50 protein-coding genes and 1 pseudogene (1 of these 51 running past the window's edge) are annotated in these 57671 nt (G+C 27.5%); 38 read left to right on the forward strand and 13 right to left on the reverse strand.

All coding sequences use genetic code 11. The annotated features are described in order from the left end of the window. Positions 1-205 precede the first annotated feature (205 nt). Both LQE93_RS09960 and LQE93_RS09965 read right to left on the reverse strand, forming a co-directional pair. The gene (locus tag LQE93_RS09960) at positions 206-856 is read right to left on the reverse strand and encodes a glycosyltransferase (protein WP_231073373.1); all 651 of its coding nucleotides are present in this window, start codon (positions 854-856) and stop codon (positions 206-208) included. Positions 857-994: 138 nt separating this feature from the next. Next, complete coding sequence (locus tag LQE93_RS09965) at positions 995-1621, reverse strand: biliverdin-producing heme oxygenase (RefSeq protein WP_055267803.1); 627 nt, start codon at positions 1619-1621, stop codon at positions 995-997. A gap of 300 nt (positions 1622-1921) precedes the next feature. Here LQE93_RS09965 and LQE93_RS09970 point away from each other — a divergent pair, with 300 nt between their 5' ends. The 9 genes from LQE93_RS09970 (at position 1922) to LQE93_RS10010 (ending at position 10315) form a co-directional block, all read left to right on the forward strand. Continuing rightward, complete coding sequence (locus LQE93_RS09970; RefSeq protein WP_186838423.1) at positions 1922-2635, forward strand: MurR/RpiR family transcriptional regulator; 714 nt, start codon at positions 1922-1924, stop codon at positions 2633-2635. 212 nt (positions 2636-2847) lie between these two features. Continuing rightward, the gene (locus tag LQE93_RS09975) at positions 2848-4194 is read left to right on the forward strand and encodes a PTS sugar transporter subunit IIC (RefSeq protein WP_207642912.1); all 1347 of its coding nucleotides are present in this window, start codon (positions 2848-2850) and stop codon (positions 4192-4194) included. Further along, positions 4194-5606: a 6-phospho-beta-glucosidase gene (locus LQE93_RS09980; protein ID WP_055267799.1), complete on the forward strand. Its 1413-nt coding sequence runs from the start codon at positions 4194-4196 to the stop codon at positions 5604-5606. Before LQE93_RS09975 ends, LQE93_RS09980 begins: the two co-directional genes overlap by 1 nt. 33 nt (positions 5607-5639) lie before the next feature. Continuing rightward, a complete protein-coding gene (locus LQE93_RS09985; RefSeq protein ID WP_231073375.1) occupies positions 5640-6239 on the forward strand; it encodes an RDD family protein in 600 nt (199 codons plus the stop codon). 194 nt (positions 6240-6433) lie between these two features. Then, the gene (locus tag LQE93_RS09990) at positions 6434-7327 is read left to right on the forward strand and encodes an ROK family protein (RefSeq protein ID WP_231073376.1); all 894 of its coding nucleotides are present in this window, start codon (positions 6434-6436) and stop codon (positions 7325-7327) included. 189 nt (positions 7328-7516) lie between these two features. Beyond that, on the forward strand, positions 7517-8245 hold the full coding sequence (locus tag LQE93_RS09995) for a MurR/RpiR family transcriptional regulator (protein ID WP_055267793.1): 729 nt from the start codon (positions 7517-7519) through the stop codon (positions 8243-8245). A gap of 135 nt (positions 8246-8380) precedes the next feature. Further along, positions 8381-8836, forward strand: a complete 456-nt coding sequence (locus tag LQE93_RS10000) for a LytTR family DNA-binding domain-containing protein (RefSeq protein WP_186838427.1) — start codon at positions 8381-8383, stop codon at positions 8834-8836. A 1-nt stretch (position 8837) separates the two neighbouring features. Beyond that, positions 8838-9536, forward strand: a complete 699-nt coding sequence (locus LQE93_RS10005; RefSeq protein ID WP_231073378.1) for a LiaF transmembrane domain-containing protein — start codon at positions 8838-8840, stop codon at positions 9534-9536. A 200-nt stretch (positions 9537-9736) separates the two neighbouring features. Next, positions 9737-10315: a 50S ribosomal protein L25 gene (locus LQE93_RS10010; protein WP_231073379.1), complete on the forward strand. Its 579-nt coding sequence runs from the start codon at positions 9737-9739 to the stop codon at positions 10313-10315. Positions 10316-10369: 54 nt separating this feature from the next. On the opposite strand, the gene LQE93_RS10015 is transcribed toward LQE93_RS10010, so the two are convergent. Then, the gene (locus tag LQE93_RS10015; RefSeq protein WP_231073383.1) at positions 10370-11035 is read right to left on the reverse strand and encodes a hypothetical protein; all 666 of its coding nucleotides are present in this window, start codon (positions 11033-11035) and stop codon (positions 10370-10372) included. A gap of 186 nt (positions 11036-11221) precedes the next feature. Here LQE93_RS10015 and LQE93_RS10020 point away from each other — a divergent pair, with 186 nt between their 5' ends. The 6 genes from LQE93_RS10020 to LQE93_RS10045 all read left to right on the forward strand — a co-directional run bounded on the left by LQE93_RS10020 (position 11222) and on the right by LQE93_RS10045 (position 19728). Continuing rightward, positions 11222-11944 carry a response regulator transcription factor gene (locus LQE93_RS10020; RefSeq protein ID WP_055266358.1) on the forward strand — a complete coding sequence of 241 codons (723 nt, stop codon included), beginning with the start codon at positions 11222-11224 and terminating at the stop codon, positions 11942-11944. A 3-nt stretch (positions 11945-11947) separates the two neighbouring features. Beyond that, entirely contained in the window at positions 11948-13327 is a 1380-nt protein-coding gene (locus tag LQE93_RS10025) for a sensor histidine kinase (RefSeq protein ID WP_231073392.1), read from the forward strand. 333 nt (positions 13328-13660) lie between these two features. Next, positions 13661-14965: a histidine--tRNA ligase gene (hisS, locus tag LQE93_RS10030; RefSeq protein WP_231073394.1), complete on the forward strand. Its 1305-nt coding sequence runs from the start codon at positions 13661-13663 to the stop codon at positions 14963-14965. 66 nt (positions 14966-15031) lie between these two features. Further along, the gene (locus LQE93_RS10035) at positions 15032-15934 is read left to right on the forward strand and encodes a GNAT family N-acetyltransferase (protein WP_231073407.1); all 903 of its coding nucleotides are present in this window, start codon (positions 15032-15034) and stop codon (positions 15932-15934) included. A gap of 220 nt (positions 15935-16154) precedes the next feature. After that, positions 16155-17945 carry a glycerophosphodiester phosphodiesterase gene (locus LQE93_RS10040; protein WP_231073409.1) on the forward strand — a complete coding sequence of 597 codons (1791 nt, stop codon included), beginning with the start codon at positions 16155-16157 and terminating at the stop codon, positions 17943-17945. 592 nt (positions 17946-18537) lie between these two features. After that, on the forward strand, positions 18538-19728 hold the full coding sequence (locus tag LQE93_RS10045) for a cytochrome c biogenesis protein/redoxin (RefSeq protein WP_231073411.1): 1191 nt from the start codon (positions 18538-18540) through the stop codon (positions 19726-19728). Positions 19729-19866: 138 nt separating this feature from the next. On the opposite strand, the gene LQE93_RS10050 is transcribed toward LQE93_RS10045, so the two are convergent. After that, positions 19867-20709, reverse strand: a complete 843-nt coding sequence (locus LQE93_RS10050) for a metallophosphoesterase family protein (RefSeq protein WP_231073413.1) — start codon at positions 20707-20709, stop codon at positions 19867-19869. 10 nt (positions 20710-20719) lie between these two features. Further along, entirely contained in the window at positions 20720-21259 is a 540-nt protein-coding gene (locus tag LQE93_RS10055; RefSeq protein WP_231073415.1) for a hypothetical protein, read from the reverse strand. A 145-nt stretch (positions 21260-21404) separates the two neighbouring features. Here LQE93_RS10055 and LQE93_RS10060 point away from each other — a divergent pair, with 145 nt between their 5' ends. Together LQE93_RS10060 and LQE93_RS10065 are read left to right on the forward strand one after the other, a co-directional pair. Continuing rightward, entirely contained in the window at positions 21405-22742 is a 1338-nt protein-coding gene (locus LQE93_RS10060) for a TldD/PmbA family protein (RefSeq protein WP_231073418.1), read from the forward strand. A 15-nt stretch (positions 22743-22757) separates the two neighbouring features. Then, positions 22758-23984, forward strand: a complete 1227-nt coding sequence (locus LQE93_RS10065; protein ID WP_231073420.1) for a metallopeptidase TldD-related protein — start codon at positions 22758-22760, stop codon at positions 23982-23984. Positions 23985-24033: 49 nt separating this feature from the next. On the opposite strand, the gene LQE93_RS10070 is transcribed toward LQE93_RS10065, so the two are convergent. From LQE93_RS10070 to LQE93_RS10080, 3 genes and pseudogenes are all read right to left on the reverse strand, one after another. Further along, on the reverse strand, positions 24034-24378 hold the full coding sequence (locus LQE93_RS10070; RefSeq protein WP_055266377.1) for a cupin domain-containing protein: 345 nt from the start codon (positions 24376-24378) through the stop codon (positions 24034-24036). A 64-nt stretch (positions 24379-24442) separates the two neighbouring features. Continuing rightward, positions 24443-25279, reverse strand: a complete 837-nt coding sequence (locus LQE93_RS10075; RefSeq protein ID WP_231073552.1) for a YjjW family glycine radical enzyme activase — start codon at positions 25277-25279, stop codon at positions 24443-24445. Further along, positions 25276-26400, reverse strand: a pseudogene (locus LQE93_RS10080) (YjjI family glycine radical enzyme); the annotation flags it as partial. The pseudogene LQE93_RS10080 and the gene LQE93_RS10075, both read right to left, overlap by 4 nt. A 293-nt stretch (positions 26401-26693) precedes the next feature. On the opposite strand from LQE93_RS10080, the gene LQE93_RS10085 reads away from it, so the two are divergent. Next, entirely contained in the window at positions 26694-28001 is a 1308-nt protein-coding gene (locus LQE93_RS10085) for a DEAD/DEAH box helicase (protein ID WP_231073427.1), read from the forward strand. A gap of 329 nt (positions 28002-28330) precedes the next feature. On the opposite strand, the gene LQE93_RS10090 is transcribed toward LQE93_RS10085, so the two are convergent. After that, positions 28331-29182, reverse strand: a complete 852-nt coding sequence (locus LQE93_RS10090) for a DegV family protein (RefSeq protein WP_231073428.1) — start codon at positions 29180-29182, stop codon at positions 28331-28333. A gap of 355 nt (positions 29183-29537) precedes the next feature. Here LQE93_RS10090 and LQE93_RS10095 point away from each other — a divergent pair, with 355 nt between their 5' ends. The 10 genes from LQE93_RS10095 (at position 29538) to LQE93_RS10140 (ending at position 38809) form a co-directional block, all read left to right on the forward strand. Further along, positions 29538-30386 carry a metallophosphoesterase gene (locus tag LQE93_RS10095; protein ID WP_231073433.1) on the forward strand — a complete coding sequence of 283 codons (849 nt, stop codon included), beginning with the start codon at positions 29538-29540 and terminating at the stop codon, positions 30384-30386. 153 nt (positions 30387-30539) lie between these two features. Next, positions 30540-31607, forward strand: coding sequence for a hypothetical protein (locus LQE93_RS10100; protein WP_231073434.1), 1068 nt, complete (start codon positions 30540-30542; stop codon positions 31605-31607). Then, positions 31604-32428, forward strand: coding sequence for a TPM domain-containing protein (locus LQE93_RS10105; RefSeq protein ID WP_231073436.1), 825 nt, complete (start codon positions 31604-31606; stop codon positions 32426-32428). Before LQE93_RS10100 ends, LQE93_RS10105 begins: the two co-directional genes overlap by 4 nt. A 237-nt stretch (positions 32429-32665) precedes the next feature. Next, a complete protein-coding gene (locus LQE93_RS10110; RefSeq protein ID WP_207731851.1) occupies positions 32666-33541 on the forward strand; it encodes a DegV family protein in 876 nt (291 codons plus the stop codon). 170 nt (positions 33542-33711) lie between these two features. Then, positions 33712-33939 carry a hypothetical protein gene (locus LQE93_RS10115; RefSeq protein WP_055266391.1) on the forward strand — a complete coding sequence of 76 codons (228 nt, stop codon included), beginning with the start codon at positions 33712-33714 and terminating at the stop codon, positions 33937-33939. A 21-nt stretch (positions 33940-33960) separates the two neighbouring features. Beyond that, the gene (locus LQE93_RS10120) at positions 33961-34725 is read left to right on the forward strand and encodes a glucose-1-phosphate cytidylyltransferase (protein WP_055266393.1); all 765 of its coding nucleotides are present in this window, start codon (positions 33961-33963) and stop codon (positions 34723-34725) included. Then, positions 34719-35705: a GDP-mannose 4,6-dehydratase gene (locus LQE93_RS10125; RefSeq protein ID WP_055266395.1), complete on the forward strand. Its 987-nt coding sequence runs from the start codon at positions 34719-34721 to the stop codon at positions 35703-35705. Before LQE93_RS10120 ends, LQE93_RS10125 begins: the two co-directional genes overlap by 7 nt. Positions 35706-35707: 2 nt before the next feature. Continuing rightward, positions 35708-36625: a putative nucleotide-diphospho-sugar transferase gene (locus LQE93_RS10130; protein WP_055266397.1), complete on the forward strand. Its 918-nt coding sequence runs from the start codon at positions 35708-35710 to the stop codon at positions 36623-36625. A gap of 27 nt (positions 36626-36652) precedes the next feature. Then, complete coding sequence (locus LQE93_RS10135) at positions 36653-37831, forward strand: glycosyltransferase family 2 protein (RefSeq protein WP_055266399.1); 1179 nt, start codon at positions 36653-36655, stop codon at positions 37829-37831. A gap of 39 nt (positions 37832-37870) precedes the next feature. Continuing rightward, positions 37871-38809 carry a hypothetical protein gene (locus LQE93_RS10140; RefSeq protein WP_231073458.1) on the forward strand — a complete coding sequence of 313 codons (939 nt, stop codon included), beginning with the start codon at positions 37871-37873 and terminating at the stop codon, positions 38807-38809. Positions 38810-38852: 43 nt separating this feature from the next. Here LQE93_RS10140 and pflB read toward each other — a convergent pair whose 3' ends face one another. Next, positions 38853-41084 carry a formate C-acetyltransferase gene (pflB, locus tag LQE93_RS10145; RefSeq protein WP_055266403.1) on the reverse strand — a complete coding sequence of 744 codons (2232 nt, stop codon included), beginning with the start codon at positions 41082-41084 and terminating at the stop codon, positions 38853-38855. A 447-nt stretch (positions 41085-41531) separates the two neighbouring features. On the opposite strand from pflB, the gene LQE93_RS10150 reads away from it, so the two are divergent. From LQE93_RS10150 to LQE93_RS10185, 8 genes are all read left to right on the forward strand, one after another. Then, a complete protein-coding gene (locus tag LQE93_RS10150) occupies positions 41532-42338 on the forward strand; it encodes a cation transporter (protein WP_055266405.1) in 807 nt (268 codons plus the stop codon). 299 nt (positions 42339-42637) lie between these two features. Next, positions 42638-45121 (forward strand): ABC transporter substrate-binding protein, encoded by a 2484-nt coding sequence (locus LQE93_RS10155; protein WP_231073460.1) that lies wholly within the window; start codon positions 42638-42640, stop codon positions 45119-45121. A gap of 1 nt (position 45122) precedes the next feature. After that, positions 45123-45980, forward strand: coding sequence for a carbohydrate ABC transporter permease (locus tag LQE93_RS10160; RefSeq protein ID WP_231073462.1), 858 nt, complete (start codon positions 45123-45125; stop codon positions 45978-45980). Between the two features lie 16 nt (positions 45981-45996). Next, the gene (locus LQE93_RS10165; protein WP_055266411.1) at positions 45997-46836 is read left to right on the forward strand and encodes a carbohydrate ABC transporter permease; all 840 of its coding nucleotides are present in this window, start codon (positions 45997-45999) and stop codon (positions 46834-46836) included. Between the two features lie 12 nt (positions 46837-46848). Continuing rightward, entirely contained in the window at positions 46849-48177 is a 1329-nt protein-coding gene (locus LQE93_RS10170) for an efflux RND transporter periplasmic adaptor subunit (RefSeq protein WP_231073464.1), read from the forward strand. Next, positions 48174-49394 carry a hypothetical protein gene (locus tag LQE93_RS10175; RefSeq protein ID WP_055266415.1) on the forward strand — a complete coding sequence of 407 codons (1221 nt, stop codon included), beginning with the start codon at positions 48174-48176 and terminating at the stop codon, positions 49392-49394. The genes LQE93_RS10170 and LQE93_RS10175 overlap by 4 nt, the downstream gene beginning before the upstream one ends. Before the next feature lie 216 nt (positions 49395-49610). Then, positions 49611-49859, forward strand: a complete 249-nt coding sequence (locus tag LQE93_RS10180) for a DUF1653 domain-containing protein (protein ID WP_055266417.1) — start codon at positions 49611-49613, stop codon at positions 49857-49859. Between the two features lie 173 nt (positions 49860-50032). Beyond that, a complete protein-coding gene (locus tag LQE93_RS10185; protein WP_231073465.1) occupies positions 50033-50839 on the forward strand; it encodes a DUF368 domain-containing protein in 807 nt (268 codons plus the stop codon). Positions 50840-50932: 93 nt separating this feature from the next. Here the strand turns inward: LQE93_RS10185 and LQE93_RS10190 are convergent, their stop codons facing one another. Together LQE93_RS10190 and LQE93_RS10195 are read right to left on the reverse strand one after the other, a co-directional pair. Next, a complete protein-coding gene (locus tag LQE93_RS10190) occupies positions 50933-52321 on the reverse strand; it encodes an MATE family efflux transporter (RefSeq protein WP_231073467.1) in 1389 nt (462 codons plus the stop codon). Then, positions 52318-52764: a MarR family winged helix-turn-helix transcriptional regulator gene (locus tag LQE93_RS10195; RefSeq protein ID WP_231073469.1), complete on the reverse strand. Its 447-nt coding sequence runs from the start codon at positions 52762-52764 to the stop codon at positions 52318-52320. The genes LQE93_RS10190 and LQE93_RS10195 overlap by 4 nt, the downstream gene beginning before the upstream one ends. A 268-nt stretch (positions 52765-53032) precedes the next feature. Between LQE93_RS10195 and LQE93_RS10200 the strand changes: the two genes are divergently transcribed. Continuing rightward, positions 53033-53917: an EamA family transporter gene (locus LQE93_RS10200; protein ID WP_055266425.1), complete on the forward strand. Its 885-nt coding sequence runs from the start codon at positions 53033-53035 to the stop codon at positions 53915-53917. Positions 53918-53958: 41 nt separating this feature from the next. Here LQE93_RS10200 and LQE93_RS10205 read toward each other — a convergent pair whose 3' ends face one another. Further along, entirely contained in the window at positions 53959-55185 is a 1227-nt protein-coding gene (locus LQE93_RS10205; protein WP_231073471.1) for a helix-turn-helix domain-containing protein, read from the reverse strand. A gap of 134 nt (positions 55186-55319) precedes the next feature. On the opposite strand from LQE93_RS10205, the gene LQE93_RS10210 reads away from it, so the two are divergent. Further along, positions 55320-57671, forward strand: partial view of a sigma 54-interacting transcriptional regulator gene (locus LQE93_RS10210; RefSeq protein ID WP_231073473.1) — the 5' portion only. It continues 363 nt past the right edge of the window; 2352 of the gene's 2715 nt are visible here — the first part of the coding sequence; its start codon is at positions 55320-55322; the stop codon falls past the right edge of the window.

The following is a 57671-nucleotide window of genomic DNA, read 5'->3' on the forward strand; positions in this document are numbered from 1 at the left end:
AATGCAAATCCTATTTGTTGCATAGGAATCACATTTTTTGTGAAGTTTTTCATATTATTACTATGCGCAAAAAAGGAAGTTCAAATTCGAACTTCCTTTTCTTTATCGGCAAATATCAATTTTTTTTTGATACAGCCCCTTCTAATTTTATTTGATTTATAAATATTAAACATAAAAAGTTAATTGTTAATGTTTCAATATTTAATTATTTGAATTTTTGTGGAAATTGCTTAATTATACCATCAACAAGTATATCAGCGAACATAATCATGTGATCTTCACCTTTATCAAATGCAATAATATCTGAGCTCCAATCCCCATTTAATCTAGTTACAGCTTGAGCTGTAACAAACTCTAGATGCTTATGTAGCATATCTTTTAGAGTTTGATTTGAGTAGTTAGGGTTAGCAGAACTTAAAAAGTCAGCTATTTGATCAGCATTTTCATACCATAATTTATTATATTTTTCTAAATCATCTTTCTTTCCGTTTTTAGCTGCATCAACAACTTGACCTGCAAGTTCTATATGTTCTCTCAATAAAGTGGCAAGTTTATCTCCGGCTTCTTCACCATAATATGGTTTAATTGATGAACCGATATCATCTTGATTTTTAAGAAGTCTTTCTAATACAGGACCTTTATCCTCAAGTGAGTCTAAGTCACTTACAATAAAGCTTCTAGTCCATAAAACATAGTCTATCCAAAGTTTCCTTTCTGCCATTCTTAACTCACATGTAGCTTTATTATAGGGTATATCTTTAGATTCTCTATCTTCTAAAGCTTGAACTTTAGTTGGTGATAAGATTAAAGATAATAAAAATAGTGAAAATAATGTGTTTATTAATAATTTTTTCATTAATATATACTCCTTTAATAATTAGATTTCAATTTTAGTTTTTTTAAAGTTGAATAGAAGTATACATAATTAATATATATTTTTTATTTAATTAGAGCTTATATATAATGAGGGGTGCAAATAATATAAAATAGGATACTATTTTAATTTAGCATCTAATTCATTTGATATTGCTAAGTTATAAATATAAGCATTATTTACTTCATTTATAAAGTCAATTTTCTTTTCCTCTGTAAGATTAATATCAGCTAACATTTTGTGATATTTCATAACATATCCTCTTAAATCAGTAATTTCAGGGAATCGATAGTAGTTTAATCCTTCAGCAGATATATTATAGCTTGTACTTAATAGAGATAAGAATGTTCTACCACCAAATAAGTCAGCTAAAAATCTTGTATAAGCATAAGCTACAACAAGCTCAGGGCTTTTTTCTGATAACTCTTCAATTTTAGCAACACAAGCTTCAGTAGAAGCAAGAAGTTTCATTGAATCTAGCTTATCACCTAAAAGGAATTCTAAATCCTTTCTCATAAGTTCAGAACGATATAATTCTTTAGTAACAAAAGGTTTAACTATTTCATTATTTTCATTTTTATCTAAAGCTACTTCAATTGCTCTATACATTCTTTCTAAGTTAAAGATATATTCAGCATATCCTTCAACAGAAGCAGTTCCATCCATTAATTTTTTTATATATCCTGTATTTTCTGCTGCACTATGTAATAGTGAAGTCTTTTCTTTAATATCCATCATAAATTTCATTTCTATCACCTCGAGTATATTATATTATTATTTAATTGATAATATATATCATTAGATAATAATTATCAATATCATAACTGATGAAAAAGATTAATTCTGATTAAAATAGTCTGATATACTCGTGATTTCTCTTAAATTCTTAGTATTTTCTATTGGGTTACATAACTTAACAATTAGTATAAGTTTTAAGCGTGAATACTGAGTAAAAAATTATATTTAGAATAATTTAAATATTAGGTAAAATATATACATAATATCTAGAGTGAAATATATACTTATGTGTGAAGATAGGAGTTAAAAATGATAAAACCTGAGGTAATTAAATATTTTAGTGAAAAAGAAATGAGAATATATGATTATATAAATAAAAATAGCGATAAATTTCCTTATATGACAATAAGAGAAGTAGCTGATGAAGTATCAGTATCAACAACGACTATATTAAATTTTATCAAGAAGATAGGATATCCTAATTATAGTAGTTTTAAATATGCATATAAGGTAAAGGAAAAGAAAGAAAAAAGCAAAGAGAATAAGTATGATTTTAAGGAAGTCATAAAATGTTTAGATAAATTTGATTCAACATTTTATAAAGATAAATTTGAATGCGCCATTAATATTTTAAGAAATAGTGATAATGTTATATTCATAGGGATAGGGAATTCAGGTATTATAGCTCAATATGGAGCAAGGTTATTTTCAAGTATTGGGAAGTTTTCGTTAGCTATAAATGACCCATATCTAAGAGTTGGTTATTTAGGTGCAAGGTCTACTATAATAGTTTTATCAGTATCTGGAGAAACACCAGAAATTATTAGGGAAGTCAAGGAGTTTAAAAAGCTAGGATGTAAGATTATTGTAATAGCTACAACTGAGAATTGTACCCTTTCTAGAATGTCTGATGTTACAATCCCGTATTATATTGAGTCTGTTTATAATGAGTTTATAGATATAACTACCCAAATGCCTGCTATAGGAATAATTGAAAATTTAAGTAGAATATTAAGTAATTAAGACATAGCTAAATAAAAAACGCTATGTTTTTTATTTTTGACAAAAAAACATAAGATGATTACTTTTTATAGAACTCCCAAAGTTATTCAAATTTTATTCACAATTGATATAATTATTTTTGAAATCGATTCAAGTTATAATTAATAATTAATTAATTTTGGTTGGCCAAATATATTTTAAAATCTTTATCAAAGAAAGGATTGAAATAAAATATGATGGAAAAATTCCAAGCATTTATGGAAAAGTATTTCGTTCCATTAGCAACAAAGCTTAATGGACAAAGACACGTTGCTGCTGTACGTGATGCATTTACATTATCATTCCCACTTACAATGGGAGGTTCATTAGTTATATTAATTAACTACGTTTTATTATCACCAGATGGATTCGTTGCAAGTATACTTCACTTAGATAAGTTAATTCCCAATTTAGCAGATTATCAAGCAATATTTACTCCTATTATAAATGGTACTACTAGTATCCTTGCAATTATTATAGCGTTTCTTACAGCTTATGAATTAGCTGGAAACATGGGTGGAGATAAGTTATTATCAGGTATAACATCTCTTTCATGTTACTTTATAATGTATCCAACTGCTCAAGAATTTGTAAATGGTGGTTCAGGTTTAAGCACTACTTACTTTGGAGCACAAGGATTATTCGTTTCTTTATTAGTAGGTTTAGTTGTAGGAGAACTTATAACTAGATTAAGTAAAAATAAAAGATTACGTATTGCGATGCCAGAAATGGTTCCACCAGCTGTATCAAAATCATTTAACTTATTAATACCTATAATAATGGTTTTAGGTTTAGCAGGTTTAGCTAACTTCATATTCTTAAAGGTTACACCAGATGGTATACAAGCACTAGTTTATAATGTAATACAAGCACCATTACAATCTTTAGGAAGCTCAATGGGAACAATCTTAACCTTTGTAGTAGTTCAACAATTATTATGGGTTTTAGGTATCCATGGACCAAATACTTTAAGTGCATTAAGATCAATTATATTCGCAGAACAAGGTCTTATTAATTTAGAATATACAGTAGCAGCTGGGACTGCATGGGGAGCTCCTTATCCAGTAAACTGGGGATCAATAAATGATGCATTTGGTAATATTGGAGGATCTGGTGCAACACTAGGATTAATTTTAGCAATATTCCTTGTAGGTAGAAAAAATAAAGCACAATATGAAATTAGTAAGATGGCACTTGCTCCAGGGTTATTTAATATAAATGAACCAATTATATTTGGATTACCAATAGTTATGAATCCAATTTACGTAATACCATTTATATTAGCACCAGTTGTATGTAATATTATTGGATATTTATGTGTAGCAGTATTTGAAATTATACCACCTGTAGCATATAGTGTTGCATGGACAACACCTGGATTCTTAATACCTTTCTTAGGGTCAGGAGCTAATAACTTCTTATCATTATTAATAGGTATTTTATGTTTAGGGGTAAGTACACTTATTTATATGCCATTCGTAATGGTTAGTGCAAAAGCTGCACAAAAAGATGATGACCTAGAAGTGGAGGAAGTAGTTTAATGGATAAAAATTTCTTATGGGGTGGAGCTGTTGCTGCACACCAACTAGAAGGCGGATATAATGCTGGTGGTAAAGGATTATCTATAGCAGACGTAATGACAGTTGGAGGCAATGGTATTCATAGAAGAATTACAGATGGAGTCGTAGAAGGAGAAATATACCCTAACCATGAAGCAATTGATTTTTATCATCATTATAAAGAAGATGTTGCACTATTTGCAGAAATGGGATTCAAGTGCTTTAGAACTTCAATTTCATGGGCAAGAATATTCCCTAATGGAGATGAATTAGAACCAAATGAAGAAGGGTTAAAATTCTATGATGATTTATTTGATGAATTATTAAAAAATGGAATAAAACCAGTTATTACATTATCTCATTTTGAGATGCCATATAATCTTGTAAAGCAATATGGCGGATTTAGAAATCGTAAATGTATTGATTTCTTTGTTAGATTTGCAAAAGTATGTTTTGAAAGATATAAAGATAAAGTTGAATATTGGATGACATTCAATGAAATAAATAATCAAACTGCAGTTGAAAATGAATTTGGTATATATACTTGTTCTGGAGTTAGATTTAAGGAAGATGATAATCGTGAAGAGCTTATGTATCAAGTTGTTCATCATGAGTTTATAGCAAGTGCTTTAGCAGTTGCTGAAGGTAAAAAGATAAATCCTAACTTTAAAATTGGATGTATGCTAGCATGTGTACCTGTATATCCTTATTCTTGTAATCCAGATGATGTTATGCAAGCAGTAGAGCAAATGCATCAAAGATATATGTTCACAGATGTAATGGTAAGAGGTTACTATCCATCATATACTAAAAAGTTCTGGGAAAAGAATAACTTAAATATTGTTATGGAACCAGGTGATGATGAAATATTAAGAAATGGATGTGTAGATTACATCGGATTCTCATATTATATGTCAGCAACGACTAAAACTGGTGAAGATACAATAATGGCTGGGGTTAAAGGAGCTGTTCAAAATCCTTACATTAAGTCAAGCGATTGGGGTTGGCCAATTGATCCAGTAGGATTAAGATACTCTTTAAATGTTCTTTATGAAAGATATCAAGTACCTCTATTTATAGTTGAAAATGGATTTGGTGCTTATGATAAATTAAGTGAAGATGGAAAATATCATGATGATTATCGTGTAGAATACTTAAGAAAGCATATTGAGCAATTAAAGAAAGCGGTAGATGAAGATGGCGTTGATGTTATTGGATATACTGTTTGGGGATGTATAGATGTTGTTTCTTATGGTACTGGTGAGATGGAAAAACGTTATGGGTTCATTCATGTAGATAAAAACAATAAAGGTGAAGGTACTTTAAGAAGATCTAAAAAGGAATCATTTAATTGGTATAAAAATGTTATAGCTTCAAATGGTGAAGAGCTATAGTATTTAGATAGAAAAGTTGACAAAGGAGTTACCATGAAAGAATTAATATTAAAATTAAAATTTGATAAGCCAAATAATGTAGGATTTTTCAGAAGATTTATATCATATATGATAGATTGGTATATTGGTGGAATACTAACTTCATTACCAATTATTTTAACTTATACAGCTATGAATAATGGCAATATAGGGATTATAGAGCAAAACATAAATATATTTGAATATCCTTTAAATATAATAATTGGACTTGCATCATTCATGGTAGCTGCACTTTACTATGTATATGTACCTATGTTTATAAATAATGGACAAACATTAGGAAAGAAAATAATGAAGTTAAGAATAGTAAATAATGATTATACTCAAGCTTCAAAAAAGCAATTATTTATTAGACAATTTGTTATTATTCTTTTATTAGAAGGAAGTCTTTATACTTCAAGTAATATGTTACATCAAGTAATTAATGAAGTTACTGGAGCAAATATTGTAAGTATATATAATACTATAGGTATAGTTATAACAGTCTTTTCAGCACTACTAGTTATAATGTTTAAGTCAAGAAGAGCTTTGCACGACATTATAATAAATACTAGAGTTGTAACTGAAAATTCACCAGAATTGAGCATAGCATAAAAATTTAAAAATACAAAATATATAAATCAGGGGTTAAGTTTAACGTCTGATTTATATTCTTTTCAGGGTCTTTAAATTAATAATAAAGTAAAAATTATATGTAAATATTGATTATTGAATAGATTGTTTTGTCTAATTTTATAATAGGAAACATAAATATAATAATGAAAATATAATTGGGAGAGGATTAGGGTATGAAGTATTTAGTATTTGATGTTGGAGGTAGTGCTATAAAGTATTCTCTAATGAATGACGAATTAAAAATGTTAGAAAAAGGAAGTGAAAAAACTCCATTAGATTCATTAGAAAATTTTAAGCAAGTCATAAAGGGAATTTATGAAAAATATAAGGGACAGATTGATGGGATAGCAATGTCTTTACCTGGATTAATAAATAGAAAAACTAATAGGATGCAAATTCCTGGTGCACTAGAATATAACTTTGGTGTAGATATATTAAGTGAGCTAAAATCTGTAACTACAGATAGGTTTACAATAGAAAATGATGCAAAATGTGCTGCATTATGTGAAGTAACTTACGGAAGCTTAAAAGGGACAAGTGTAGGTGCTGTATGTATCATTGGTACTGGAATCGGTGGTGGAGTTACCATTGGGGATAATGTTTTAACTGGAAGTAATGGGTTTGCTGGAGAGTTCAGCTATTTTTCAACTAATTGGAGAGATTATGAAGGGTTTAATAGTAAATGGGCGGTTGAAAATAGTGCATTTACATTAGTCTCTATGATTGCGCAAGCGAAAGGGTTAAAGGCTGAAGAGTTAGATGGAATTAAGGCATTTGAATTCTGTAATAATGGTGATAAAGCTGCTTTAAAAGCTCTAAGTGATTATTGTGATATAGTAGCAATGGGACTATGGAATATCCAAGCTACTGTAGATCCAGAAAAAATTGCTATCGGTGGTGGAATAAGTAGACAGCCAATTCTTATGGAGTATATAAATAAATCATTAGAAAAGGTTTATTCAAAAATGCCTATTCCAATTCCTAGAGTACAAATAGTAAATTGTAAATTCTTTAATGATTCTAACTTAATTGGAGCTTTAGCAAACTATAAAAAAGTATATAAATAATATAAATAGCTATATGAAGATTTTTATCAATCTTTGTATAGCTATTTATTTTATTAATCAACTACAGGAAAATACTTCATTTAAAATAATATATTATGTATTTTAATTATAATTTGGTAAAATGAGTATGTTAAATTAGAGCGTATTTTACATAAGTATAAATTTAAGTATGTAGGGGATGAAATAAGTATGAATCTTTTGGAAAAGGTAAAGTCACTTAATGAATTAGAATATTCTATTTATGTACATTTAAATAAGGATAAGAATAAAGTTAAAGATTTAAGGTTAAAAGAGGTAGCAGATGAATTGCATGTATCAGCTTCAATGATTACAAGAGTATGTAAAAAGTTAGGCTTTGATGGATTTAGTGAATATAAACTACATTTAAGATACAATGAAGAAAATAATAGAAAAGTAAAAGATGAAAAGTTAAATTACCTATTAGATTATTTTCAGAGGTCGACTACTGAAAATTCAATATTAGAGATAAAGAAGGTTGCAAATGCTATAGTAAACAGTAACGAAGTATTATTTTTAGGATTAGGCTTATCTTCAGCAATAGCTAAATATGGAGCATTATTATTAAATCGTAAGGGCTTTAGAACAGCATTTGTTGATGATATGAGCTGGCGTGTAGAAAATATTTACGATTCAAAAACATTAGCAATTATTTTGACTGTATCAGGTGAAACTGAAGAAGTTAATAAGGCTATATTGAATTTAAAGACTAGAGATATAAAGATTGTAGTTATTAGCAATAGCGAGATGTCTACAGCTGCAAGTTTAGCAGATTATAGTATAGGGTATTACGTACCAAATAGTAGAGATAAATACTTTCATAATTCAGCAACTCAAGTTCCAGTAATACATATTATCGAAAGTATAAGTGATGAAGTTCAAAATTTAATAAAGTTATAATTGCACTATCAATAGATAAAATATGCAGTTAATTAAAAAAACTAACCTCTTACATCTAATAATTAACCACTTACCTAATTCCAGTTTACAGGAAATTTTAAGGAGAATATAATTAATAGTGTGGAGAGTGAAGAGATGAGAATACGAATTGAAGTTGATGATAGAATTGAAGAAAATGAAATTATCGTCAGATGTAGTGAATTAAATGATGAGGTTAAGAATATACAGAAGTTATTAGCTGAAATATTATCACAAAGTAAGCAAATAATCTTTTATAAGGGAAATACAGAATATTATATTTCTTTAGATGAAATTTTATTTTTTGAAACTGAAGAAAGTAGTATAAGTGCACATACCATTAATGATGTGTATTCAGTAAAGTATAAACTTTATGAATTGGAAGAGATTTTACCAAATAATTTTTTAAGAGTTTCTAAATCAACAATTCTAAATACTAATCATATTTACTCAATAACAAGAAATATAACATCTGCAAGTATAGTGGAATTTCAAAACACACATAAAAAAGTATTCGTATCAAGACATTATTATAAAGTATTACAATTTAAATTATTAGAAAAGAGGAGATAGGATGAAGAGCGATAGAATATTCTGGGGGGTATTTCTTTTACTTGGAGCAGTATTTTTGCTTGTAAGCAAATTAGGATATTTTTCAGATATAAATATTTTTAGTTTACTATTTACAATTTTATTGGTAGCAATAATTATAAAGAGTATTATAAAGCTTAGTTTTCCAGGTATATTATTTCCATTAGCTTTTATAGGAATAATATATGATGACAAGCTTGGAATTACGGCTATTACTCCATGGACAATTTTATTTGTAGCTTTACTTGGAAGTATAGGATTATCATTAATTTTTAATAAAAGACCTAAATGGGATAAAGCTAATTATAAATGGGATGGAAACGCAACAGAGACTATTGATATAGAAGATGAAGGACATATAAAGTTAGAAACATCATTTGGGAGTAGTATAAAGTATATAAATACAGATAAATTTGAATATGCTAATCTTAAGTGTTCCTTTGGAAGTATGAATGTATATTTTGATAATGCTATAATGGAAAAAGAAAATGCAGTGGTTAAGATTGATGTATCTTTTGCTGGAATGCAACTATATATACCAAGAGGATGGAATGTTATAAATAACACAAGTGCTTCTTTTGGAGCTGTTGAAGAGAAAAATAGAATAGATGCAGTCAAAACTAATACATTAACTTTAATAGGTGGTATAAGTTTTGCAGGAGTAGAAATTTTCTATATTTAATTTATTAAAGGCGACAATATTTATTGTCGTTTTTCTTTTTTAATATTTTTAATTTTAAATATACGTAATAGATTATTAAGTAAAAGGATAAACGTTAGATATAAATTAGAGTAATATTAGACGCAATTAATTAATAAAATATTTTAGAAATCGAAAATATGATAAATACCATATTTAATATTTGAAAGAAGGATTATATGATGGATGATTTATTATTTAATGTTTACGAAAGAGCTGAAAAAGGAAACAAAGTAAGAAAAAGAGGAGAAATTCCATGTGTTATTTATGGAGATGAAACACATAAAGCTATATCTGCAAAGATGACAAAAAAAGAGATGTATAGATTATTAGGTTATCCTAAAAATTCAATAATATCTCTAAATTTAAATGGAGATATAAAAACATGTATAGTTAAAGAAACTCAAAAAGATATATATGGGAAAGTTGCTCATATAGATTTTCAAACAATAAGAAAAGGGGAAGTAGTAAAGTTAGGTATACCAATTACTTTTGTAGGACAAGATGCATTAGCAGCTAAGAGTTTATTGCTAGAGACTTTTGTATCAGAAGTAGAATTACAAGGGGAACCAAATAAATTTCCACCACATATAGAGGTAAATGTATCTAATCTACAAGCTGGTAATAGAATTTATATTAGAGATTTACCAATTCCTAAAGACGTAGTAGTAGATGAAAATGAAGACTTAGAAATAGCTAAAATTGATAGTATTATTTATGAGAGTGATTCAGATGACAATAATACTACTACAGTAGAATAAAATAAGTTAGAGCTATTGAATTTATATTTGATAGCTCTAACTTATTTTTTACAATTATTTTATAGCTTTTTTAAATTCTTTATACCCTATTAAAACAACCCAAACATATGCTAATGTTTTTGGTACCATAAGCATTCCAACAAAGAAGTTTTCAGAAGCCCAAAGAACAACTGGTGCATAGAAGGCAAATGATAAGAACACAGCTATACCAAGGTTTTTATAATCTCTATCATTATTTTTAGCTCCATAGCTATATAAAAGATAAATCATAATAATTCCCATAATTGCAAATGGAATATTTCTATATATACCCCAGCTTAAAGGTGGATTATTTATAAACCATTCATTTTGAGGGAATAAGCAAAGTATTATTCTTATAGCAGATAATGCATACATTGTTATATCTAATAATTTTGAATTTTTAATATCAAATCTTATTTTCCAAATCTTATAAAGTATTAAATAAAATATTGTCATAGTAATTGATGTAACTAGTTTTCCGAAGCCTAAAGCAGGTGCATTGTTTTCTAACCCTGTAGTTAGTAAAGCATAAATTCTTGGTATAAGGTGGAATGAATCACCTAATCCTAATATTAATGACATAAAACCGAACATTTTAAAGTATTTATTATCTTTTGATTTTCTTATCATTATTATTCCTAAAGAGATAACGGTAGTTAAATAAACTACATGAAAAATTGGTTCCATAATTGCTTGCATAATTTTATTCTCCTTAATTAGTCCTTTTATTTTGATTGTCAGTTAAGTACCGGCGTCTGATATTAGTTTATTATAGACATATTTATTTAATATAAACTGTATCTTAAATCCATCTTAAATAAATTGGTTTTACGAGAAGAGAAAAGTTTATATGATATAATCTAGAAAATAAAAGGAGTGATATTGATGAATAATATTTTTGAGAAGTTTAAAGTTTTAATAATAGATGATGAAGAAGATATTACTGATATTTTAGATACAGTATTAAAACGTGAGGGTTTTAGTAATATTTACATAGCTAATAATGGAACAGATGGAATAGAGTTATTTAAAAAAGTTAATCCAGATATAGTATTACTAGATATTATGTTACCAGACATAAGTGGATACGATGTTTTTAATGAACTTAGAAAAGATAGTCAGATTCCAATATTATTTATATCAGCAAAGACGGAAGAGGTGGATAGACTTTTAGGCTTCGCTATAGGTGCAGATGATTATATAACTAAACCTTTTAGCGCAAAAGAGGTAGCTTTTAGATTAAAAGCTAGATTAAAAACTTTTGATAATGTAGTTACAAATAAAAATATTAAAGAAAATAAGATAATTAAATTTGGTGATATAGAAATAAATGAGGAAACTGGAGAAGTATATAAAAGTGGAAAGCTTCTCGAGCTTACAGCAAAGGAATTAAAATTGTTAATTTATCTTGTGAATCATCCAAATAGAATTTTAAGCAAAGAAACCATATGCAATGAGGTATGGGGTGAAGATTTCTTTGGATACGATAATACAATTACAGTTCATATAAGAAGACTTAGAAAAAAGATAGAAGATAACCCATCTAAACCTAAATATTTAATAACTGTAATTGGCTTAGGATATAAGCTAGTTATGAAAGGTGAATAATATATGAGAGGAAAGCTTATAATTCATTATTCTGTGTACATCATTTTAGCTTGTGTATTTATAGCCTTTGTAAATATTACTTTTATGGGAATTAATATTTATAAAAAAGGTGGATTATATAATTATCATCCTGAGGAGATGATTTCAGCTTTTAAGGATTATATAGTTTATTCGGAAGATGGAAATATAGAGGTTTCAAATGATGGAATAAATAAATTGATAGAAGAGAACTCAGGAATTCAGATTTTAGACAAAAATAATAGAGAGGTATTTAGTTATAATAAACCTGAAATAGCTCATAGTAATTATTCAAATGTACAACTATTAGAAACATATAATAATGAGGATGTTACTTTGTTTTTAGATGAGAAAGAACTAGAAGGAGAAATATATACTTACTTATTATTTTTAGATCCTTCTAGGGTTAAGCGAATAACTTATTCTTATGATGTTAAGTTGGTAGACGAAGCTCATATGTTTCCTATATTAATTTTATTAAATGTATTTTTAATCTTGGGAATAAGCTTTTTATACACCTTAAGAATAACAAAGCCTATAAATAGAATAGTAAATAAAATATCGAAGCTATCTAAAGGTGGATATAAAATAGATACACCACAGAAGGGAATATATTATGATGTTGAAAAGTGTTTAAGTCAGCTAGCAGGAATATTAACCTTTAATGAAAAGGAAAGAGAAAAACTTGATGAAATGAGAGAGGAATGGATTTCTAACATTTCTCATGATATAAAAACCCCTCTTACATCAATTATAGGAAATGCTGAAATAATGGCAGACACAGAATATGAAATAGATGATAGAATAAGAGAGAAATGTTGTACGACAATAATAAATAAAAGTCAGTATATTAAAACATTGATAGAAGATTTGAATTTATCAACTAGGTTAAAAAATAATACTATAGTTTTAAATAAGAGTAAAATAAATATTGTATCTTTAGTAAGACATGTATTAATTGATATTATAAATGATGAAAAATATAACGATAGTAATATAGGGTTTAATTATTCTGATGAAGAGATAATGCTGGAATTAGATGAAGGATTAATAAAGAGAGTATTTATAAATCTTATAACTAATGCTTTTATTCATAATAGCAATGATGTAAAGGTAAAGATAGATATTCAAAAGCTAGATAGTGGTAATGTTTATATATCCATAGAAGATAATGGTAAAGGTGTATCTGAAGATGAATTAAATAATATTTTTAAAAGATATTATAGAGGAACAAATACAAGTAAAAAGGTAGAAGGTTCAGGTTTAGGAATGGCTATTGCTCATGATATAATTAAAGCTCATGGTGCAGAAATTAAGGCTATAGGAAAATTAGGAGAAGGACTCAAAATAGAGATATTATTTTAGAAAGAAGTAAATAATTTTAAGGTATAACCATTAAATATTACTTAAATATGAATATCTGATAATTGCTTTTTATATAACTATAATATATAATGTAGAAAAGAAAATTTTGGAGGAATATTATGAATACACTTAGTGTTATTAAAACAAATTTAATACATCATCATTACTAGAGACTTGGTCTGTTTAATAAACGGATACAAGTCTATCGCTGTTAGGCTTGTATCTCTGGTAATGATAAATTAAGTGTAATCATAATTTATTGTAAGCCATGTAGGATATATGCCTGCATGGCTTTTTATTATATAAAAATAAATTATTTTAGGAGTGAATAAAATGAAAAAGAATATAATTAAACCAAGCATATTACCAGGATTTATGGAGTTATTACCAAGGGAACAAGAAATTTTTAATGATATAGTAAGTAAAATATCAAAGGTATATGAGATGAATGGATGCCTAGCTATAGATACACCAATAATTGAGAAGGCTGACGTGCTTCTTGCCAAATCAGGTGGAGAGACAGAAAAGCAAGTTTATAGTTTTCAAAAGGGAAAAAACAATTTAGCTTTAAGATTTGATTTGACTGTCCCATTTGCTAGATATGTAGCTCAATATTATAATGATTTGGTTTTTCCTTTTAAAAGATATCAAATAGGAAAGGTTTATAGAGGTGAAAGAAATCAAAAAGGTAGATATAGGGAATTCTATCAATGTGATATTGATGTTATTGGGAAAGAAAAATTAAGTATAAATAATGATGCATGGGTTATAAACTTAGCAGATAAAGCCTTTAAGGAAATAGGTTTATCTAATTATAGATTTCAAATAAGTAATAGAAAAGTATTAAAGGGAATATTAACTGAATTAGAAATAGATAATCAAGCTGATGTAATGATATTAATCGATAAAATAGACAAGATAGGTGAAGAGGTATTTATTAGTGAACTTAAAAATCTTATAGGAATTGAAAAAAGTGAGTATTTAAATAAAATATTAAAACTTGATGGATCAAATGATGAAAAATTAGAAGGACTTTCAAAGCTTGATATAAAAAATGAATATTACAATGAGGGAGTTGAAGAATTAAAAAAGGTTAAATCACTATTAGAAATATTAGGAGTAGATAAAGAAAATTTTGAAATAAATTTAAAGATTATAAGAGGATTGGATTATTATACAGGAACTGTATTTGAAACTATATTATTAGGGAATGAAGGATATGGATCTATATGTTCAGGAGGAAGGTATGATAACTTAGCAGAAAATTATACAGCAAATATATTGCCAGGAGTAGGGATATCAATAGGGCTAACTAGATTGTTTTTTGTATTAAAGGAAATTGGATTTATAGATAAATATAAAATTGAAAATAAACTAGAGTATTTAATAATTCCAATAGGAGATACGATGGAGTATTGCGGAAAAGTATTACAGTATCTACAATCAAAAGGTTATGGTGTAAGTATATATTTCGAAGATGATTCATTAAAGAAAAAGATGAATTATGCTAATAAAATTGGTGTTGAAAATGTAATATTAATTGGAGAAGAAGAAATAGCAAATAATAAAGTAAAAGTAAAGAATATGAAAAGTGGGGATGATATTATAATTAATTATAATTTATTAATATCAGGTTAAATTTTAAAGTATAAATAAAAAGTAAGATAATAGATATATAGATGTTTTTAATAGGGGGATTGGGCTATGAGTAATTATGTGGAGGTAAAAGGAAAAAAATATATATATGAAAAAAACTACAAAGAAAATGAGCGTTTAAGAAAAAGCTTTAATGAATTAGCTAATAGAACATTTGGTATTGATTTTGAACAATGGTATCAAGAAGGTTATTGGGGAGATTCTTATATAACATATTCATTAATAGATAATGGTGAAGTAGTATCAAATGTATCCGTAAGCATTATGGAGTTTGATTTTAAAGGAGAAAAGAAAATCTATATACAAATTGGTACTGTTATGACAGATGAAAGATATAGAAATAAAGGACTTGCTAGATATTTAATGGAGACTGTGATTGAAGAATGGAAGGATAAATGTGATTTAATTTATCTATTTGCTAATGATAGCGCTATTAATTTTTATCCTAAGTTTAATTTTATAGAAGCTTATGAGTATGAATACTCAATAGGTTGCTTCACTATAGACGAAGAAAGCCGTGTTAGAAAGATAAATATGGAAGATAGTAATGATAAGGAGATATTTAAAAACATAATTGAAAATACAGTATTATTTTCACAGTTTGCAGTTCTGAATAATAAGAATTTAGTTATGTTTTACTGTAATTCTTTTATGAAAGAAAATATTTATTATGTAGAGGATTATGATGCCATAGTAATTGCAGAAAAAAGTGATGAGATAATATATATATTAGAGGTGTTTGGAACTAAAAATATTGATTTGGAGAGCATAATTAATAAGATTGTAAATAAGAATACGAAGAAAGTAGTATTAGGTTTTACACCATTTAATACTGTGTTATATGATGAAAAGATATTAAAAGAAGAAGATACTACATTATTTGTAATGAAAGATAAGGATAATCCTTTAGAATTTAACAATATCATGTTCCCAGTATTATCACATGCTTAATTAAAAAAATGACAAATAGTAGATTTATTATGATAATATTTTATAATAGACCTACTATTTTTTTATACATAAATGTTAGCAAGTATTAAAAAGTGCAATAATATTTTAATAAATGATTTTAAAAGTAATGTTTGAAATTAATTAATTTTCAGTTAACATATATAGGTAGTAAGAAAATGGGAAGTATAAATAATAAAGATAAGATATTGAGGAAATATTTATGAGAAAAGGAATAATTGAAAATTTTATATTATTACTCAGATATAATTTAGGAACCTTAATATTATTTGAATTGTTCCATAAAGGTATTGCATTAATTTTGGTACTACCTATTATAAAATATATATTTGAAAGTGCAATGCACAATTCAGGAATGATTTATCTAAGTACAGATAATGTATTTAAGATATTAACAAATCCTATTTCAATATTTTTATTAATCTTGTTGTTACTCATTTTTGGTTTTTATGTCTTTTTTGAATTTACAGCTACAATTATTTGTTTTGATAAATCTATAAGATATGAAAAGATAGGGATATTTAAACTTATTAAACTAGGATTACAAAAATCAGTAAGAATATTAAACATTAAAAATTACTTATTAATGATATTTATTTTATTAATAATTCCATTAACAAATTTAACATTAACATCAGGATTTATTGGAGAGTTGAAGTTACCAGAGTATATACTAGATTTTATAAAGTCTAATAAATTTTTAAATATAGTATATATGGGATTGATGATTATTTTATATATGATTGTTATTCGATGGATTTTTAGTATACATGAAATAACTTTAAATAGAAGTAGTTTTAAAGAAGCAAAAAATGAAAGTAATAGAATAACAAAAGGGAAAACTATAAAAATATTTTTATATTCAGTTGGAACTTTTATAGTTTTTAGCCTTATAGGTTATGGAATTTATTATTTATTGATAATATTAATGGCTATAGTAATTAAGTATTATGGAATAGGTATTGATTTAAAGGAAATATTTATTGCTAAAGCTATATTATTTAAAGATTATTCGATGTTAATCGCATCAATTTCTAGTTTCATACTTAATCTTGCTTTTATATCAGCAATTTATTATAACTATAAAAATTTTGGATTTTATAATAATAAATATAATAAGATTAAGATATCAAGTATAAAAAAGATTATAACAGTACTATTAATAGTTATCCTCATACCTATTGAATCAATGGCGCTTTCAATAAATAGTAATACTTTATTGAATATAGAATTATTTTATAATACTACAGCTACAGCTCATAGAGGTGGTAATGTATCAGCACCAGAAAATACATTAGCTGCATTTAAAGAGGCTATACTTGCTCAAGTTGAGTACATAGAGACTGATGTTCAGGAAACTAAGGATGGAGAACTAATACTTATTCATGATTCAAACTTTAAGAGGACTACAGGGGTAGATAAAAATGTTTGGGAAGTTGATTATGAAGAAGTGAAAAATTATGATGCAGGGAACTATATGAATCTATGTTATACAGGAGCCAAGATACCTACACTTGATGAGGCAATAAAATACGTAAGAGGTAGATGCAAGTTATTAATAGAAATAAAACTTAATGGCCATGAAAGTCCAGATATAATAGACAAGGTTATAAGTGTTATTAAAAAAAATAGAGCCGAAAACCAATGTGTAATAGCTTCTATGGATAAGGAAGTATTAAAAAAGGTAAAAGAGATAGATTCTAATTTCCTTACTTGCTATTTAACGGCTCTTGCATATGGAGATATATATACGTTTGAATATGTTGATATATATGGTATTGAATCAACTTTTATAACTAAGGGTTTAATAAAGAATATTCATGATAAAGGAAAACAAATATTTGTATGGACTGTAAATGACCAAGACATGATGAGCAAAATGATTGATTTAAATGTAGATAGTATAATTACAGATAATCCATTTTTACTTAATGATACTTTATACTCAAAGAAAAATGACTTTATAAAGGTTATAGCTGATTATTTATTTTGATTATAAAGTAAATAAAATTTTTTATATAAATATTAAGTGATTAAATGAATTGAAAATAAACCATTACCATATTATGTAGATGATGCTAGGTTATAAAATTATATTAGAGGAAATTCATTAAGAATTAGATTAAAAGATAGGGTTTGTGAATTAATCACAAACCCTAAAATATTAGGTTGATTATTAGGTTACTTACTAAAAACAAGAAGATAATAATTATTTAGCTAACATAAGCTTACTTACATTAATGATAGGTAAATGAGAAACTCATACTTTAGCTAAATTATTAAAAGATTAATACTAGTTTATCATAAGAAAATTAGTAATTATCGATTTGTCATAATATAGTATATGACATGTATATTAAGGTGTTACAATAAATTTATATTGTAAAGAGAAAAAATAAAATAAAGTAAGACTATAAAATAATAATTGGAATATGTGATTATATCACATAATAGTATTTCATAAAGGTATAAAATAATTAAATAATTTAGGATAAAGTTATAATAAGTAAATAATTGATATATTTAGTAATATAACGTAATATTAATTTTAAATAAGCACAAGAAGTTTAGGAGGAAATTTAATTTTGGGAAATATTAATATCTTTATTGTTTTTATTGAAGGGATATTATCAATCTTTTCACCCTGTATATTACCTATACTACCGATATATTTAAGTATGTTAGCTAATAGCACTGTAAGTGATATGAATGATTCTAAATTTAAAAGTAGTATATTGATAAGAAATACTTTATTTTTTACTTTAGGTATATCTACTACATTTTTCATATTAGGAGCATCAATTAATGCGTTAGGTTCATTATTTAGCACTTATAAATATATAATTATGATTATAGGTGGAATCATAATATTAATTATGGGATTGTTTTATTTAGGAGTTATTAAATCTGAATTTTTAAGTAGAGAAAAAAGATTAAGTGTAAAATATAAGACAATGTCACCTTTAGCTGCTTTTGTATTAGGTTTTACATTTAGTTTTGGATGGACTCCTTGTATTGGACCAATATTAGCATCAGTACTCGTAATGGCATCAACATCAAATAATATTTTAGTAGCTAATTTATTGATATTAGTATATACTCTAGGATTTATTTTACCTTTTCTTATAGTAGCTATATTCTATAGTAAATTAGGAAAATACTTAAATAAAGTTAAGAAACATATGGAAACTATTAAAAAGATAAGCGGTATACTTATTATACTTGCTGGATTAATTATGTTAGTAAATGGTTTTGTTGATGTTAATAAACAATTAAATCCAAAAGATGAAAGTAATATAGAGAATAATAATTATTCAACTGAAGAAAATGCAGGGGAAGAAGAGGATAGACTAGCACCTATAGATTTCACTTTGTATGATAATTATGGAAACAAGCATACTTTAAGTGAGTATAAGGGTAAGACAGTATTCTTAAATTTCTGGGCAACATGGTGTCCTCCATGTAGAGAAGAGATGCCTTATATAGATGAACTATATGAGGAATATAATAAGAATCAAGATGATGTTATAATCTTAGGAGTTGCATCACCTAATTTAGGAAGAGAAGGTTCTCAGGAGAATATAACTGAGTTTTTAGAGAGCAATGGATATAAATTCCCAGTAGTATTTGATGAAAAGGGGTCACTTATGTATGGTTATGGAATGAACTCTTTACCATCAACACTTATAATAGATAAAGAGGGTTATATTACAACATATGTTCCAGGGGCAATGAATAAAGAAACTATGAAGAAGATAATTGAAAGAGATAGATAGAATCAATCTAAATTATTAAAAAAAGAAGTAAAGAAAATTAAGAGTTTAGTATATAGTATTAAATTTAAAAGTAACAAGGATATTTGATAAAACTAAATATCCTTGTTATTTTAGTTAGTGCAGTATTATTTAAAATTACTATTTATAAAGCTTAAAATTATCAAGTAGTCTGCCTTTAGTATTTATTGCAGATACTTCTATAAAATTTTCAGTTATATCAACAACAACAAAATGATAGGTTGCAATAGGAGGAATGATAACACCATCTTTGCTTTTATATTTATCTCGAAGTTTTTCTCCACCTCCACCTGTTATAATTTGATGAATATCATTTTTACCATGAATAATTCTTCTAGAATAATTATGTTCATGAGAAGAAAAAACTATATCAATTTTACATTTATCAACTACGTGCCAAAAGGAATCTCTATAATTAGGATATAAATCTAGGCAATGACCAAGATGAGCACCAGTAGGAAATGCTGGAGAATGAATAACAACTAATTTGTTTTTTATATCTACAGAAGCCACATTTTCAAACCAAGAAAGTTGGTTATCTACAATTTTGTGGATTTCATTAGGATGAAAAGCGTTAAGAATAATAATTCTAGTATTCTCATAATCTACATAATAAGCTGTTTTATTATAATCTTCTAAATAACCACTAGGCTTTAGATCATTATAAATTTTTTTGAATATTTTTTCATAGCTATCATCGGTAGGGTTAATGTTGACTTCATGATTACCGATAACAGGAAGAATTATTTTGTTTGGATGATAACTTTGAACTATTCGTTTAAAATTATTAAATTGGGAAATGAGCTGCTCTTTATTTGAACTACCTGCAATTGAATCACCACACATCACTAGAAAATCAATTTTAGGATTTAATTTTATTGATTGTTCCATTATTGATTTTAAAACTTTAGTATTTACCCCATTATTTTTACCCTTTGAATCACCAAAAACTAAAAAACGCATATAATCTCCTTCAATAAAAATTATTTATAGAATTCCACCTGTTATAAAGGTCAGGTCGTACAATCTTAACATAGCTTAAAAATTGATTTTTATAATTAAGCTTATCTAAGCCTTCTAGTATTAATTTTGGGTAAATAGTTTCTTTTTTCATTGCTCGAGCAGTATCTATAATCTTAAGCTCATACTGATCAGTAAGTAATATATGAAATAAGGTAGTGTCTAATCTTGAAAAGCCTACAAAATTCATAGCATCATATAATTCTATTAACTTATTTGATAAATAAGGGGTTAATGAATTTGATAATAGATATTTATCAAGTTCTATACCATCTATATATTCACGGATAATATACTTGTCTCCATATGAATATAAAATTGGAAAGTGATAGTCAACCTGTGACATAAGCATGGTATTTATTTCTTTTAAGCAATGAGACTTTTTCTTAAATATTTTTATACATTTTTCATCATCTATTTTATATACCGAACCTTGAGTTCCGCTACCGATGAATTGAAGCTTATTTATATCTATATTTTTAGGAAATTTCATATTTAACACCTAAAGCATTGATTTATTTATATAGTATATGAAACAAATGTATAAAGGATAAACTGAGAAAAGTTAAATTTATCTATTTTACTATTATTTAAATAAATGGTAAAATAATTTTATTAATTAAAAGGGGGCGATTGATATGTATAGATTTCCAGAAGAATTATATACAGATATCAGAATTGAAACTGTAAAAACTAATAGCATAACCTATGAAAATAATGAGTTGAAGCAGAATAAATTAAAAGTTGAAAAAGGGGCATTTATACGTATATTTGATGGGGAGAGATGGTATTATAGCTCTACTACAAATATTGAAGAAATACAGAAAGAAATTGATGAACTATCAAAACTGGCTAAAAAAAATGAAAATATTTATGATAATCCTGTAGTTAAGAGGATAGAAGTAAATAAATGCAATGATATAAAATATAAAAATAATAATATAATAGAAGTATCTAATGATGAAAAGATTAAACTTTTAGAAAGTTACCTACCTATAAATAATGAATTCCCAGAAATATTAAATTCGAGATTACTTTATAAAGACACTTATACAATAAAAGAAATAATTTCAAGTAAAGGTACAGATGTTACTTTTGATATACAGAATGCATATATAGCAAATAGGTATCAATTATCTATTGATGGTATGACTCAAAATGGTGGAGAAACTATATATGAAGCTGATTTTAATAAACTGTTTAATAAGCAAGATTTATTTAGAGAAGAAATTATTAAAAATTTAGAGTATGCAAAAAATGCTGTGCCTGTAAAAAAAGGAGTTTATACATGTATACTTTCTCCAGTTGTAGCAGGTGTATTTGCTCATGAAAGCTTTGGTCATAAAAGTGAATCAGACTTTATGATAGGTGATGAGAAGATGATGGAAGAATGGAGTATAGGAACTAAGGTTGGTTCAGAAATATTAAATATAATAGATTGTGGAAATATTGAAGGCTCTGGATATGTACCTTATGATGATGAAGGAACTAAGGCAAAGGAAAATTATTTAATAAAAGATGGAATTTTAAATGGAAGACTTCACAGTGCATATACTGCAGGTGCTTTAAATGAGGATGTTACTGGTAATAGCAGAGCTATAAATTTTGAATATGAACCTATAGTAAGAATGACCACAACTTATATCGGAGCTGGTAATTTAACAAAAGAAGAACTTTTTAATGGAGTTAAAGAAGGAATATATATAGATAGTTTTATTCATGGTTCAGGAATGTCTACATTTACTATAGCACCATCAAGAGCTTATATGATTAGAGATGGAAAAATATCAGAACCAGTAAAAGTATCAGTAATAACAGGAAATGTAATGAGTACATTAAATGAAATAGATGGCTTATCTAATGAAGTTGAAATTAAATCATTAGGGACAGGTGGTTGTGGAAAAATGGAACAGTGGCCACTATCTGTAGGATTAGGTGGGCCATATGTACGTGTAAATAAAATAAATGTTGAATAGGGGTAGGTGAGAAAAGTGATTAGAGAAGTTTATATAAATAGAATGAAGGAAATAGCACTTAACGTAACGCAGACAAGAATAGATTCCATAAGAAAAAAGGATATTACAAAGAGTGGGTGTAGAGTATATAAAGATGGATATATAGGGGTAAGCGGAAGCTTAGGAGAGCCAACTGAGGAAACATGGAATGAAGCTATTAAGAATCTTGAAAATAAAGTTCCATATAATTTTGAAGTATGCAAAGATAGAAAGAGAAGAAGAGATTTAAGAGAGTGTAATATGTCTTCAGATGAATTCTTAAAAAAAGCAGAAGAGTTATTAGAAATTATAAGGTCGGAGTTTCCAAACTTTATTTTCAGCAATAAGATTAAGTCTATAGAAACAGAAATTACTTTAAAAAATGATGTAGGATTAGAATATGTTAATTTAGATAAGTATTATCAGACTGAATTAATTATAAAGCATAAAGAATCGGTAAATGTTTTTGATACAGCTGTACAGAGATGTGAAAGACAATTTGATATAGAAGCTATAGTAAAAGATGTTAGAGATTATTTAACTGCTTTTGATAATATAGTTGAAATACCTAAGGAAACAAAGATTCCTGTAATTTCTAATTTTTATGATTTAGGAGAAAAAGTTATTGAAGGTTTAAATGGAAATGACCTTTACAAAGGAACTTCTATTTTCAATAATAAGCTTGGAAAAGAAGTATTTTCAAAAGATTTTACAGTATATGTTGATAGAAGTGAAGAAAATATTGATATACCTTTCTTTGATGCAGAAGGAAGCGTTATTGAAAATGATAGATTTTATTTAATCCAAAATGGAAAAATAAATTTTGGATATACAGATAAGAAAACTTCAGCTGAATATAATATTCCAAATACTGCTGCAGCTAGTGCTAATTATGATGAAGTGCCTTCATTATATGGACAAGGAATGGTAGAATCAAGAATTAAAGTAAAGAGTGGAGATAAAACTTTATCAGAAATATTAAATGGAAAAGAAGCTATATACACTGTAATTATGTCTGGAGGAGACTGTACAAATGAAGGGGATTTTGCATCTCCAGTTCAAATGTCATACTTATTTAAAGATGGGAAAATAGTTGGAAGGTTACCAGAGCTTTCGGTGTACGGAAATATATATGAAATGTTTGGAGAAGATTATTTAGGGCAAACTGCTGATAGATGCTATTTTGGAGAACATGCTATAGTATTAAATATGAATATTAAATAATATATTAAATAAAACAACGCTTACTTAAAGCGTTGTTTTATTATGGTTATTATAAAGCAACAAAGTCAGATGGGAATGGTGCAATTACACTAACTAATATAATATCTTCATTTCCTGTATTTTTTAAACCATGTTGCGCATCTTTTGTTGATAAAAGCATATCTCCTTTAGAAAATGGAACTTCTTTATCTTTTTCAGGATAAACTACTCCTGTTCCTTGAATGCAAATCCATAAGTCATCTGATGTAGTATGCTTATGAGTAGGAATAAATTGATTAGGCTTAACAACCCAAACAGCAGCGGTAGTAGAATCAGAAGTATAAACAACTGTCTTCTTAGCTTCTTTATCATCACCTTGGGCAACTTCACTTAATTTGAATAAACGATTATTCATAAATAATCACTCCTTTAAAACATTATGTAAATAGGTTATGGAGTAATAGTTACTTTATACGTTACTATACTATAATAATATTTTTACATCCACCTTCTTCAGCAATACTTTTTATTGTATTCATATATTCATCAGAAGGAGTAGGATGAAATTTTAAAGATTGTCTTACTCCAAGATTTCTAAACTTTATAAGCTTGTATCTTATATTTGAATCATACTTATTTATAATTTCTGAAACTTTGCGTACAGTTTCTTCATTATTAAATAATTCAGGAACTATAACTGTTCGTACTTCATAAAGCTTTCCTATAGAAGCTAAGAATTCTAAATTTGATAATACATTTGCGTTATCAAAAGATATATATTTATTATGTATAGTATTATCAAAAGCTTTAACATCAAGCATAACGCTATCACAAACTTCTAAAAGTTTAGGCATTTCTTTAAAATCTTTAGAACCATTGCTATCAATAAAGCATGTTAGGCCTAATGATTTTATCTTTGTAAATAAATGAAAAAGAAAATCTTCTTGAAGAGTACATTCTCCACCAGATACTGTTATACCTTGGATAAAAGGTTTATAATTATTTATTTCATTAATTATATCATCAACAGACATCTTAGAGATTTTTGGACTACTACTATTATTACATGTTTTAATACATGAATCGCAATTACAGCATTTTGATTTATCCCAAAAAACTTCACCGTTATTTTTAGTAAGAGCTCCACTAGGGCAAGCTGTGATACATGTACCACAGTTACCACATATATTTATTGTTTCAGGATTATGACAATAGATACAGTTGAAATTACAACCTTGTAGAAATATTGCAGTTCTATTTCCAGGCCCATCAACAGAGCTAAAAGGAATTATCTTATTAACCAATGCAGTCATTATCTTATCATTCTCTCAAGAACTTTACCGTTTTTAACTTGTCCTTGTCCTAAAACAACTGTATCTTGAAGTGTAGCTTCACCTCTATTTAATTTTTCTATTTCACTTTTCTTAACTAAGTATCCAGTGATTCTTATCACATCAGCATCTGAAGAGTAAAGAGAGAAGTATCTCATACCTTCTTTAAATGCACCTTGAATTATGTTTAATATAAATTCAGGATTGTTCATAGAATTAACTTCAAATGGGAATATATCGCCCACTCCTGATGGGAAGTATTTATGGAATCTAGCAGTTTGTTTTAAATGCTTCCATAATTCAGGTTCTTCACCTATTGGAATTCTTGATCCAGGACTTATATTTATATCATCACCTATACCTACTTGAGCATGAAGTAATAGTCTTTCGTTAGTAACTTTGCAGTGTTTACTTTGGAAATTATTTATAAAGTCCTCCATAAAGTCCATTATTCTAACGCCTAAATCATCAGCTTCTTGACAGTGACCAAACTTATCTTCAAGTTTTTCGGCTTTAAGAAGTATATTAACAGCTTCAGCAAGTCCAACAAGTCCAAACATAGAAGTAAATCTATCTTTACTTATGAAGCCTTCTTTTACTAAGAAGTTTGTTTCAAAGAAAGTACTTTCTTCAACTATGTATCTAATTCTTTCATTTATATATTCAGCCATACACTTCATAGCATTAGGTAATTTATCATTGAAGAAATCATCAATATCAGTGGCAGTAGAAGCTAAAGTAGATAATCTCATTCTTACTAAAGTATGTGCTCCCCCTCCAACATGTAGACCGTTATAGCAACTAGCAATTCCGTAAGTGCCTAAATCTTCAGTAAACATCTTATGATTAGCAAAGCTTGGCTTAGCTGTAACTAATGCTGTTTTAATAGCTTCAATTGCTAAGTCATCAGGAGTTTCTTCACTATATTTTAAAGTTAAGTTTGGAATAGCATTTTCTAATTCTCTCTCAACTTCTAATATTATTTTTGCAGCCTTAGTTGGCTTTGGACCTAAGTTACCATGACAGAATGAGTCAGTTATAGTTCTATCTAATTGTGTTAAAAACAATCTAATTGCAAGTTTAGCTTCAACTTCATCCACTATATAACAATTTTTTCGATATCGTTCATATTCTCACCTCTAAAGTCATCTTATGTTCCTATAGATTATAACATGTCTTTAGGTTATTTAATTATAGTAAATATCAGTTAGTATAAGCTATTTTATTATGATGAGTTTTAATGTAAGTTTTAATATTCCAATAAATAATTAATGAAATTATTATAAAAATAGGATATAATGAATAGTAATGAACGCTATATAAATGCTTATGTTAGTGAATTGCATTTATATGGCGTTATTTTTATGTGGAAAATAATTTTTATTAAAAAGGAGAAATAATGTTATTTAAAGATTTAGATATAATTGAGCCAATATTAAGGTCAATAGAAGAGGCTGGATATGAAAAACCAACAGCAATACAAGAAAAATCAATACCAGCTATATTAAAAGGAAGAGATATATTAGGCTGTGCACAAACAGGAACGGGAAAGACAGCAGCGTTTGCTATACCAATATTACAAAGTATAATTAAAGAGAAAAAAACTAATAATGATAGGAATTTAAGGGCCTTAATAGTAGCTCCAACAAGGGAGTTAGCAATACAGATAGGTGAAAATGTTACTACTTATTCAAAGTATTTAGATATTAAGAGTACAGTTATATTTGGTGGAGTAAATCAAAGTTCACAAGTTAGAAAAATAAAATCTGGAATAGATGTTTTAATAGCAACACCAGGAAGACTTATAGATCTATCAAATCAAAGACATGTTGACTTGAAAAATGTTAAATATTTTGTACTTGATGAAGCAGATCGTATGTTAGATATGGGAATGATTCATGATGTAAAGAAAATAATATCGAGGTTACCTAAAGAAAGACAAAACTTATTATTTTCAGCTACTATGCCAAAGGAAGTAATGAAGCTAGTAAATTCTATTTTAAAAAATCCAATTAAAGTAGAAGTTCAGCCTGCATCATCAACAGTAGATATTATTTCGCAAGGTGCATATATGGTATCAAAGAAAAATAAGAAATCATTGCTTGTACATCTGTTAAAAGATGAAAGTATAAAATCAGTTATAGTATTTTCAAGAACAAAGCATGGTGCAAACAAAATAGCAAAGGACCTTAATCATGTAGGAATTGAAGCAGCAGCTATTCATGGTAATAAATCTCAAAATCAAAGACAATTAGCTTTAAATAATTTTAAAGAAGGTAGTTTAAGAGTTTTAGTTGCTACAGATATAGCAGCTAGAGGTATAGATGTAGATGAATTATCACATGTTATAAATTATGATTTACCAGATGTCCCAGAGACATATGTACATAGAATAGGCCGTACAGGAAGAGCTGGGAGAGATGGAGTTGCAATTACTTTATGCGATTCAGAAGAACTAGAAATATTTAGAAGAATTGAAAAAGTTATAGGAAAATCAATACCAGTACTCGAAGAAGAAAAGTTTGAAATAATTAATATAGTACCACCTGTCATAAAACAAGGTACTGATAAACATAAGAGTAATAATAGTAGAAAATCAAGAAGGTATCAAGGAAAAGGCAAAGAACAAAGAAATAGAAACGACAAAATGAGTAATGGAAGTAGAGATAGAAAATATAGTACAAATAATAAACTAAATAAAAAGTAATAAAAAATAGTCGTAATTATTTGCGGCTATTTTTATTAAAATAAAATATATAAAAATTGTTGCATTTTATATGTAGAAATTAAAGAAGGTGTATATTTAGAATGCTAAATATACACCTTCTTTAATTTAAGTGTAGGGATCTCTATAAGATCACCTATGAGGCACACAATTGAGTAATGCAATTTATATTACATTAGAGTGGTTTATGGTCATTTATAATTTTTGACACAAAAATGTAATTCTAATCATAAAAAGTATAATTTATAAAAAATGATGATAATTAGTACATTATAACTATCATCATTTAATAAATGCATGAGTATGAATAATTAATTTGTTGTTTTTATAAAGAATGCTATACCACAAGCGCCAGGACCAGCATGTACACCAACTGTACTACCTATTGCACTTATTGGACAATTTTTAAGATTATATGTCTTATCAATAAAAGTGGCGAATTGATTTAAATTAGATGATGAGCCAGTATATCCAAGAGTATAAGGTCTAGCTTCATCTATTCCACCAGCTTCTTCTATTAAAGCTTTTATTTTTGAGTATGAATTATTAGTTCCTCTAGCTTTAGCAGCCATAGATACTGCACCGTCTTGAACCTTCACTATAGGTTTAAGATTTAATAGAGTACCTGCTAAAGCTGCAGCACTTGAAAGTCTTCCACCTTTTTTTAAGTATTCTAAAGTATCTACTGCAGCGAAAATACGAATATTTTGTTTTTCTCTTTCTAAGATTTCAAAAGTTTCTTCAATTGATTTACCATCATTTCTAAGTGAAATAGCATAATCAACTAGAACTTTTAAACCTAAAGTTACAGTTTGACTATCTACTATATAAATTTTTTCATATTCACAAATATTTTTCGCTATAGTTGCACTTTGATATGTGCCGCTTAAGGAGCTAGATAATGTGATTACAAGTACGGCTTCATCATTTTTTTTCGCTTTTTCAAATATTTTAAAGAAATCCTCAGGCGAAGGTTGGCTTGTCTGAGGTAAAACTTTTGCAGATTCTAATTTATTATAAAATTCCTCAGTACTTATATTAATTCCATCGTGGTATTCACCATCTTCAAAAAGAATACGAAGTGGAACTACTTGTATATTTTTTTCTCTTGCATCTACTTGTGTTATATCGGATGTAGAATCCGTAACTATATTAAAGTTCATAATAAACCTCCAAATTACTTTGATTATCAAATTAATATCATTTTAATTTAAAAATAAAATGATGTCAAGTATTTTGGATATCAAACTAAAATACTAATATTTTTGTTAGTTAAGTAATAGAAATAATAAATTTTAAGTTAAATTACTACTAATAATATAGATATAATTAGTAGTAATTTATTAAGGGAAAATATGTTATTAGAGAGATAACAGATTTATAAGGAGGAGAAAGTATGAAAAAGTTAGATGGGAAAGTAGTTATTATTTATTTTTAAAAGTTTCATTAATATTTAATAAAATATAATTATTAAAAGTGATATAATTATATTTAAAATTATTAATTGGAGAAATTTATATGAGTTTTTTGACATTGGGAATTACAGCATTATCTGCATATGGCTTTTGTTATTATCAAAATAATAAAATACAAATAACAAGATTTAATATAGATTCAAGTAGTAATGATAATATAAAAGTTTTACAGCTTTCTGATTTGCATAGTAAGGAATTCGGAAAAGATAATAAGATATTGAAGGATATAATATTTAATGAAAAACCAGATATAGTAGTCGCTACTGGTGATTTAATAGATTCTAACATGAAAAGAATTGATAAAATAATTAGTTTTTTAGCTGAAGTAAATAATAATATTCCGGTATTCTATATTCCTGGAAATAATGAAATGAGATGTAAGAGAATTAATGAAATATTACATAAGTTAAGAGCTAATAATGTTGTAGTATTAGATAATGAAATAAAGACGATAAAGATAAAATCCACTGTTATTAATATCTTAGGTTTAGTAGAAAATAGGATAGATAGTGGAGAATTATTTTATGAAAAAGTTAAGAGTAAATATGAGGGAGAAAAATCAGAGCTCTTACTAAAGAAGTTAGAAAATATGAATGGGTTAAAATTTGTATTATCCCATTATCCAGAAAATTATGATGCAAATGAAGATACATTATATAGTAGACACAACTTTGATATTATGTTTTCAGGTCATGCACATGGTGGTCAATTTATACTACCTTTTGTAGGAGGATTATTTGCTCCAGGGCAAGGAATACTACCAAAATATTACTCAGGGATGTATGGAGAAAATAATAAATTAATTGTAAGTAGGGGATTAGGGAATAGTGGTTTTCCATTAAGATTATTTAATAGACCTAATATAGTTGTTGTAGATATCCTAAGAAAATAATATTTGATTATTTTCTTAGGATTTTTATTATAAATATTATTTGTTTTTCATAATGATAATAGATAGGCATAAGTATTATAAGATATGCGTAGATTTACTTAAACTGTAAATGATGTTATTATTTATTTAGTATTAATTAGATGAGGTGAATAAATGGGAGCTGCTGTTTATAAATGTCCTAATTGTGGTGCACATGTAACATTTGATGCGCAGTCACAGAAAGGTAAATGTGATTATTGCCTAAGCACATTTTCAATTCAAGAGTTAGAAGATTATCTTAAAAAAGAAGATGATAGAAGTGATGAATATAGTGAAGAACAGATATCAGATGAATTACGTGATGAAATAAATAATAATACAAGAGTATATAAGTGTCCAAGGTGTGGGGCAGAAGTGGTTGCGGATAAATCCACAGCAGCAACATTTTGCTATTACTGTCATGGACCAGTTATATTAACAGATAAATTATTAGGAGATTTCAAGCCTTCAAAAGTTATTCCCTTTAAGATTGATAAGAGAAAAGCAGAAGAAATTTTATTGAACTGGTCAAAGAAAAAATGGTTTATACCTAAGGAGTTTACATCAGCAAAGCAGCTTGAAAAAATAACTGGTATATATATACCATACTGGCTTTTTGACTGTGATGTAGATGGAAGCATGATGGCCATAGGTAAAAAAATAATGACTTGGAGACAGGGAGATTATGAATATACAAAAACTGATACTTACGAAGTATATAGAGAAGCTAAATTAAAATTTGATAATGTTCCTCATAACGCATCTTCAAAGGCAGATGATAAAGTTATGACAGCTATTGAACCTTTTGATTATAATGAGATAAAGGATTTTTCTATGGCATATCTTCCAGGATTTTTAGCAGATAAATATGATAGAACTAAGGAGGATGTACTGCCTAGTATAAAGAGTACTATTAATAATTCTGTAAATAATATTTTAAGAAATTCTATTAATGGATATAGCATAGTAAGTGAAAGAAGTTTTAATAGTAAGTACAGAAATGCTAAATTTAAATACGCATTATTTCCTGTATGGATGTTAACTTATCAATTTAATAATAAAAATTATATATTTGCAATTAATGGACAAAGCGGAGAAGTATATGGAGCTCTCCCAGTATCTAAAGGGCGTATAGGTATATTATTTACTATATTATTTGTGATTTCATTTATAGTAGCACTTATAGGAGGTATGCTTATATGAAAAAGATAATAAGTAGAGTTTTAGTAATTGCATTGATGATGATTTTATGTATTTCATTAAGTAGTAATATAAGTGCTGACCTTAAGAGAGTAGTGGATAAAGCAACTTTATTTTCTGATGAAGAAATAAATAGCTTAGAAAGTTCTATTAATAAGATATCACATAAATATAATATGGATATAGTTATAGTAACAATTAATGATAATCAAGGTAAAAGCTCTAAGGAGTATGCAGATGATTTTTTTGACTATGAAGGCTACGGACTTGGTGATAAGAATAGTGGTATACTTATGCTTATTAATATGGATGACCGTGAAGTATATATTTCTACGTCAGGAAATGGTGAGAGATATTTTACAGATAGTAGAGTAGATAATATTTTAGACGATGTATATTCATATTTAAGTGATGGTAATTACTCTAAAGGTGCAGAAGTATTTTTAAAGGATACAAGCTATTATTTAGAAAAGGGGATACCATCAAATCAATATACAGTTGATGAAAATGGTGATATTATACTATCTACTGAAGCAAAAATAAAAAGAGTTCTGATTGCATTATTAATAGCGTTAGTAATAAGCTCAGTTATATGTGGAATTGTAGTTATGCAGTATAGAAAGCCAGCAGCATTACCAGAGGAAAACTACCTAGATAGAAATTCGATTAATTTTACTAGAAGAAGTGATAGATTTATAACGACAAATACTACCAGAAGAAAGATTCCTAAGAATAATGGTAATTCAGGCGGTAGTGGAGGAAGAACAACAACTCATACATCAAGTAGTGGAAATTCTCATGGTGGTGGAGGAAGAAAATTCTAAATAATTAAGAATTGTGAATTATTAATTATGGGGATGTCTCTAAAATGATTTTAAAAATAATTTTAGAGACATCTCATTTTTTCTTTTTAGAGTAAAACAAGTAAAAATTTTAGAAATATTTTTTTAATATTGTATTAATTAATAAAAATAAATATTTATATTAATAGAAAATAGGTATATATTACTTGTTGTATTGGAAAAAATTATATATTATATGTTAAATTTAAGGAGAAAAATATGATTAAGTTAATTGTTGATAGTATTTGCGATTTGCCAGAAGAAATGTATGATAAATATGACATAGATATATTACCACTTAGAGTAATGATTAATGATAAAGAGTATTTAGATAGAGTAACTATAACGATAGACCAGGTTTATGAAGAAATGAGAAATGGTATTTTACCTAAAACATCTCAAGTATCGCCGGCAGCAATTTATGAAACATTTGATAGACATTGTGAGGAAGGTAATGATTTTATATATTTAGCGTTTTCATCTGTTTTATCTGGAACTTGTGATTTAGCAAAAAATATTTCAAAAGAATTTAAGGAAAGATATCCAGAAAGAAAAATAGAAGTTATAGATACAAAGGCTGGGGCCATAGGTATAGGAGTAATAGCTATGCAGGTAATAAAGCTTATTGAAAATAAAGAAAGCTTTGAGAATATTATCAACTATATTTATGAAATGACTAATCATATCGAGCATGTATTTATATTAGAAGATTTAAATTGGCTTATGAAAGGTGGCAGAATTAACAAGGTTCAGGCTGCTCTAGGGACAATGCTTGATTTAAAACCTATGTTAGATGTAAACAATGGTTATCTGGAAGTTATTAAAAAGGTTAGAGGGAAGAAAAAATCTATAAATACTCTTTTAGATATAGTTGAAGAAAGAATAGATGGGTTTACTGACCAAGTTATTGGAATAGGGCATGCTGATGATGAAGAGGCTGCAGAAGCGGTTGTTAAAGCTATAAAAGAAAGATTTGGAGAAGATACTAAATGTGTAATTACTAAAATAGGTTGTGTATTAGGAACTCACTTGGGAATAGGTGGAGTAGGAGTGATTTTCTTTAACAAAAAATTTGACTTTTATAATCAATGGTAAAAAATTATAAACAAAAACAGTATTAGCTTATTAAATAGTTAATACTGTTTTTATTTATAAATTTATTTGCTACAAAATGAGATGTGATAAATATAGGAAATTAATGGAACATAATTTATAGTTAGGAATAATATGTAGTATAAAAAATTTGGCTAAAGGAATCTAAAATAGTGAAAGTAAAAATATTTAATGGGAAAAATTTTAGAGAATTAGAAGATAGAATAAATAATTTTATTAAAGATAAGCGTGTTATTAGTATAAATTCTGAAACGACTTTTTGTGAGACGCGTGGATTAATATGGAGCGTGTTAATAGTTATTATTCTATATGAAGAAATTGATCATTGTGGATATTTAGATGCTAAATCATTAATTAATTTTGAAAAATATAAACTATAGTAAAAAAGGGAGTGACTAAAGATGAAAGTTGTTATACTTGCAGGTGGAAAGGGAATTAGAATGAGTCAATTAACAGTGGATACCCCTAAACCTCTATGTGAGGTTGGGGGTATGCCAATATTGTGGCATATAATGAAAATGTATCAGTATTATAAATTTAATGATTTCATTTTGTTATTAGGATATAAAGGGGAAAAAATAAAGGAATATTTTATGGATTACTACTGGAAAACTAATAGTTTTAAGTTAGATATGAATAGTGGAGATATAAAAGTGTATTCAGATCCTGAAGACTTTAAGATAACTTTCGTTGATACAGGTATTGATACAATGACTGGAGGAAGAATAAAAAGAGCTAAAGAATATATTGGAAACGAAACATTCATGTTAACTTATGGAGATGGCTTAGCTGATATAGATATAGAGGAATTATTAAAATTTCATAAGAAGCAAGGAAGGATAGCAACTGTAACTGGAATATATAAAAAGAGTCAATATGGCATTTTAACAGTAGGAGATGGAGTAGCTAAATCATTTGAGGAAAAGAAAAATACAGAAGAAATAATAAATGGTGGATTTTTTGTATTCGAACCAGAAATATTTAATTATTTAGAAAATGATTCAACATGTGTTTTAGAGCAAAGTCCATTGAAAAAGTTAGTTGCAGATAATCAGTTAGCAGTTTATATGCATAATGGTTTTTGGACTGCAATGGACACTTTAAGTGATATTAATAATGTAAATATAATGTGGAATGAGGGAAGGAGATTGTGGAAAATATGGTAGGTACAAATGATAAGTTTTGGAAAGATAAAAATATTTTTATAACTGGTGGAACAGGATTTTTAGGTAGCTATTTAACTAAGGCTCTTGTTGATTATGGTGCTAATGTAACCTTATTGGTAAGAGATGATATACCAAAATCTAATCTTTATAGTGGTGATGAATATAAATCCATAAATGTAGTACGAGGAAGTTTAGAAGATTATTATTTAATAGAAAGAATATTAGGAGAATATGAGATAGATACAGTTTTTCATTTAGCAGCTCAAGCAATTGTAGGCGTTGCAAATAGGAATCCATTAGGAACATTTATTTCTAATATTCAAGGAACATGGAATATACTTGAAGCATCCAGGAGAAGTCCATTAATTAGAAGAGTGGTAGTGGCATCTAGCGACAAAGCTTATGGAGATCAAGAGAAGCTTCCATATGATGAAAGTATGCCTTTACAAGGAAAACATCCTTACGATGTTTCAAAGAGTTGTGCAGATTTAATTGCTCAAAGTTATTATGAAACCTATAAGCTACCAGTTTGTATAACTAGATGTGGAAATTTATATGGTGGAGGAGATTTAAATTTTAATAGAATTATTCCCCAAAGTATTAAATCAATATTAAAAGGAGAAGCACCAATAATTAGAAGTGACGGTACCTTTATCAGAGATTATTTTTATGTTGAAGATGCAGTAGAAGCATATATTACTTTAGCAGAAAAAATTGAGGAGCAAAATTTAGGAGGACAAGCATTTAATTTTAGTAATGAAATTCAATTAACAGTTTTAGAATTAGTAGACAAAATATTAAATATTATGGGTAGTGAATTAAAACCTATAATATTAAATATAGGAAGTAATGAAATAAAACATCAATATTTATCTGCAAAGAAAGCTAGAGATATATTAGGATGGAATCCAAAGTATACAATAGAGGATGGATTAGCAAAAACAGTAAAGTGGTATAAAGAGTTTTTAGGAGATAAATAGGTATGAAAAAGAGTGTTTTTTGTGCTGTTGTTTCTAAGACAAGGTTAATTCAAGGTATTGCTTGCTTTTTATCTTTATATGAAACACTGGATGATTTCGTAATATATGTTCTTTGTGTAGATAATAAATGTTATGAATTCTTAAAGAAAGTTAATTTTGATAGACTAAGATTATTTACAATATCTCAACTAAATAGAGCTGATTTAATAGATTTAGAGGATAAGAGATTATTGAATCAATATTGTTGGACATTAAAACCAGGGTTTATAAGATATATTTTTGAGATGGATAACTCTATAGAAAGGGTGACTTATATAGATTCAGACCTATTCTTTTTACAAGACGTTAGAATAATTTTTGAGAATCAGCCTGAGGCATCTGTATTACTATCAAGTGGAGAAATATTTTTGCCTATGTATTCTAAGGAATTTAATCAATATATGCAGTATCTTACTGGTAAGTATAACTCAGGATTTATTAGTTTTAAAAACGATATAAATGGCATAGAGTGTGTAAAGTGGTGGGATAAGAAGTGTATTGAAAGTTGCACGGCAAATCCGGAAGATAATAAGTTTGGGGACCAGAAATATCTTGAGGATATGCCATTCCTATTTAAAGATGTTGAAGAGATTACAACACCAGGTATAAATATTGGACATTGGAATTATCCGAAATATAGATTTAGTGTTAAAGATAACAATATAATGGTAAATAATGATAAATTGATTTTCTATCACTTTAGTGGTTTTAGAATAGTTAATAAGAATGATATAAGACAAATTCACGAAGAAGATAGAATAAATCAACCTTTTATATATGAAATATATAGAAAGCTATTAACTAATCTTATTGATGAAGTTGAAAAGATTGATCCAACATTTATAGAGTATAAAACAGTAGCTGAAGTTGAAGATAATTAACTAATAAGGTATAAGGAGATAGATTTTATGAGAGTGAGCGTCATAATTCCATCTTACAACTCGAGAGAAAGGTTATATTATAATTTAATAACTTTAAATAATCAAGATTGTGACTATGATACTTTTGAAGTAGTTGTAGTTGATAACGGATCTAATGATAACACAATAGAGATGTTAAAGGAGTTTGAATCTAAATATCCTCTTAAGTTTGTAAGAGTAAAGGAGAATAAAGGAATTGCACATGGTAGAAATGAAGGGGTAAAAAGAGCAGAAGGAGATATATTAATATTTCACGATAGTGATATGTTAGCACCTATAGATTTCATAACCAGACATTTAAAGCACCATGAAGAAGGAAATATAGTTGTATGTGGTGTTCCATGGAAGCGAATAAATACTTTTTATTATAAAGAATTAGAGAAAGCTGGTTTGAATTATAAAGATGATATATTACCTATATATGGAATGGATATAGATGATATTAAGATGGACAAGCAACCATTAATAAGTAGTGAATCTATAGTAGATAGAAGTTATTTAAATTATATTTATAATTTAGATACAGATTTTATGAAAATTTTAAAAGGTATATTAGATAGATACGGAGATAATTTTAGAGACTATGCTTTACCATGGAGATTTTTCATAACTAATAACGTTTCTGTAGAAAGAAGTAGAGTTATACAGGTTGGTATGTTTGATGAAAGTATAGTTGGTTATGGGTATGAAGATTATGATTTAGGTATACGACTATATAAATCTGGAAGTAAATTTGTATTTGATAAAGATATTTTAAATGTTCATCAGGAACATCCAAGTAATATAAGAATAAGCGAAGCTCATGATAATGTGAATTATATATGTAGTAAATATAATAATGTATATTTCTTAGATGTAATATTAGTTTGTGTATCATATGTAACCTCTATTGATGGAAGTACTATTAACGAATTAGTAATTGATATAAATAATATGCTTCCAGTTACTTCGTTTAGGAGATTATTAGAGATATTTTTAGAACTAATTCAAACTTGCAGAAAACGCTTCTTTGTAGAAGGAGTTAAAGATAGATATAGTATTATGCCTAATATTTATATAAACCTAGAAGAATTAATAATGGAATTAAAATATTTAAGAGATAAGTTTGGAATTAAATATTTTACAGAAGCAATGCTAGCATTAATAAGAGATATATACAGGATTTAGTATGGTTTGTAAATAGTTAATAGAAAGGAGGAAAAGACATTGGAGAAATATCATTTCAGTATGATCTTATCAGAGCAACATTTATTCAAAGCTATACCTATGTATATTTCTTTACGTCAGTATTGCAAAAGTTTTAAGTTATTCATTTTATGTATGAATGAGTCGGTATATGCAATATTAAAAAAGATAGGTTTTAAAGATATTATATTAATTCCAATAAAGTATTTAGAAGATAATAATTTTGAATTATTAAAAGCTAAATCAAATAGATCTTTTCATGAATATTGTTGGACATTAAAACCTATATTTTTATATTATATTATGAATCAGTATGATAAAGCTAAATACTATGCACATGTTGATGCGGATTTATTCTTCTTTTCAAATATAGATAATGTATTCGATGAAAATCCTAATGCTTCAATTTTCTTAACTCATCATAGAAATTCAGAAGAATTTAAACATTATTATGAATTAAGTGGAATATATAATACAGGATTTGTAGGATTTAGAAATAATAATGAAGCAAGGGTAGCAGTAAGATTATGGGGAGACAGATGTTTAAAGAAGTGTACTATGGAGTATGATACGGTTGATAAAACCTTTGGTGATCAACGGTATGTTGAAGATTGGGTAGATATATTTAAAAATGTACATGTAGTCAATTCTATTGGAGCTAATGTTGCATTTTGGAATATAAAAAATTATAAAGTTTCAAAGAGATATAATAATGTTTATATAAATGAAACACCATTAATATTTTATCACTTCTCAAGTGTAGTAATATTAGGACCTAGAGAATTCGATTTATGTTCATTTTATCATATAGATGACGAGAATATATTGGTATATATATATGACCCATATGTAAGATTATTATCAAATGGAATAGAGGGTATGAAGAAAGAATTTCCATGGTTTAATATAGGATTTGTTGATAGGAGAAATATCATTAATCTTCATAATTATAAGATATAGATAAAGGAGCTATTTTATAATAGCTCCTTTAATACATATTTAATTACATTGATTTATGGAATGTTCTGTTTATAACATCTAATTGTTGTTCTCTAGTTAATTTGATGAAGTTAACAGCGTATCCAGATACTCTGATTGTTAATTGTGGGTATTCTTCTGGGTGCTCCATAGCATCTAATAGAGTTTCTCTATCAAATACATTTACGTTTAAGTGTTGAGCTCCTTGAGAGAAGTATCCATCCATCATAGCACCTAAGTTAGTGATTCTACCTTCAGCAGTCTTTCCTAAAGCATCAGGAATGATTGAGAATGTATTAGAAACACCGTCTTGAGAATGTTCATATGGAATCTTAGCAACAGAGTTTAATGATGCTAAAGAACCACTGTTATCTCTTCCGTGCATTGGGTTAGCTCCTGGTGCAAATGGTTCTCCTGCTTTTCTTCCACATGGAGTTGTACCAGTCTTCTTACCGTAAACAACGTTTGATGTAATTGTTAATACTGATTGAGTATGTGTAGCATTTCTGTAAGTTTTGTTTTGTCTGATTTTGTTCATCATAGACTCAACTAACCATGCAGCAATTTCATCAACTCTATCATCATCATTTCCGTATTTAGGGAAGTCACCTTCAACTTCGAAGTCTACAGCTATTCCTTCTTCATTTCTTATTGGCTTAACTTTAGCGTATTTTATAGCAGATAATGAGTCAGCACAAACTGAAAGTCCAGCTATACCACAAGCCATTGTTCTGAATACATCTCTATCATGTAAAGCCATTTGTAATTTTTCATATGAATATTTATCATGCATGTAGTGAATAACATTTAAAGTATTAACATAAAGGTTAGCTAACCAATCTGTCATTGTTTCAAATCTATCCATTACTTCATTGTAATCTAAGTATTCATCAGTTAGTGGAATAGTCTTTGGTCCAACTTGAACACCAGACTTTTCATCTCTACCACCGTTTATAGCGTAAAGTAAAGTCTTAGCTAAGTTAACTCTAGCACCGAAGAATTGCATTTGCTTACCAACTCTCATTGCAGATACACAACAAGCGATAGCATAGTCATCTCCCCAGTATGGAGCCATTAAGTCATCATTTTCGTATTGAACTGATGATGTATCAATAGATACCTTAGAACAGAAATCTTTGAATCCTTGAGGTAATCTAGTTGACCATAAAACTGTTAAGTTTGGTTCTGGTGATGGCCCTAAAGTGTAAAGTGTGTTAAGTACTCTGAATGAGTTCTTAGTAACTAAAGTTCTTCCATCTAATCCCATACCACCGATTGATTCAGTAACCCAAGTTGGATCTCCTGAGAATAAATCGTTGTATTCTGGAGTTCTTAAGAACTTAACTAATCTTAACTTCATTACGAAGTGGTCCATTAATTCTTGAGCTTCTTCTTCAGTGATAACACCGTTTCTTAAGTCTCTTTCTATATATATATCTAAGAATGTAGAAGTTCTACCAAGTGACATAGCAGCACCATTTTGGTCTTTTATAGCACCTAAGAATCCAAAGTATAACCATTGGATAGCTTCTTTAGCATTTGTAGCTGGAGCTGATATATCAAATCCGTAAGTTGCAGCTAATCCTTTTAATTCTTTTAAAGCAGCTATTTGGTCAGATAATTCTTCTCTTAATCTGATAACTTCTTCATCTATAGTCTTAACTTCTAAGCTTAATTTTTGTTGTTCTTTATCTTGTATTAATCTGTCTACACCGTATAGAGCAACTCTTCTATAGTCACCTATGATTCTTCCTCTTCCGTAAGCATCTGGAAGACCAGTGATAACACCTGATTTTCTAGCTAATCTCATTTCTGTAGTATAAGCATCGAAAACACCTTGGTTATGAGTTTTTCTATATTTGCTAAATATTTCAGATATTCTTGGGCTAACTTCATATCCGTATGCTTTAGCAGCACTTTCAGCCATTCTTATACCACCATAAGGCATAACAGCTCTTTTTAATGGAGCGTCAGTTTGAACACCAACTATTTTTTCGAAAGCTTGATCTATATAACCAGCTTTATATTCATTTATTCCTGATATAGTTTCAGTATCTAAATCTAAAACTCCACCATTTTCTCTTTCTTTTTTGAAAAGTTCACTAACTTCTGCCCAAAGTTTTTTAGTGGCTTCAGTTGCACCAGCTAAGAAACTGTCATCTCCTTCGTAAGCAGTGTAGTTAGTTTGGATAAAGTTTCTTACGTCAACGCTTTTTTGCCATTGGCCTTTATTAAAGCCTGTCCATTCTTGTCTCATTGCTTATACCTCCGATTTTTCTATATATAAATTTAGTTTGTTAAAACGATGTCAATAATAATTCTTAATTAATAGTAAATTCATATATGATTCTATCATCAAATAAAGAATGTTTCAATAGGAAATTAAATTATAAATATATTTACAATATCGGAAATATTCTGAATATTCAGCTTTATGTTAAAAATATAACAATATTTTCTAAAGTACATTTATGCTGTAAGTAAAATTTGAGGAATTTAAAATTAAATATATTAGTAGTATTTTTTGAGCATTTTAATCATTACAATATAGAATTTATTCTAGTATTATGATATTAAGCAAAAATATTTTAAGGAGTAGGTGAAGATAATGAAAATAGAAAACAAAATATTAAAATTATCCGTTTTAGGTGCATTATTCTTTGCACTATTTGGTATTGCATGGGGATGAGCGATAGATTCTGAAATGATTATATTCGATGGATTATATTCATTTATCAGTTTGTTATTATCTATGTTATCCTTATTTATAAGTAATTTTATGTCTAAAAATGATGTAGAGAAGTTTCCTTTTGGAAAACATATTTTAGAACCATTAGTTATTTCAATTAAATCTTTAGTTATACTTATAATGTGTTTATATACTCTTATAGATGCAGTAAAGATAATGTTTAATGGAGGCAACAACATAGAATTTGGACTAGCTATAGTTTATTCCATTATTTCGGTTGTTGGTTGTGGCATAATCACTTTATATATGAAGAAGAAAGAGAAAAAGTTATCTTCTGAATTAATAAAAGCTGAGAGTAATCAATGGTTTATGGATACAGCTTTAAGTGCAGCAGTATTAATTGGGTTTTTAGTTGCAATAGTTTTATCTAAAACTACCTTAAGTTTCTTAAATCCATATATAGATCCAACTATGACTTTAATAGTATCAATAATTTTCTTAAGATTACCTATAAAGACTTTTATAGAAAGTTTTAAAGAGATTATATCTGTTAAGGCTGATGATGAAATTAATGATGATATATATGTACTAGTAAAAGAAATTGAGGAAGAGTATAAATTTGAAGAATCAATTGCTAGAGTTTCTAAAATAGGTAGAGAACTTAGAATAGAAATAGATTTTGTCTATAATCAAAATAGTAAGTTAAAGACCTTAGACCAAATGGACAGTGTAAGAGAAGAAATAAATGATGCTATAAAGCATATAAAATATAATAAATGGTTAAATGTCTCATTTACCGGAAATAAAAAATGGATAGTTTAAAAAAGTCAGCGAGAGCTGGCTTTTTTGTATGTGTAAAAAATAGTTAAGTAGTATAAAAAAATTAGGGAACTTTTTTACAAATAAATAGTCTAATAAGTGAAGCTCCAAATTTTAACTTTGATAGTTGAAATTATAAATTTGATGATAGGAGTAGACATTTGGTATAAATGAAAATAAATTGTAACCAAATTGTAATAAAATTTTAAGGTTATTTAAATGGTATATAATAACAAATAGTGATATTATAAGATAAAAAGTAAAAAATATAATATTAAATATAACAAATTATGGAGGAATTTATGGGTGGTAAATTAAAAAGATTATTCTCTATGGCTATGTCTCTTACTTTAATGGTATCAGCAGTTGGATGTTCTGATGGTGGTACTAAAAAGTCAGAGATGGGAAGGTATGTTGAAGAGAGATATGAATCTCCAATAGATTCATATATTCAAAACATGACTAAACTAGATGACGGTAGAATTGCAATGGTAGGCCAAACTTATGATACTGAAGTAAGATTATCCAGTTTTATTTCAGAGGATGGTGGACAAACTTGGAGTGAAACTATTATAGATTTACCAAAACAAGATGGTATGGAAACTTCAATTATGAATTCTACTGTATTAAGTGACGGAAGAATACTTATAGGATATTACTTTATGGAACCATGGGTAGAACCAGAAGTTGATGAAAATGGTAATATTGCTGAAGATGAAAGTACAGAAATACTAGATAAAGAAGAATGGAAAGAACCAGAATATAAATATGCTATAGTAAATCAAGATGGAACTTTTGAAGAAATAGAAATACAACAAGAAGAGGCAGAAGATGGAATGTGGTATGGACAACCACAATTTAAAGCAGCTTCAAATGGAGATATATTCTATTCAACTGGTAAGGGTGATTCAGTAGTTCAATTAGATGGAACTACTTTTGAAGTAAAAAATGAGTATTTCTTTGAAGATTATTTTAATGATTATTCAATAGTAGGAGATTCGCTTATCATATATGGATTTTCAACTATAGTAGAATTTGATATTAACACTGGAGATGAAAAGGGTAACTTAGAGGAGTTAGAAAAAGAAGTTTTAGGAGATACTGTTCAGTATTATCCAACATTTATAAACTCAGGAAGTAAAACTAAATTATATTACTATACTACATTAGGTTTATATGAATATGATTTATCAGAAAAGAAGACTAAACAACTTATAGATGGAGCATTAAGTTCTTTTGGTGATACAGAAATGTATTTAATATCTTTTGTTGAAAAGGATAATAATGAATTTTTAACTGCATTTAACGATTGGAGCAATGGAGGAACAGCTATTATTAATTTTGCATATGATGCTAATATTCCATCTGTTCCTGATAAACAATTAAGAGTATATTCATTGTTAGAAAATGATCAAGTGAGACAAGCTGTTTCTTCTTATGCAAAAGCGAATCCAGATATTTATGTTAAATATGAAATTGGTATGTCTTGGGGAGAAGAAGGAATTACTGAGTCAGATGCACTTAAAACTTTAAATACTGAAATTGCTGCTGGAAATGGTCCAGATGTTATATTACTAGATGGGCTACCAGTAGAGTCTTATATAGAAAAAGGGCTTTTAGAAGATATAAGCGATGTTATATCAGAATATACAAATCAAGATTTATTATTTAAAAACATAGCGGATGCGTATACTGTTGATGGAAAGATATATCAATTCCCAACTAAAGTTAAATTCCCAATGTTAGTTGGAAACAAAGATGTTATAGAATCAGTTTCAGATTTAGATTCATTTGTAGAATTAGCTAAAAAGTTAGGAAAAGAAAATCCTGATAAGAGAATATTTAATGATTACTATTCTCCTAAGACTTTAGTTTATTCATTATATTATTTATATGGAAATGATTGGTTAAATAGCGATAAAACTATAAATGTTGATGCATTAAATAATTTCTTTGAAAAATCTAAAGAATTATATACTGTTGTTGATGAAAATATGAAGAGATATTATGAAAAGATGGAAGCGATATGGAATGATAAATTCCAAGGTGAAGAAATTCCTGATAAAGAGGAAATTATTGAAGATGAAGACTTTGAAGAAGGCGATGGAGAAGATTTTGTAGACCCTAACGAAGGAATCTGGAGCGTATACGAGATTAATAATTACTTAATGCCTTCGGTTTATGCAGATTCATTATTAATGGATGGAAATAATGCTGGTTCATTAATTTATGGTGGATTAGATTCATCATGGGGATATCAATCTTTAATTACTGCATTGATAAATAATAAAGATTTAGATTATAAGATGTTAGCAAGAGGCGATGAAAAAGTATTTATGCCTATTGATCTTTTAGGAGTAAATTCTAAAGCTAAAAATAAAGAGGAAGCAAAAGAATTTATTAAAGAATTATTTAATGAAAAATCTCAAACAAGATATTATGGACAAGGAATAACAGTAAATAAGGAAAGTTTGAAAAAAGAATTTGCAATAGATGAAGAGTGGCAACCAGAATTTGATGAGGAAACTCAACATTACTTTGGTGGAACAATGGGATGGCAAGATGAAGATGGAACTATGCATGAGGTTAAACAATACCTGCCAAATGAAGAAGATATTAATAGATTAATAGGTGAAATAGAAAGTTTAAATGTAGCTGGAACAGTTAATAGAGTGTTATTGACTGAAGTAGCTAAACAATTTGAAGCATATGCTTTAGGAAATAGTAGTTTAGATGATGCTATTAATACAATAGTAGATAATTTAGATTTATATTTGGCGGAGTAATATGGAAAAGGTAAAAAGAAAGAAAAAGATAAATAAAGCACCATTATATTTTATTTTACCAAGTCTAATAGGGGTAGCAGTGTTTACACTGCTTCCTTTCTTAGATGTGTTTATTAGATCTTTTCAAAGTGCAATTTCAAGAGAATTTTCAGGGTTAGAAAATTATTATGATATATTTTCAAATGCGGCTTTTAAATTAGCGTCGCAAAATACAATAAAGTTTGTGCTAGTATGTATACCATTATTGCTAGCAATATCTTTAGCTATAGCAGTATTCTTAAATAGATTTGTACAAGCTTCTCAAATTTTAAGAACTGCTTTTTTAATACCTATGGCTGTACCAATAGCATCTGTAGTACTTATATGGAATATAGTTTTTCATGAACAAGGAGTATTAAGTGGAGTATTAAATAATTTTAATATTGTAGGCCAAGATTGGATGAATACTGGATATGCTTTCTGGGTACTCGTATTTAGTTATATATGGAAAAATCTTGGATATACAATAATACTATGGTTAGCAGGTTTAAATGCTATATCAAAAGAGATTTATGAATCAGCTAAAGTTGATGGAGCAGGAGAATTAAAATGTTTCACTAAAATAACATTACCTTGCTTAAAACCTACATTATATACAATAGCTGTTTTATCTTTACTTAACTCTTTTAAAGTATTTAGAGAGGCTTATTTAGTAGCTGGAGATTATCCAGATAAGAGTATGTATTTATTACAACATTTATTTAATAACTGGTTTAGAGAGATGTCATTTGGAAAGATGGCTGCAGCCTCTGTAGTAATTGCAGTAATAATCTTTGGATTAATTATGCTTTTACAGAGGGCATGGGAAAATCAAGATTAGAGAGGAGATTGCTAAAATGAAAAGAAAAATTATATTTCTTATATTAGTTATATTATCTTTATTTATGTGTTTTCCAGTTATCTTTTTAATAGCAGGCTCTTTCATGGGGAAAGCAGAGTTAACAGGACACCTTGCTCCAGTGCTGGGCAAGGGAAAAGACTTTGTTAGTTGGGGGTTATTACCGAAATATCCAACTATAAGGTCTTATGTTGAGCTATTATTAGATACACCACAATTTTTCGTGATGTTCTGGAATTCAGTAAAGATAGTGTTTTTATCAATTGCTGGACAACTTATTGTAGGAATAGCGGCAGCTTGGGGATTTGCAAGATACAACTTTAGATTTAAGAAAATATTATTTACTTTATACATAGTAGTAATGTTAATGCCATTTCAAGTTACTATGCTATCAAGTTACTTAGTTTTAGATTCTTTTAAATTATTAGATACACACTGGAGTATTATATTACCTGCTATTTTTTCAACGTTCTCAGTTTTTATAATGTATAGATTTTTCTGTAATATACCTGAGGCTATTATTGAGTCAGCGAGAATAGATGGGGCAAGTGAATTAAAGATATTTTTTAAAATAGGAATTCCGTTAGGTATGCCAGGAATAATGTCGGCAGTAATCTTACAATTCTTAGAACTTTGGAATTTAATAGAACAACCATTAACATTCTTAAAAGATAAGAGTTTATGGCCGTTATCAATTTATCTGCCTAATATAACATTAGAAAATGCAGATATAGCATTTACGGCATCAGCTGTTACATTAATAGCAGCTATAATAGTATTCTTTGCAGGTCAAAGTTATTTAGAGCAAGGTATTGCAGCATCAGCAGTAAAGGAATGATGAGTTATGAGTATGAAACAAAAAATAAAGAAAATTATAAATTTCGAATATGTTAAAAAAGGAAAAGATACGATACAGAAGAAAGCAGTTAAGTACTTAGGTGCATTTTTATTAATTATGATAGGATGTACTATGTTATCAAGATTTGCAGATTCTTTAACAATTCCTGTTATCAAAACAGAAAAGCCAAAGGTAAAAACAATGGTTGATGAAGTTAAGGCTTCTGGAAGAGTAGTTAAAAATAGAGAAGAAAAAATATCTACAATTGAAGGATTAAAAATCGAATATGTAAATGTAAGTGTTGGAGCGTTAATTAAAGCAGGTGATGTTTTAGTTGAATTGGATACTGAAGATTTACAAAAAAAGATAGATGATATAAACGAAAATATTTCTAGAGATGAAAAAACTTTAGCTAGAGCTAAGGAAGATTACAATAGAGCTATATCTTCTAAAAATAGTAATGTAGCAAAGTCTTTAGAAGAGATGAATAAAGCAAAGAAGGAATTAGATGAATACAGACAACTTCCAGAGGCATCAGGAGATGGAGTTAATGAAGAAGGACCGGTAAGAGATCCAGCAGTAGAAGAGAGTTTAAAGGCTGATTATGAAAGCAAGAAGGCAATGTATTCATCAGCAGTAGAAGACGCTAATGACACATTAGATTTAGATCGTAACCTACAAGATGTTAAGGATTCATTAAAATTAGATGACTATTACGCAGAATTAGAAAAAATACAACCACTATTAGATGCTAATGGAAAAGTAACATCTCCAAAAGAAGGAATTGTTACAAGTGTATTTGCTCAAAATGGTGGAGTTACATCTGATGCTATAATCTCAATAGCAGATAAAGAAAGTGGATATAAGTTTGTTGGACAAATCGAATCTAGCAAGAGAACTTTAGTAAAACAAGGACAAACTGTAGCTCTTAAATTAAATAGTGGAAATTACGTTGAAAATCTAACAATAGAAGCAATTTCAAAGAGTGAGGAAAGTCCAGATTATTTAAATGTAACAGTTGTTTTACCAGCAGGTACAGGTGAAATAGATGATATGGGAGAAATAATCATTTCAAGTCAATCTAAAAAGTACTCTACATGTGTTCCTTTAGCAGCATTAAGACAAGGAGATAATAATAGTTATTATGTCTTAGCTGTAAGTGAAAAAGAAACAGTACTTGGTACTGAAAAGGTAGCAAAAAAGTATGAAGTTCAAATTGAAAAGAAAGATAACGAATTTGCAGCTTTAAAAGAAGGTACATTCTCAAGAGGAGAACAAGTAATAATAAGTAGTAATAAAACTGTTGAAGATGGCGATAGAGTTCGCCTGGAGACTGAATGATAAGGCAAGTAAAGCATATAATTAAGGTAATCCTTATTTTTGCTTTAGTTATGTGCTGGGGAATTACTTTAGGATATGCAAATAATATTGAAAGAGATAATGATACAATAAACTTTTATTTTGAAAATGGAAATATTAATGCAGATATAGTAAAAAATATTGAAGAAAGTAAAAGTGATATATCTGTAGTTGGTTGGACTGAAAAATCATTACAATCAGCTACTAATACAGACTTGAATAGAACTGCAAGTGATCTTAAGGTATTAGCTATAAGGGGAAACTCGTCCTTATTATTTGATGGAGCACTATTATTTCAAGATGATAAAGATGGTTGTTTAATAGATACCGAAACATCTTATAAACTTTTTGGAAGTACACATTCTATTGGTAAGGAAATAACTTATGGAGAGAGACAATTAATAGTAAGAGGTATTCATGATAGTACAAAATCTAATATTATTGTTCAATTATTGGATGATGATAGAGATGTTTTAGATGGGTTAACTATTGATGGAACTGATATGACATTAAATAAAATAGAAGAATTTAAGACGCAGTTTGGAATTCAAGAGATGGCAATAAGTGGTGGTATATATCATAATTTTGCGAAGGTATTTGCAATGGTATTTCCTATAATAGCTTTAGTTTTAATATTAATTAAAATTATAACACATTTTTTCAAGGCTAAGAGAAAACCGGTGTTAAAGATAATATATATTTCCATGGCAATAATAAGTATATTTATATTCTTTAAAGTTACAAAATTAAATATCTCTATTCCACTGGATATGATTCCTAACAAATGGTCAGATTTTGATTTTTGGAGTAAGATGTGGAAAGAAAATATAGAAAAATTACAATATGTACTTTATATGAAGAAATACGGTATAGATATCTATAATATAGAAAATTTAATTATGAGTGTATTATATTCAATTTTAACAATAATATTATTTGTAATAAATTTAAATGTTAATAAGATAAAAGATATAAAAGAATTAATATATATAGTATCAGTAAGTGTAATATGCACATTTATAGCAGTTCTTACTATATGGTCAAAGTTTAGTTTCGATGTTAATATAGTAATGCTTTGGTTATTATATCCATTATATATCTGTGGAGATTACTTTATGAGAATACATGAAAAATATTTTATATATAAAGAAAGTAAATTAATAGAAGATATAAGAATAAAGGAAACTGTTACTAATTAAATATATTTATTAAAATGCTAATAATGACAAGTAGTAAATTGACCACAGTTCAATCTAACCTTGTCATTAGTTATTTTAGAATTTAAATTCTATAAAGATAACTTTATAAGTATAATTATAAAAATGTATTTTATTATAGAGTTATATTTGAATATATTTTTTTACTAAGATAAAATTATATAAAGAATATTTAGTATATAACAAAAGGAGAAAAAGATGAGAGATATAACTAATTCTAAAGGTAAAATATTTAGACATTTTAAGGGAGACTTATATTTAGTTGAAGACTTTGTGAAACATTCAGAAACTCAAGAAACGATGGTTCTTTATAGAGCTCTTTATGGAGAATGTGGTTTATTTGTAAGACCTTATGGTATGTTTGTAGAAGAAGTACCCGAAGGTAAGGTAAACCCAACAGGACAAAAATATAGATTTGAAGAATTTAATGTTAAAAGTGTTAAGTAAAATAAATGTAAATTAGGCTTCTAGTACTTTGTAATTAGGATTAATGAAGAAATAAATACAAATCTAAAAAGATTTGAGTTATGTAAGACTAATGATTTAATTTTATAGAAGTGGATATATTTTAATAAAAGATATATCCATTATTTTTATATAGCAAATTAGGAGAGAAGAATATGAATTGGATAATTAATTTTTTTAAAGGGATTGCTATAAGCGTAGCTACAATGGTTCCAGGAGTTAGTGGAGGAACAATGGCTATAATATTAAATGTATATGATGATTTAATTCATGCAGTAGGTTCGTTTTTTGAGGACTGGAGAAAACATAGTAAGTTAATATTTCAACTAGCTTTAGGTGGAATTGTAGGAGTACTAGCTTTTAGTAGGATAATTGATAAAGCTTTAGATAAGTTTCCAACCTTAATGGCTTTTTTCTTTATTGGAGTAATCCTTGGAGGAATACCAACTCTATATAGAAAAGCAATATCTATAGAAAAGAGTAATTTCAATTATATATTTTTAATTGTTGGTTTTGTTTTAGCTTTGTCTTTATCAGGTAGTAATGAGGTTGCTAGCATAGCCATAGAAAGTACAGGAATATTTAATATGGGTTTATTAGTTTTGGCAGGTATAATAATTGCAGTAGCACTTATATTGCCAGGAATTAGTGGGTCTTTTATATTGTTAATTTTAGGATTATATGATGTAACTTTAGATGCAATTAATACATTTAATATTAAATTTTTAATTCCTGTGGGAATAGGAGTGTTAATAGGAGTTGTACTAACTACAAAGATTATTGAAAAATTAATAAAAAAATATCCTGGAAAAACTTATATGATGATACTAGGTTTTGTTGTAGGGTCAATAATAGCTATATATCCTAGTGAATCGACTAATATTAATTTTATATATTCAATATTGGCATTAATAATTGGATTTACTATTATTTATTTTATTTCTAAAAAAGATAAAGAGTAGTTAAATTAAGATAAAATAAATTTAGCCATAAAAATTTCATTTTTAATAAATATTGAAAAGCCTTCAGCAAATATTAATGCTGAAGGCTTTTGCTTAATTAATAACTACATCTAAAGTAGCTTGTGAATTTTCTTTAATAGTAAGTTTATTTAATGATTTAAATTCTTTAGCTATTAATATTATTGTAATAACTACAGATAATAGGTCAGCACAAGCACCGGCAGCCCATACTCCATCTAATCCCATGAATTTAGGTAATATTAGTGTGAATGGAATTAAAAGAATAACTTGTCTTAATAAACTTACAAACATAGACATTTTAGCCTTACCAACAGATTGATAGTAACTTGTTGCTACTATATTAATTCCTACGATAGGCATCATAAGTAAATAAATTCTTAAGCCTTTAACAGCTAGTCCAGTAAGTTCAGCATCATTATTAAATATACTTATTGAAAGTTGAGGGAATAATTGAATTAATATTCCTCCAATAGAACAAATTATTGTTGCAGCTATAGTAGCATATATAAATGTTTTTTTAGCTCTTTCGAATTTTCTTGCTCCGTAATTAAAACCTATTATTGGTTGGCAACCTTGATTTATACCGAATATAGGCATCATAAATACCATGTTTAAAGAACTAATAACTGTCATTGCACCGATAGCTAAGTCATTTCCATAAGTTTTTAGAGCATTATTTGCTACAACTTGTACTAAGCTGTTTGCTATTTGAGTAGCGAAAGGAGCGATTCCTATAGCAAATGTCATCATAATCAAACTTTTTTGAAGTTTAAGGTTTGGTATTTTTAACTTTAAATTAGATTTACCTTTTGTGTAATAATATAAAATAATAAAGAATGTAAGTGCTTGTGAAATAACAGTTGCAAAAGCAGCACCTTTGATTCCCATATTGAACATAAATACAAAAACATAATCTAACACAACGTTGGTAAGACATCCAACAATCATAGTGAATGATGCCATTTTAGGATTACCATCAGCTCTTACTGTACTATTTAGAGCGAAAGAAAGAATATTAAAAGTAGAGCCAACTAGAATTACTGTTATATATTCTTTAGCATAGAATAAAGTATTGCTACTTGCACCAAATATATTTAATATAGGATTTATAAAGATAAGTCCTATGGCAGTTATTGCAATACCAACTATTAAACTTAAAGTAACTGCACTACCAATTAATTTTTCAGCAACATCTTTTTTCCCACGCCCAAGATTTAAAGATATATTAGCTGTTGATCCTATACCGATAAGCATACCAAATGCTAAAAGAATTGACATAATAGGCATTGTAATACCTACACCAGTTAAAGCTAAAGAACCGACCTCAGGAATTCGTCCAATAAACATCCTATCAACGATATTATATAAAGCATTTACTAGCATTCCTATAATTGCAGGAATAGAATATTTTAGAAGTAACTTTCCAATAGATTCTTCTGCTAAATATTTTTGATTACTCATTTATTACCTCCTAGTTTTTTTGAAACATTATTAGTTAATTTATTTAATATTTTTAATCCATAAAGAATTTCTTCATCACTTAAGTCCGAAGTAAGCATATCTTCCCACTTCATTAAACTCTCTAGGAATTCTTCTTTAATTTCTAAAGCTTTATTTGTTAAATAGATTCTATTTATTCTTTTATCTTCAGAATCTTTATTTCTTTCTATATAACCAAGTTCTTCGAGTTTTTTTATGGCTTTAGCTGTAGTTCCTTTATCTATGTTAATAATATCTGAAAGTTCTTCTTGACTAATACCGTCATTTCTATACAAATGGATCATAAACATGTATTGACCAGAACCAATACCAAATTTATTAAATTCTTTTGAATAAAAAACATTAGCTTGACGGTGTAGAATTGATATATATTTACCAAAATATTCATCGTTTTTATTGTTCATAAAATAATCCTTTCTTAATTTGCTTTGCTTGATATATTATAATGCTAAATTAGTTGCAATTGCAACTAATTTATTAATGAAATTTTATAAAGTTTTTGCAATTTTATCTATAAAGGCAATTAAAGTATATTTACGATAAGAATATAAGTTTATAATATATAGAATAAATTAGTATAAAAGTATATAATAGTGGATGTTTATAAATAATTGGAATTATATCCATAGGGTATAAATATGATTTAATAATTAGATTATAAGGAGAAAGTTTATGTGGGTTTTATATGCCTTTGCTTCAGCAGTATTTGCAGGAACTACATCCATCTTAGCTAAGATGGGAATAAAAGATGTTGATTCTCATGTTGCTACAGCCATAAGAACAATAGTGGTATTAGTTTTTTCATGGATGATGGTATTTGTAGTAGGATCTCAGTGGACGGTAAATGATATAAGTATAAAAAGTTATGTTTTTTTAATACTTTCAGGTCTGGCAACAGGAGCATCATGGCTTTGTTATTTTAAAGCATTACAAATAGGAGATGTAAATAAAGTTGTTGCGGTTGATAAATCAAGTACAATTTTAACGATGATATTGGCATTTATTATTTTAGGAGAGCAGATTACTATAAATATGATACTAGGAATGATAGGGATAGGAATAGGAACATATTTGATGATTCAAAAGAAAACTGTAAATGTAGAAGATAATAAGCAAATAAAAGGAATTAAAAATAAAGCTTGGTTATTATATGCATCACTTTCAGCTATATTTGCATCATTAACATCTATTCTTGCTAAAATAGGAATAGATAATGTTGAATCAAATTTAGGTACTGCTATAAGAACGATTGTAGTTTTAATTATGTCTTGGATTATAGTATTTATAACTAAGAAACAACATGAAGTGAAAAATATAGATAGAAGAAGCTTGGCGTTTATAGTATTATCAGGTCTAGCAACAGGAGCTTCATGGCTATGTTATTATAAAGCTTTACAAGATGGACTGGCTAGTGTAGTCGTACCGATTGATAAACTAAGCATATTAGTAACTGTAGGTTTTGCATATATCTTTTTAAAAGAAAAGCTTTCTAAAAAATCTGTAATTGGATTAGGACTGATAGTTGTAGGAACATTAGCATTATTAATAAAAATATAAAATAAAAAATCTTCAGCTTGCTTGCTGGAGATTTTTTTATTTTATATAGATGTCTTAGAGGTATATTTTTTAGGTGTTATACCTGTGAATCTCTTAAATGTTTTAGTAAAGTAACTTTGATCGTGAAAACATAATAAAGTTGAAACTTCTAATATAGAATAGTTAGTATGAGTTAAAAGATATTTAGCTTCGTCAATTTTACATTTTAATATGTATTCGCTTAAGCTAATTTTCACCTCCTTTTTGAATTTTGAAGATATATAAGGGGGAGATAGATTTAACATTTTACTAATTTTTAAAAGTGAAATATCTTCGTATAGATGTTTCAAAATTATGTCTATGCAAGTATAAGTAATTTTAGAGTAGTTAAATTTTTGTACTTCTTTTACTTTTGCTGCAAAGGCTATAGGGATTTTACTTTCTATGGTAATAAAAGAACTAATATTATTAATTTCTTCAATATTTTGAATGAATGAATCACTAAGGGTAAAAGCATCCTCACATGATACACCACCATCAATAGATGCCTGAGTGCATAAGGTTATTAGTGCTATAATTAAGTTTTTTCGGTTTCTTAGGTCATTACTTTTGACAACAGTACCTAATTCACCATCAGGTTTAGATTTTAAATCTAATAAGAGCTTATCTATGTTTCCAGTTTTTATATCATTATAAATACATCTTATAAGCTTGTTGCTATGATGATGAGTAGTATTTTGTCTATTTGTAGTTAATAAAGTTTTATATGTATTTTTTACTTTGAAATTAATGTCCAAATAGGAGTTATCATCCTTTAAAATATAATCATTATACATGGGACTGTTGTAAATAGAGAAAAAAAGTAGACTAATCCAATTTAATATAGTTGATATTTCTATAACTGGAATCTCGCTATAATACTTATATATAAGATTCTTATCAATATTTGAAATATAGTTATTGTTATAGATATAATTTTTATCTATAGGACTGCTTAAAATCGGCCCAATAACTATAGAACCTACATACTCTTTAAAGATTAAGTTAATTATTATAAATTTAAAATCATGTTTAGTGGTAACTAGTATTGGAATATTTAAAGTACAATAACTCATAGATAACTTGATAAATAAATTATCAAAATCTATTGATATATCCGTTGATGACATATTTTTAACAGAATATAGTATGTTATTTTTATTAGAAATATAACATACAGAAGTGTTAAAAGTATTAAATGTTAAGTTGCATAGATATTTAATTTTATCAAGTGAAATATTATCATTCATATTAAGTCCTCTATAATAAAATATTTATAAAAATATTAAAATAATACAAAAATAAAGTTTTTGTAAATGTTAACATATAATATGTAAAAAATCAACATAATATTTTAATTAAGTAAAATATTGGAGGGATGAAATTGGGGAGAATAGATGAGGTATTTAACAAGTTAATTGAATTATATGATGGTAGAGGGGTTGCTACAATCGATATTGCAAGCGAATTAGGATTAAGCAGAGCAAACGTAAGTAATGATTTAAATCGTTTATGTGAAGAAGGCAAAGCAATAAAGAAATGTGGAAAGCCTGTATTATTTACTCCAATAATTAAAAAGAAACTTAAAGTTAAAAAAATCTTAAATGAGAATGTATTAGACAGTTTTGTTGCTGAAAACAAAAGTTTATGCTCAGCAGTTGAACAAGCTAAAGCATCTGTTTTATATCCACCAAATGGAATGAATATGTTGGTTCTCGGAGAAACTGGTGTAGGAAAATCAATGTTTGTATCACTAATACATAAATATGGAATAGAGATGAAGAAGTTTTTAGAGAACTCTCCATTAATAACGTTTAATTGTGCAGACTATGCAAATAATCCTCAGCTTTTATTAGGTCAGTTATTTGGATGTAAGAAAGGAGCTTATACAGGTGCTGATTCTGACAAGATAGGATTAATAGAAAAGGCAAATAATGGGATTTTGTTTTTAGATGAGGTTCATAGATTACCATCTGAAGGGCAAGAAATGCTTTTTACTTTTATGGATAAAGGTATATATAGAAGACTTGGAGAAACGGAATTTGAGCGAAAGGCAAAAGTACTTATTGTTTGCGCTACTACAGAAAATCCAGAAAAAGTTCTATTAAAAACATTTACTAGAAGAATTCCAATGACAATACATATTCCATCTTTAGCTGAGAGAAGTGTTGAAGAGAGATTTTCTTTGATTAGTGCATTTATGAAAGATGAATCAGCTAGATTAGATAAAGAGATAAAGGTATCTATGAATTCTATAAAAGCTTTATTGAGTTATGATTGTGAAGCAAATATAGGACAATTAAAAGTAGATATTCAATTAATATGTGCAAGAGCTTATGCAGAATATGTATCAGGTAAGAAAACAGATATAAAGGTAAATAGCTTGGATTTGCCTTTATATATAAGAAAGGGTTTATATAAAGAAGTTGATCATAGGCAATTGTGGAACAAGCTTATAGATATTAATAAAAAGTATTGTATATTTAATAATCTTGATGATGAGATAATATTTGAAGATTATAAAGGAGAAAGTAATATATATGAGTTAATAGAAGCAAGATATCATCAATTAAAAGAGAGAGGAATTGATGAATCAAATTTACAGGAAACTATTAACTTTGATATAGATAATTATTTCAAGAAGTATATTAATAAGCTTAATAAAAATTTTAGTTGTACTTTTGATATATCACAACTAGAAGGATTTATCGATGGGGATATAAGAAGAGTTATACTAGAAATAATTAATTTTAGTGAAGATAGATTAAATAGAAAACTAAGTGAGAAGGTTTGCTATGGAATGGCCGTACATATTAATAGTTCCATAGATAGAATTAGATCTAATAAAAAGATTACTAATCCACAATTAAATAAAATTCGAGTTGAAAATACTATTGAGTTTAATATAGCATTAGACTTACTAAAAATTATTGAGAGATCTTTAGATATAAGTATGCCTATAGATGAAGCGGGGTTTTTAGCTATATTTTTAGCATATGATAAATGTAATATAAAAAAGGAAGAACAAGAAGTAAAGGTTATAGTTATTGCTCATGGAGAGACTACAGCCACATCTATGGTTAATGCTACTAATAAGTTATTAGGAAATAATTATGCTATAGGGATAAATGCGCCTATAGAAGAAAGTCCAGAAAAAGTATTAGAAAGAGTTAAGAAATATATTAGTAAAAAAATAAAATCTGATATTTTATTTTTAGTTGATATGGGTTCATTAACAACTTTTGCAAAAGAAATAGAAGCAGAGTTTAACATAAAAACTAGGGTTATGCCTTTAGTAAGTACTCTACATGTTCTTGAAGCAACAAGAAAAGCTATGCTTGGATATAATGTTGATGAAATATTAAATGATATGATAAAAGTTAATGAGTTATACATTACTGACTATCAAAAAGAAAATGAAGTTTTAACAAGTGAGAGTATAAAAAAATTAGCTATATTATCTGTATGTACAACAGGTGATGGTGGAGCTAAAAGTATACTTAATTTATTAGAAAATAAACTAAATTATGATAGTAACGTAATAGATATTATTACAATGAATTTAATTGGTGTAGAAAATATAGAGAATAAGATAAATAGATTATCAAGAGAGTATAAAATAATATCTTTAATAAGTACATTCGATATAGAGGTAGATATATTTAAGCTTTCGCTAAAAGATATATTTGTTGCGGATGGAATTGATAAATTACAAAAAGTTATTGATTTAGAAACA

Origin of the sequence: Clostridium sp. NSJ-145 (assembly GCF_021044725.1) — a bacterium.
Taxonomy (GTDB): Bacteria; Bacillota; Clostridia; order Clostridiales; family Clostridiaceae; genus Clostridium; species Clostridium disporicum_B.

What these genes read in the sequence shown, in the direction of transcription:
- LQE93_RS09960 (WP_231073373.1), bottom strand. Translation starts at nt 856, where the DNA reads ATGAAAAAATTATTAATAAACACATTATTTTCACTATTTTTATTATCT.
- LQE93_RS09965 (WP_055267803.1), bottom strand. Translation starts at nt 1,621, where the DNA reads ATGAAATTTATGATGGATATTAAAGAAAAGACTTCACTATTACATAGT.
- LQE93_RS09970 (WP_186838423.1), top strand. Translation starts at nt 1,922, where the DNA reads ATGATAAAACCTGAGGTAATTAAATATTTTAGTGAAAAAGAAATGAGA.
- LQE93_RS09975 (WP_207642912.1), top strand. Translation starts at nt 2,848, where the DNA reads ATGATGGAAAAATTCCAAGCATTTATGGAAAAGTATTTCGTTCCATTA.
- LQE93_RS09980 (WP_055267799.1), top strand. Translation starts at nt 4,194, where the DNA reads ATGGATAAAAATTTCTTATGGGGTGGAGCTGTTGCTGCACACCAACTA.
- LQE93_RS09985 (WP_231073375.1), top strand. Translation starts at nt 5,640, where the DNA reads ATGAAAGAATTAATATTAAAATTAAAATTTGATAAGCCAAATAATGTA.
- LQE93_RS09990 (WP_231073376.1), top strand. Translation starts at nt 6,434, where the DNA reads ATGAAGTATTTAGTATTTGATGTTGGAGGTAGTGCTATAAAGTATTCT.
- LQE93_RS09995 (WP_055267793.1), top strand. Translation starts at nt 7,517, where the DNA reads ATGAATCTTTTGGAAAAGGTAAAGTCACTTAATGAATTAGAATATTCT.
- LQE93_RS10000 (WP_186838427.1), top strand. Translation starts at nt 8,381, where the DNA reads ATGAGAATACGAATTGAAGTTGATGATAGAATTGAAGAAAATGAAATT.
- LQE93_RS10005 (WP_231073378.1), top strand. Translation starts at nt 8,838, where the DNA reads ATGAAGAGCGATAGAATATTCTGGGGGGTATTTCTTTTACTTGGAGCA.
- LQE93_RS10010 (WP_231073379.1), top strand. Translation starts at nt 9,737, where the DNA reads ATGGATGATTTATTATTTAATGTTTACGAAAGAGCTGAAAAAGGAAAC.
- LQE93_RS10015 (WP_231073383.1), bottom strand. Translation starts at nt 11,035, where the DNA reads ATGCAAGCAATTATGGAACCAATTTTTCATGTAGTTTATTTAACTACC.
- LQE93_RS10020 (WP_055266358.1), top strand. Translation starts at nt 11,222, where the DNA reads ATGAATAATATTTTTGAGAAGTTTAAAGTTTTAATAATAGATGATGAA.
- LQE93_RS10025 (WP_231073392.1), top strand. Translation starts at nt 11,948, where the DNA reads ATGAGAGGAAAGCTTATAATTCATTATTCTGTGTACATCATTTTAGCT.
- hisS (WP_231073394.1), top strand. Translation starts at nt 13,661, where the DNA reads ATGAAAAAGAATATAATTAAACCAAGCATATTACCAGGATTTATGGAG.
- LQE93_RS10035 (WP_231073407.1), top strand. Translation starts at nt 15,032, where the DNA reads ATGAGTAATTATGTGGAGGTAAAAGGAAAAAAATATATATATGAAAAA.
- LQE93_RS10040 (WP_231073409.1), top strand. Translation starts at nt 16,155, where the DNA reads ATGAGAAAAGGAATAATTGAAAATTTTATATTATTACTCAGATATAAT.
- LQE93_RS10050 (WP_231073413.1), bottom strand. Translation starts at nt 20,709, where the DNA reads ATGCGTTTTTTAGTTTTTGGTGATTCAAAGGGTAAAAATAATGGGGTA.
- LQE93_RS10055 (WP_231073415.1), bottom strand. Translation starts at nt 21,259, where the DNA reads ATGAAATTTCCTAAAAATATAGATATAAATAAGCTTCAATTCATCGGT.
- LQE93_RS10060 (WP_231073418.1), top strand. Translation starts at nt 21,405, where the DNA reads ATGTATAGATTTCCAGAAGAATTATATACAGATATCAGAATTGAAACT.
- LQE93_RS10070 (WP_055266377.1), bottom strand. Translation starts at nt 24,378, where the DNA reads ATGAATAATCGTTTATTCAAATTAAGTGAAGTTGCCCAAGGTGATGAT.
- LQE93_RS10085 (WP_231073427.1), top strand. Translation starts at nt 26,694, where the DNA reads ATGTTATTTAAAGATTTAGATATAATTGAGCCAATATTAAGGTCAATA.
- LQE93_RS10090 (WP_231073428.1), bottom strand. Translation starts at nt 29,182, where the DNA reads ATGAACTTTAATATAGTTACGGATTCTACATCCGATATAACACAAGTA.
- LQE93_RS10095 (WP_231073433.1), top strand. Translation starts at nt 29,538, where the DNA reads ATGAGTTTTTTGACATTGGGAATTACAGCATTATCTGCATATGGCTTT.
- LQE93_RS10100 (WP_231073434.1), top strand. Translation starts at nt 30,540, where the DNA reads ATGGGAGCTGCTGTTTATAAATGTCCTAATTGTGGTGCACATGTAACA.
- LQE93_RS10105 (WP_231073436.1), top strand. Translation starts at nt 31,604, where the DNA reads ATGAAAAAGATAATAAGTAGAGTTTTAGTAATTGCATTGATGATGATT.
- LQE93_RS10110 (WP_207731851.1), top strand. Translation starts at nt 32,666, where the DNA reads ATGATTAAGTTAATTGTTGATAGTATTTGCGATTTGCCAGAAGAAATG.
- LQE93_RS10120 (WP_055266393.1), top strand. Translation starts at nt 33,961, where the DNA reads ATGAAAGTTGTTATACTTGCAGGTGGAAAGGGAATTAGAATGAGTCAA.
- LQE93_RS10125 (WP_055266395.1), top strand. Translation starts at nt 34,719, where the DNA reads ATGGTAGGTACAAATGATAAGTTTTGGAAAGATAAAAATATTTTTATA.
- LQE93_RS10130 (WP_055266397.1), top strand. Translation starts at nt 35,708, where the DNA reads ATGAAAAAGAGTGTTTTTTGTGCTGTTGTTTCTAAGACAAGGTTAATT.
- LQE93_RS10135 (WP_055266399.1), top strand. Translation starts at nt 36,653, where the DNA reads ATGAGAGTGAGCGTCATAATTCCATCTTACAACTCGAGAGAAAGGTTA.
- pflB (WP_055266403.1), bottom strand. Translation starts at nt 41,084, where the DNA reads ATGAGACAAGAATGGACAGGCTTTAATAAAGGCCAATGGCAAAAAAGC.
- LQE93_RS10150 (WP_055266405.1), top strand. Translation starts at nt 41,532, where the DNA reads ATGATTATATTCGATGGATTATATTCATTTATCAGTTTGTTATTATCT.
- LQE93_RS10155 (WP_231073460.1), top strand. Translation starts at nt 42,638, where the DNA reads ATGGGTGGTAAATTAAAAAGATTATTCTCTATGGCTATGTCTCTTACT.
- LQE93_RS10160 (WP_231073462.1), top strand. Translation starts at nt 45,123, where the DNA reads ATGGAAAAGGTAAAAAGAAAGAAAAAGATAAATAAAGCACCATTATAT.
- LQE93_RS10165 (WP_055266411.1), top strand. Translation starts at nt 45,997, where the DNA reads ATGAAAAGAAAAATTATATTTCTTATATTAGTTATATTATCTTTATTT.
- LQE93_RS10170 (WP_231073464.1), top strand. Translation starts at nt 46,849, where the DNA reads ATGAAACAAAAAATAAAGAAAATTATAAATTTCGAATATGTTAAAAAA.
- LQE93_RS10175 (WP_055266415.1), top strand. Translation starts at nt 48,174, where the DNA reads ATGATAAGGCAAGTAAAGCATATAATTAAGGTAATCCTTATTTTTGCT.
- LQE93_RS10180 (WP_055266417.1), top strand. Translation starts at nt 49,611, where the DNA reads ATGAGAGATATAACTAATTCTAAAGGTAAAATATTTAGACATTTTAAG.
- LQE93_RS10185 (WP_231073465.1), top strand. Translation starts at nt 50,033, where the DNA reads ATGAATTGGATAATTAATTTTTTTAAAGGGATTGCTATAAGCGTAGCT.
- LQE93_RS10190 (WP_231073467.1), bottom strand. Translation starts at nt 52,321, where the DNA reads ATGAGTAATCAAAAATATTTAGCAGAAGAATCTATTGGAAAGTTACTT.
- LQE93_RS10195 (WP_231073469.1), bottom strand. Translation starts at nt 52,764, where the DNA reads ATGAACAATAAAAACGATGAATATTTTGGTAAATATATATCAATTCTA.
- LQE93_RS10200 (WP_055266425.1), top strand. Translation starts at nt 53,033, where the DNA reads ATGTGGGTTTTATATGCCTTTGCTTCAGCAGTATTTGCAGGAACTACA.
- LQE93_RS10205 (WP_231073471.1), bottom strand. Translation starts at nt 55,185, where the DNA reads ATGAATGATAATATTTCACTTGATAAAATTAAATATCTATGCAACTTA.